This is a genomic window from uncultured Campylobacter sp. (assembly GCF_944323605.1).
Classification (GTDB): domain Bacteria; phylum Campylobacterota; class Campylobacteria; order Campylobacterales; family Campylobacteraceae; genus Campylobacter_D.
On sequence record NZ_CALUTC010000008.1, the window covers coordinates 1 to 57671 of the forward strand.

General features: G+C 32.0%; 53 protein-coding genes and 5 tRNA genes (1 of these 58 running past the window's edge). 46 read left to right on the plus strand and 12 right to left on the minus strand.

Annotated elements, in window-relative coordinates; all coding sequences use genetic code 11:
* Positions 1-184: 184 nt before the first annotated feature.
* From Q0J35_RS05500 to Q0J35_RS05515, 4 genes are all read left to right on the plus strand, one after another.
* Positions 185-817, plus strand: a complete 633-nt coding sequence (locus Q0J35_RS05500) for an outer membrane beta-barrel protein (protein WP_297193919.1) — start codon at positions 185-187, stop codon at positions 815-817.
* A 220-nt stretch (positions 818-1037) separates the two neighbouring features.
* The gene (locus Q0J35_RS05505) at positions 1038-1370 is read left to right on the plus strand and encodes a metalloregulator ArsR/SmtB family transcription factor (protein WP_297193921.1); all 333 of its coding nucleotides are present in this window, start codon (positions 1038-1040) and stop codon (positions 1368-1370) included.
* Positions 1357-3261 carry a heavy metal translocating P-type ATPase gene (locus Q0J35_RS05510; protein ID WP_297193923.1) on the plus strand — a complete coding sequence of 635 codons (1905 nt, stop codon included), beginning with the start codon at positions 1357-1359 and terminating at the stop codon, positions 3259-3261. The genes Q0J35_RS05505 and Q0J35_RS05510 overlap by 14 nt, the downstream gene beginning before the upstream one ends.
* Before the next feature lie 91 nt (positions 3262-3352).
* Positions 3353-4984, plus strand: a complete 1632-nt coding sequence (locus Q0J35_RS05515) for a hydrogenase small subunit (RefSeq protein WP_297193926.1) — start codon at positions 3353-3355, stop codon at positions 4982-4984.
* On the opposite strand, the gene mltG is transcribed toward Q0J35_RS05515, so the two are convergent.
* A complete protein-coding gene (gene mltG, locus Q0J35_RS05520) occupies positions 4985-5938 on the minus strand; it encodes an endolytic transglycosylase MltG (protein WP_297193928.1) in 954 nt (317 codons plus the stop codon).
* 106 nt (positions 5939-6044) lie between these two features.
* Between mltG and Q0J35_RS05525 the strand changes: the two genes are divergently transcribed.
* The 27 genes from Q0J35_RS05525 to Q0J35_RS05655 all read left to right on the plus strand — a co-directional run bounded on the left by Q0J35_RS05525 (position 6045) and on the right by Q0J35_RS05655 (position 33754).
* Complete coding sequence (locus Q0J35_RS05525; RefSeq protein ID WP_297193930.1) at positions 6045-8432, plus strand: AsmA-like C-terminal domain-containing protein; 2388 nt, start codon at positions 6045-6047, stop codon at positions 8430-8432.
* A 124-nt stretch (positions 8433-8556) separates the two neighbouring features.
* On the plus strand, positions 8557-10761 hold the full coding sequence (locus tag Q0J35_RS05530) for an NADP-dependent isocitrate dehydrogenase (RefSeq protein WP_297193932.1): 2205 nt from the start codon (positions 8557-8559) through the stop codon (positions 10759-10761).
* Positions 10758-11651 (plus strand): malate dehydrogenase, encoded by an 894-nt coding sequence (locus Q0J35_RS05535; protein WP_297193934.1) that lies wholly within the window; start codon positions 10758-10760, stop codon positions 11649-11651. Before Q0J35_RS05530 ends, Q0J35_RS05535 begins: the two co-directional genes overlap by 4 nt.
* Positions 11652-11671: 20 nt before the next feature.
* Complete coding sequence (locus Q0J35_RS05540; protein ID WP_297193936.1) at positions 11672-11986, plus strand: 4Fe-4S binding protein; 315 nt, start codon at positions 11672-11674, stop codon at positions 11984-11986.
* Positions 11986-13110: a 2-oxoglutarate synthase subunit alpha gene (locus Q0J35_RS05545; RefSeq protein WP_297193938.1), complete on the plus strand. Its 1125-nt coding sequence runs from the start codon at positions 11986-11988 to the stop codon at positions 13108-13110. The genes Q0J35_RS05540 and Q0J35_RS05545 overlap by 1 nt, the downstream gene beginning before the upstream one ends.
* On the plus strand, positions 13110-13955 hold the full coding sequence (locus Q0J35_RS05550; RefSeq protein WP_297193940.1) for a 2-oxoglutarate ferredoxin oxidoreductase subunit beta: 846 nt from the start codon (positions 13110-13112) through the stop codon (positions 13953-13955). Before Q0J35_RS05545 ends, Q0J35_RS05550 begins: the two co-directional genes overlap by 1 nt.
* Positions 13952-14503, plus strand: coding sequence for a 2-oxoacid:acceptor oxidoreductase family protein (locus Q0J35_RS05555; RefSeq protein WP_281526886.1), 552 nt, complete (start codon positions 13952-13954; stop codon positions 14501-14503). The genes Q0J35_RS05550 and Q0J35_RS05555 overlap by 4 nt, the downstream gene beginning before the upstream one ends.
* 112 nt (positions 14504-14615) lie before the next feature.
* Positions 14616-14691: transfer RNA gene (locus Q0J35_RS05560), tRNA-Thr, on the plus strand.
* A 44-nt stretch (positions 14692-14735) separates the two neighbouring features.
* A tRNA-Tyr gene (locus tag Q0J35_RS05565) sits at positions 14736-14821 on the plus strand.
* Between the two features lie 3 nt (positions 14822-14824).
* Positions 14825-14901: transfer RNA gene (locus Q0J35_RS05570), tRNA-Gly, on the plus strand.
* Positions 14902-14980: 79 nt separating this feature from the next.
* Positions 14981-15055 (plus strand) — tRNA-Thr (locus tag Q0J35_RS05575).
* A 71-nt stretch (positions 15056-15126) separates the two neighbouring features.
* Positions 15127-16326 carry an elongation factor Tu gene (gene tuf / locus Q0J35_RS05580; RefSeq protein ID WP_297193944.1) on the plus strand — a complete coding sequence of 400 codons (1200 nt, stop codon included), beginning with the start codon at positions 15127-15129 and terminating at the stop codon, positions 16324-16326.
* 46 nt (positions 16327-16372) lie between these two features.
* Complete coding sequence (gene rpmG / locus Q0J35_RS05585; protein ID WP_297193946.1) at positions 16373-16531, plus strand: 50S ribosomal protein L33; 159 nt, start codon at positions 16373-16375, stop codon at positions 16529-16531.
* Positions 16532-16607 (plus strand) — tRNA-Trp (locus Q0J35_RS05590).
* A gap of 20 nt (positions 16608-16627) precedes the next feature.
* The gene (secE, locus tag Q0J35_RS05595) at positions 16628-16810 is read left to right on the plus strand and encodes a preprotein translocase subunit SecE (RefSeq protein WP_297193948.1); all 183 of its coding nucleotides are present in this window, start codon (positions 16628-16630) and stop codon (positions 16808-16810) included.
* 19 nt (positions 16811-16829) lie between these two features.
* Complete coding sequence (gene nusG / locus Q0J35_RS05600) at positions 16830-17378, plus strand: transcription termination/antitermination protein NusG (protein ID WP_297193951.1); 549 nt, start codon at positions 16830-16832, stop codon at positions 17376-17378.
* 9 nt (positions 17379-17387) lie between these two features.
* Positions 17388-17813, plus strand: coding sequence for a 50S ribosomal protein L11 (rplK, locus tag Q0J35_RS05605; protein WP_297193953.1), 426 nt, complete (start codon positions 17388-17390; stop codon positions 17811-17813).
* A gap of 60 nt (positions 17814-17873) precedes the next feature.
* Positions 17874-18575, plus strand: coding sequence for a 50S ribosomal protein L1 (gene rplA, locus Q0J35_RS05610; RefSeq protein WP_297193955.1), 702 nt, complete (start codon positions 17874-17876; stop codon positions 18573-18575).
* Positions 18576-18725: 150 nt separating this feature from the next.
* Positions 18726-19208 (plus strand): 50S ribosomal protein L10, encoded by a 483-nt coding sequence (gene rplJ, locus Q0J35_RS05615; RefSeq protein ID WP_297193957.1) that lies wholly within the window; start codon positions 18726-18728, stop codon positions 19206-19208.
* A gap of 20 nt (positions 19209-19228) precedes the next feature.
* Complete coding sequence (gene rplL / locus Q0J35_RS05620) at positions 19229-19609, plus strand: 50S ribosomal protein L7/L12 (protein ID WP_297193959.1); 381 nt, start codon at positions 19229-19231, stop codon at positions 19607-19609.
* 87 nt (positions 19610-19696) lie between these two features.
* Complete coding sequence (gene rpoB / locus Q0J35_RS05625) at positions 19697-23824, plus strand: DNA-directed RNA polymerase subunit beta (RefSeq protein WP_297193961.1); 4128 nt, start codon at positions 19697-19699, stop codon at positions 23822-23824.
* On the plus strand, positions 23824-28383 hold the full coding sequence (rpoC, locus tag Q0J35_RS05630; protein ID WP_297193964.1) for a DNA-directed RNA polymerase subunit beta': 4560 nt from the start codon (positions 23824-23826) through the stop codon (positions 28381-28383). The genes rpoB and rpoC overlap by 1 nt, the downstream gene beginning before the upstream one ends.
* Before the next feature lie 116 nt (positions 28384-28499).
* Entirely contained in the window at positions 28500-29810 is a 1311-nt protein-coding gene (locus Q0J35_RS05635) for a major outer membrane protein (protein ID WP_297193966.1), read from the plus strand.
* A gap of 38 nt (positions 29811-29848) precedes the next feature.
* Positions 29849-30463 (plus strand): 5-formyltetrahydrofolate cyclo-ligase, encoded by a 615-nt coding sequence (locus tag Q0J35_RS05640; RefSeq protein WP_297193968.1) that lies wholly within the window; start codon positions 29849-29851, stop codon positions 30461-30463.
* Entirely contained in the window at positions 30396-31949 is a 1554-nt protein-coding gene (gene rny / locus Q0J35_RS05645; protein WP_297193971.1) for a ribonuclease Y, read from the plus strand. The genes Q0J35_RS05640 and rny overlap by 68 nt, the downstream gene beginning before the upstream one ends.
* 3 nt (positions 31950-31952) lie before the next feature.
* Positions 31953-32513 (plus strand): DedA family protein, encoded by a 561-nt coding sequence (locus Q0J35_RS05650; RefSeq protein ID WP_297193973.1) that lies wholly within the window; start codon positions 31953-31955, stop codon positions 32511-32513.
* A complete protein-coding gene (locus Q0J35_RS05655) occupies positions 32510-33754 on the plus strand; it encodes a ComEC/Rec2 family competence protein (RefSeq protein WP_297193975.1) in 1245 nt (414 codons plus the stop codon). Before Q0J35_RS05650 ends, Q0J35_RS05655 begins: the two co-directional genes overlap by 4 nt.
* On the opposite strand, the gene Q0J35_RS05660 is transcribed toward Q0J35_RS05655, so the two are convergent.
* From Q0J35_RS05660 to Q0J35_RS05670, 3 genes are read right to left on the minus strand one after another with little or no spacing between them, the layout of a single operon-like run.
* Positions 33680-34519, minus strand: a complete 840-nt coding sequence (locus tag Q0J35_RS05660) for a YihY/virulence factor BrkB family protein (RefSeq protein WP_297193977.1) — start codon at positions 34517-34519, stop codon at positions 33680-33682. The two genes, Q0J35_RS05655 and Q0J35_RS05660, sit on opposite strands and share 75 nt — an antisense overlap.
* Positions 34519-35901, minus strand: a complete 1383-nt coding sequence (locus Q0J35_RS05665) for an FAD-linked oxidase C-terminal domain-containing protein (RefSeq protein ID WP_297193979.1) — start codon at positions 35899-35901, stop codon at positions 34519-34521. Before Q0J35_RS05665 ends, Q0J35_RS05660 begins: the two co-directional genes overlap by 1 nt.
* A complete protein-coding gene (locus Q0J35_RS05670; RefSeq protein ID WP_297193982.1) occupies positions 35891-36571 on the minus strand; it encodes a plasminogen-binding N-terminal domain-containing protein in 681 nt (226 codons plus the stop codon). Before Q0J35_RS05670 ends, Q0J35_RS05665 begins: the two co-directional genes overlap by 11 nt.
* Positions 36572-36726: 155 nt before the next feature.
* On the opposite strand from Q0J35_RS05670, the gene Q0J35_RS05675 reads away from it, so the two are divergent.
* A complete protein-coding gene (locus Q0J35_RS05675; RefSeq protein WP_297193983.1) occupies positions 36727-37896 on the plus strand; it encodes a peptidoglycan DD-metalloendopeptidase family protein in 1170 nt (389 codons plus the stop codon).
* Complete coding sequence (locus Q0J35_RS05680) at positions 37896-39242, plus strand: magnesium transporter (RefSeq protein WP_297193985.1); 1347 nt, start codon at positions 37896-37898, stop codon at positions 39240-39242. The genes Q0J35_RS05675 and Q0J35_RS05680 overlap by 1 nt, the downstream gene beginning before the upstream one ends.
* Before the next feature lie 28 nt (positions 39243-39270).
* Here the strand turns inward: Q0J35_RS05680 and Q0J35_RS05685 are convergent, their stop codons facing one another.
* Positions 39271-40590, minus strand: coding sequence for a major outer membrane protein (locus Q0J35_RS05685; RefSeq protein ID WP_297193987.1), 1320 nt, complete (start codon positions 40588-40590; stop codon positions 39271-39273).
* Positions 40591-40722: 132 nt separating this feature from the next.
* Positions 40723-41823: a molecular chaperone DnaJ gene (gene dnaJ / locus Q0J35_RS05690; RefSeq protein WP_297193989.1), complete on the minus strand. Its 1101-nt coding sequence runs from the start codon at positions 41821-41823 to the stop codon at positions 40723-40725.
* A 93-nt stretch (positions 41824-41916) separates the two neighbouring features.
* On the opposite strand from dnaJ, the gene Q0J35_RS05695 reads away from it, so the two are divergent.
* The 3 genes from Q0J35_RS05695 to Q0J35_RS05705 are packed head-to-tail and all read left to right on the plus strand — an operon-like array spanning position 41917 to position 44376.
* The gene (locus tag Q0J35_RS05695; RefSeq protein WP_297193991.1) at positions 41917-42588 is read left to right on the plus strand and encodes a response regulator transcription factor; all 672 of its coding nucleotides are present in this window, start codon (positions 41917-41919) and stop codon (positions 42586-42588) included.
* The gene (locus Q0J35_RS05700; protein WP_297193994.1) at positions 42585-43808 is read left to right on the plus strand and encodes an ArsS family sensor histidine kinase; all 1224 of its coding nucleotides are present in this window, start codon (positions 42585-42587) and stop codon (positions 43806-43808) included. Before Q0J35_RS05695 ends, Q0J35_RS05700 begins: the two co-directional genes overlap by 4 nt.
* Position 43809: 1 nt before the next feature.
* A complete protein-coding gene (locus Q0J35_RS05705) occupies positions 43810-44376 on the plus strand; it encodes a recombination protein RecR (RefSeq protein ID WP_297193996.1) in 567 nt (188 codons plus the stop codon).
* Here Q0J35_RS05705 and Q0J35_RS05710 read toward each other — a convergent pair.
* Complete coding sequence (locus Q0J35_RS05710) at positions 44357-45427, minus strand: hypothetical protein (RefSeq protein WP_297193998.1); 1071 nt, start codon at positions 45425-45427, stop codon at positions 44357-44359. The two genes, Q0J35_RS05705 and Q0J35_RS05710, sit on opposite strands and share 20 nt — an antisense overlap.
* Positions 45428-45511: 84 nt before the next feature.
* Here Q0J35_RS05710 and Q0J35_RS05715 point away from each other — a divergent pair, with 84 nt between their 5' ends.
* Together Q0J35_RS05715 and Q0J35_RS05720 are read left to right on the plus strand one after the other, a co-directional pair.
* Positions 45512-46030 (plus strand): thermonuclease family protein, encoded by a 519-nt coding sequence (locus tag Q0J35_RS05715; RefSeq protein WP_297194002.1) that lies wholly within the window; start codon positions 45512-45514, stop codon positions 46028-46030.
* Between the two features lie 10 nt (positions 46031-46040).
* On the plus strand, positions 46041-46214 hold the full coding sequence (locus Q0J35_RS05720; RefSeq protein ID WP_297194064.1) for a hypothetical protein: 174 nt from the start codon (positions 46041-46043) through the stop codon (positions 46212-46214).
* Here the strand turns inward: Q0J35_RS05720 and Q0J35_RS05725 are convergent.
* Both Q0J35_RS05725 and Q0J35_RS05730 read right to left on the minus strand, forming a co-directional pair.
* Positions 46211-46810, minus strand: a complete 600-nt coding sequence (locus Q0J35_RS05725) for a hypothetical protein (RefSeq protein ID WP_363315707.1) — start codon at positions 46808-46810, stop codon at positions 46211-46213. The two genes, Q0J35_RS05720 and Q0J35_RS05725, sit on opposite strands and share 4 nt — an antisense overlap.
* Before the next feature lie 99 nt (positions 46811-46909).
* Positions 46910-48628, minus strand: coding sequence for a cation:proton antiporter (locus Q0J35_RS05730; protein WP_297194066.1), 1719 nt, complete (start codon positions 48626-48628; stop codon positions 46910-46912).
* Positions 48629-48785: 157 nt separating this feature from the next.
* Between Q0J35_RS05730 and Q0J35_RS05735 the strand changes: the two genes are divergently transcribed.
* The 7 genes from Q0J35_RS05735 to Q0J35_RS05765 are packed head-to-tail and all read left to right on the plus strand — an operon-like array spanning position 48786 to position 54309.
* Positions 48786-49835 carry a flagellar basal body P-ring protein FlgI gene (locus Q0J35_RS05735; RefSeq protein WP_297194004.1) on the plus strand — a complete coding sequence of 350 codons (1050 nt, stop codon included), beginning with the start codon at positions 48786-48788 and terminating at the stop codon, positions 49833-49835.
* Entirely contained in the window at positions 49835-50161 is a 327-nt protein-coding gene (locus Q0J35_RS05740) for a hypothetical protein (RefSeq protein WP_297194007.1), read from the plus strand. The genes Q0J35_RS05735 and Q0J35_RS05740 overlap by 1 nt, the downstream gene beginning before the upstream one ends.
* Positions 50162-50219: 58 nt before the next feature.
* Positions 50220-50420 carry a flagellar biosynthesis anti-sigma factor FlgM gene (locus Q0J35_RS05745; RefSeq protein WP_297194010.1) on the plus strand — a complete coding sequence of 67 codons (201 nt, stop codon included), beginning with the start codon at positions 50220-50222 and terminating at the stop codon, positions 50418-50420.
* Positions 50421-50462: 42 nt separating this feature from the next.
* Positions 50463-50897 carry a flagellar export chaperone FlgN gene (gene flgN / locus Q0J35_RS05750; protein WP_297194012.1) on the plus strand — a complete coding sequence of 145 codons (435 nt, stop codon included), beginning with the start codon at positions 50463-50465 and terminating at the stop codon, positions 50895-50897.
* A gap of 11 nt (positions 50898-50908) precedes the next feature.
* Positions 50909-52741: a flagellar hook-associated protein FlgK gene (gene flgK, locus Q0J35_RS05755; protein WP_297194014.1), complete on the plus strand. Its 1833-nt coding sequence runs from the start codon at positions 50909-50911 to the stop codon at positions 52739-52741.
* Positions 52741-53493, plus strand: a complete 753-nt coding sequence (locus Q0J35_RS05760) for a TIGR02757 family protein (RefSeq protein WP_297194017.1) — start codon at positions 52741-52743, stop codon at positions 53491-53493. Before flgK ends, Q0J35_RS05760 begins: the two co-directional genes overlap by 1 nt.
* Positions 53494-53532: 39 nt before the next feature.
* The gene (locus tag Q0J35_RS05765; RefSeq protein WP_297194019.1) at positions 53533-54309 is read left to right on the plus strand and encodes a TSUP family transporter; all 777 of its coding nucleotides are present in this window, start codon (positions 53533-53535) and stop codon (positions 54307-54309) included.
* Here the strand turns inward: Q0J35_RS05765 and Q0J35_RS05770 are convergent.
* From Q0J35_RS05770 to rsmH, 3 genes are read right to left on the minus strand one after another with little or no spacing between them, the layout of a single operon-like run.
* Positions 54306-55178, minus strand: coding sequence for an aminotransferase class IV (locus Q0J35_RS05770; RefSeq protein WP_297194021.1), 873 nt, complete (start codon positions 55176-55178; stop codon positions 54306-54308). The two genes, Q0J35_RS05765 and Q0J35_RS05770, sit on opposite strands and share 4 nt — an antisense overlap.
* A 2-nt stretch (positions 55179-55180) precedes the next feature.
* Positions 55181-55804 (minus strand): hypothetical protein, encoded by a 624-nt coding sequence (locus Q0J35_RS05775; RefSeq protein WP_297194023.1) that lies wholly within the window; start codon positions 55802-55804, stop codon positions 55181-55183.
* 8 nt (positions 55805-55812) lie between these two features.
* Positions 55813-56733: a 16S rRNA (cytosine(1402)-N(4))-methyltransferase RsmH gene (rsmH, locus tag Q0J35_RS05780; RefSeq protein ID WP_297194024.1), complete on the minus strand. Its 921-nt coding sequence runs from the start codon at positions 56731-56733 to the stop codon at positions 55813-55815.
* 114 nt (positions 56734-56847) lie between these two features.
* Here rsmH and Q0J35_RS05785 point away from each other — a divergent pair, with 114 nt between their 5' ends.
* Positions 56848-57671 carry the 5' portion of a peptidylprolyl isomerase gene (locus tag Q0J35_RS05785; RefSeq protein WP_297194026.1) on the plus strand. The gene runs 667 nt beyond the window's last position, so only the first 824 of its 1491 coding nucleotides appear in the window; its start codon is at positions 56848-56850; the stop codon falls past the right edge of the window.

Here is a 57671-nt window from a genome sequence, read left to right on the forward strand (position 1 = left end):
AGAGGACTTTGGAAAGGCTTGACACTAGCAGACTTGGGAAGATTAGCAACATTAGTTGCTTAATCTTTTCAAAAAAAAAAAAAAAAAAAAAAAAAAAAAAAAAAAAAAAATTAAAAAAAATTAAAAAAAAAAAAAAAGGGGGGGGGGGGTAGCATTTTTCTTATTTTTTTGAGAAAGGGTTTTTATGAAAATTATCAAAGTTGTGCTTTTATCTTGCATTTTATTTTTTTCTTTCGCAAATGCAAATGAAGATGATAGTGGAGTGCTTTTAGGTATTCAGCTTGGTTATGCTGGTATGGAATATGACGGTTCAGCAAAGACTAATATCACTGAACTTAGTATAAATAATAGCAGTAGCGGTATTTCTTACGGCTTTTTACTTGGTTATCAGCATTTTTTTAACGATACTCACGGTTTAAGAGCTTATGTTGATTATGTTATAAGCTCTGCTGGAAATTACTGTGTAAATTTTTATTGTAAAAATGCTTACTACAATACTTACGGACTTGCTTTAGATTATTTGTTTAACTTTAAAAATGATGCTTTTAATTCTTATGGTATTTTTGTAGGTGCTTCTTATGATTATGCTTCTTTTGATAAGTCAGATTTTGGAACTTTAGAGGATATGAAAGGTGGCGGTCTTGGTGCAAATGTAGGTTTTAGATATGCTTATCAAAAAATGTCTTTAGAATTTGGTATAAAATATCACTTTTTTAAACTAGAAAAAGATTATGGTAGTTCTATATTGTATGATTCTGCAAAAGAGAGCATGATGCCAACTTATAATGTATTTTTAAGAGCAAATTATACATTTTAATTTATACAAGGTATTATACTTTTTGTTAATACCTTGTTCTTTTTTGCTTGCTCACTATCTTACCTATGATGCGAATACGGCTTTAGACTATAAACGAGCTTGAAGCTGGTTAAATTTTAATCTTACCAAACACATTAATAATAATGCCTTTAATTAAGTATATTTTAAAAATATCAATATATAATTATATTATAATTTACTAATATAAAAGGAAAAATTTATGAAAGAAGACAATGCTTTTTCTTGCTCTATTGCAGATGAATTTGTTTTGCCAAACGATGAGGATTTTGAACTTTTAGCTTCATTTTTTTATCTTTTTTCCGATGCAACTAGATTAAAAATTATACATTTGCTAAGAAAAGAAGAATTATGCGTGCATGAGCTTAGCACTATACTCAACATAAAACAACCGTCTATATCACAGCACTTAAAACTACTTCATCAAGGCAAAATTTTGCAAAAAAGAAAACTTGGACTTCATGTATTTTACAGCTTAAAAGATGAGCATATAAGTAAAATTTATAAACAAGGATACAAGCATGTCAAAGAATAAAATTTTCATACTAGAGCTTATTTTAGCTTTTGTAGTTTCGTTTTCTTTTTATTTTAATCTATTTGAAAAATGGTTTTTGCTTACTTTATTTTTTGTATCTTATTTTATTATAGGAAGAAGTGTATTTAAAAATGCCATAAAAGATTTTATGCAAGGTAGATTTATGCGAGAAAGTTTTTTGATGGCAGTTGCTACTTTAGGAGCTATTTTTTTAAATGAATTTATTGAAGCTTTGGCTGTTTTGATTTTTTATAGAATAGGAATTTATTTTGAAGATTTGGCTATTTCAAGGTCAAAAAATAGCATTTCAAATCTACTTAACATCAAGCCAGAATACGCAAATCTCATAAAAGATGAAAAAACTATCCAAAAGCTTAGCTTAGATAAGGTTTTTATAAATGATAAAATTCTTATAAAACCATACGAAAAAGTCCCGCTTGACTGCGTTATTTATGAAAATGAGAGTTATTTTGATACAAAGGCTTTAACCGGAGAAAGTATGCCAAGAGACGCAAAGCCGGGCGATGAGCTTTTAGCAGGTTTTATAAATGGAGATAAAGCCGTAAAAGCTAAGGTTATAAGAGAGTATAAACATTCTTTAGTAGCTAGAGTTTTGGAATTAATTAGCAAGGCTCAAGAAAAGAAGACTCCTTTAGAAAATTTTGTAAGCAAATTTAGCAAATTTTATACCCCTATTGTTGTGTTTTTAGCTTTGTTTTTAACCATTATACCTACCGCTATTTTTGGATTTAGCGAGTTTGATTTATGGCTTGAAAGGTCTTTAAGTTTGCTTGTTGTATCTTGTCCTTGTGCCTTTGTTATCGGTGTGCCTTTGACTTATTTTGCCGCTATTGGCAAAGCCTCTAAAATTGGCATTATGTTTAAGGGTTCAGTTTTTTTAGATCTTCTTGCAAAAAGCAAAACAGTTATTTTTGATAAAACAGGAACACTTACAAAAGGGGAATTTGCACTTAAAAAAATTAATAATTTTAGCAATTTAAGCGATAAAGAGCTTCTAAAATATCTAGCTTTAGCAGAATCAAATTCAAAACATCCACTAGCACTTTGTATAGTTAAGGAGTTTGAAAAAAGCGGAGAAAAGCTTGATTACTCTCTTATAAAACAACATAAAGAATTACGCGGAAACGGTCTTTTGTGCGAGATTGATGATAAGGAAATTTTAGTTGGAAAAGAGGAGCTTTTTAAGAATGTAAAAAATTTTAAACAAGATGATACTTGTAATGTGTTTATGGCTATAAATAATGAATTTGTAGCTTCTTTTGTCCTTGATGATAGTATAAAAGAAGATAGCAAAGAGGGTATAGATGAGCTAAATTCTATGGGTATAAAAACAGTGCTTTTAAGTGGAGATAAAGAAGAAAGAGTAGAAAAGATTGCAAATGAACTTGGAATTTCATCTTTTAAAGGAGCTTGTTTGCCAGATGAAAAACTAGAATTTTTGCAAGGATATATGAAAGAAAATGGCTTGACTGTTTTTGTTGGAGACGGTATAAATGATGCACCTTGTTTGATAAATGCTGATGTTGGCATAGCTATGGGAAATATAGGTTCTGATATAGCCATAGAAAATTCCGATATAGTGCTTGTAGATGATAAAATTTCAAAAATTTCTACTTGCATAAAATTAGCACAAAAAAACTCAAGTATAGTATGGCAAAATGTAATACTAGCATTAAGCGTAAAATTTTTAGCACTCATCTTGGCAGGTTTTGGTTTTTTATCTATAGCTCTTGCTATATTTGCTGATACAGGGGTTACTGTTTTGGTTGTTTTAAACGCACTTAGACAGCTTTATTCAAATGAAAAAGAGGAAAAAAATTTGAAAACAGATGAGTTTAAAATGCATATAAAATGCTGTTCATCTCATTAAAATGTAGTGCAAGTGTTAAGCTTTATTTAATTTTTAATTATTTTTTATTTTTAACTTGATAAAATTAATCATTTTTTTTAAAAGGCTTAATATGCTTAGCAATGATGAATTAAAAATATTATTAGAAAAAAGATTAGCTGATCTAGAATCTTCTCCTTTGAAAGATGAAAAAGTTATACAAGAAAAAAGCGTTTTAAATATACTAAAGTTTTTATCTTTGCCAAATGATTTTTTACCCTTAGCAAAAAGAGTGTTTGAGCTTAGTCCTAGACAAAAGGTGGTTTGGCTTCATTTGGCTGAATGCACGGGCTGTTCTGAAAGTTTATTTAGGACAGATAATCCCGATTTAGCTGAATTTAGCTTTGATTATATATCTCTTGACTATCACGAAACCTTAATGCTTGCTTCTGGTTGGCAAGCTGAAGAGAGTTTAGATGATCTTTTAGATTCTAGTGAGGATTTTATTTTAGCAGTTGAAGGCGGAGTATATGCTATAGATACATTTTTTTTAAGCATAGGTGCAAAGGGTGAAAGTGGTTATGAGCTTTTACAAAAGGTTGCTAAAAGAGCTAGTTCTATTTTTGCTATTGGCACTTGCTCATCTTATGGAGGCATACAGGCGGCAAATCCTAATCCTAGCAAATGTTGCGGCATTTCAGAAGTTTTAGATAAAAAAGTAGTTCATATACCCGGTTGTCCTCCAAGTGATGTAAATATCATAGCAAATATAGCTTTTTATGCTCTTTTTAAAACAGAGCCAAATTTAGACGAAAAAAATAGACCAAAATGGGCTTATGGCAAGTGTTTGCACGATATGTGCGAGAGAAAAGCTAAATTTGAAAGTGGAATTTTTGCACAAAAATTTGATGATGACTTAGCTAAAAATGGGGCTTGTCTATTTAAGATAGGTTGCAAGGGTCCTTATACATACAATAACTGCCCTAAGGTAAAATTTAACTCAAAAACATCTTGGCCTGTGCAAGCAGGACACGGTTGCTTGGCGTGTTGTGAGCCAGATTTTTGGGATGATTTTGGTTTTTATGAATTTGCTATGAGTAATGATAAGGCTTATGTGGATTATTCATTTAAATCCTTAAATATCAAGTCTTTGAAAGAAAATTCTACCTTAGATGATGAAAAGGCTGTGCTTAGCTTTGATGAAGATGAGGTAAAAATTTTATATAAAGACGGTTCTAATGAGTCTAATTTTTTAAGCTTAAGTTTTGAAAGTAATGTAAAGCTAGTTTTGCAAAATTTAGCTAAAAATAAAATGGGAGCATCATTGCTGGATACATACAAGAAAGAATTTCCTAAGCATTATGATTTTATAAATAGCAATTATGACGATGTATCAAAGCCTAGTAGTGATATAAGAGATTTTTTTTCTTATATTTATGTTTTAGCAAGAGGAGAATTTTTAAAAGATACAAAAGATTTTTTTGATTATGCAAGTGCATATAAATTTAAGCATTTAAGTCCATTTGATATAAAGCTTTCATTAAAAGATGATGGTGCAAAGATTGATTTATCAAAATCTATGCGTATGCCACTTATATATCTTTGTGGAGGGCTTGATTTGGAAAGCTTAGCTTTTTCTTTTTGCAAAGATTTATGCAAAAATCTAAACGAGGCTCTATCTTTTCTGTGCGATAAAAGAAGCAAGATGAAGTCATTTTATGCAAGCAAAGATTTTATGCACCCATTTTTGCATAGCCATTTTTGATTATCTTTGTGCTTCTACTGCTTTGTTATGATCGTTTATATTTGTGGTAAATATGTGTTTTCCTGTGCTTTTATCCCTCATAAAATATAAAAAATCCGTTTTTGCAGGAAAAACAGCCGCCTTTATCGCATTTAATGATACATTGCAAACAGCTTCTTTTGGTAGCCCTTCATATTTATATGTATTGTAAAAGCTATTATCATCTCTTATACGTTGTGGAGTTATTTTGATGTGAGAGTATTCGCCATAATTTAAAGTCCCGTCCATTTGAAGTTTCATTCCTATTTTAAGCCTATTATATATAACTGATGCTACTATTGGCATTTCATCGTTTGAAGCAGCTTCTTTTTGTATAACAGAGGCTATGATTACGTAATCATGCCATTTTTTTTCATTATAAGTGCCAAAAATTTTTTCGGAAGCATTTTTAAAAGCATTTTGAGAATGTGTTAAAAGAAGTTCTATAAGCAAGGATTCGTTTATGCCTTTTGGTATGCTGTATGTTTCTGGGTAAAACATCCCTTCTGCATATTTAGCTTGATTTTGATACTCTTGTAAAAGCTTGTCTTTATTTAAATTTAGTTGTTTTGATAATTCCTCTAAAAATATGACTGTAGTTTCTCCTGGTATTAGTGTTATTTTTTCTAGTGCTGCTTTTGCAACTGTTAGTTTATATAAAAATTCTATCTTGCTTAGTTTTTCGGCTCCTATATTTATCCAGCCAGCTTGCGGATATCCTAATAGTCTCAAAGTAAATTCATCTATTTTGCTCATTTTATGGTTATTTTTGTTTAAATCAGCTATAATTTTACCTACAGAACCTTGTGGTATATATACAACAGATTGTGTAGTTGTAGGCAACAACAGATAGTAAAATAAAGAAAAGATAAGAATTATGAATAAATCACATAGCATAAAAGAAAGATTTGTATATTTTTTAATTTTTATATTCATAATTTTATTTATCCCCTTTATTATCCTAAAAATAGGCTTTACTATACCATCTTTTAAAAGTGAAAAAATTTCGGTAGAGCAATTATATATAAAATTAGATAAGAAATTGATAATAAGAGCTAAAAAAGTAAGTTTGCTGCAAAACTTAGAGCAAACAAATGATGAAAGTTTTGCTAAAAATTTACTTTTTTATGTTGAAAAGCTTGATTTGTTTTTTACTTTTTTTGAAGAAGTTCATATAGAAAATATGAAGCTTTTTGAGCGTGAATTTAGGCTTTTATTCACCAAAGAGGAGCTTTTAATAGAAGATAGCAAGTTTTTGCTTAAATTTTCTATAAGCCAAGAAAACAGCAATATAATAGCCAATGTAAATGAATTTAGCTTTAAAGATTATAACATAAGCACAAATTCGTCCCTGCTTATAAAAACAGATGAAGATGTTTATGATATGAATGGAAGCATAAGCTCTGATATTGTTTCGTTTGATTATTCTTTTTCTGTGTCTGATAGAGAAATTGTTTTTCACATAACAAAGCTTTATTCAAATGATATAAAATCGCTTTTTTCTGCCATTTCAACATATATTAAACTAGACAAAGAGCTAGTTGAATGGGTGAGTAAAAAAGCAGTTGCAAAAGAATACTATATAAACGATTTTAAATTAGTGCTTAGTAAAAAATTTATTTCAGGGTATGATATAAAAAATTTAAGTGCAAATGCTAAGGTTAAAAATCTTGATTTGGTATTAAATAACGGAGTTGAATCTATTTTGATACCAAATTTAGACTTAAATTTAAGCAAGGAAAAGCTTGATTTTTATTTTGAACAAGCATCTTTTAATGCTAAAGACATAAGTAGAAGTAAAGTATTTATATATGATATAACAAATCCTAAAAAGATAGGTATATATGTAAGAGTTTTATCAGATGAATTAAAATTAGACAAAGCATTACATAAGCTTTTAAATAGTTACGGTATTATGCTACCTTTTTCACAGCTAACAGGCAATGTTAATAGCGATTTTTTAATCAAGGTCCCATTTCAGGCAAATAAAAAAATAGAATATAGTGGGCAATTTATTCTAAAATCTCTTCAAAGCGATTTAGCTAATTTCTTTGTAAAAGAAGGCACTGTCACTTTAAACAACAACAAGGTAAATTTAAAAAATTTCTTAGTTTCAAATACCTTTTTAGATACATATTTAAATGCAAATATAGACACAACAAAAAAACAAGCTTTATTTGATAGCAATATAAAAAGATTGTATTTTGATAAAATTTTAGATATGAGAGATAAAAATTTAAGTATAGATTTAAATTATAATAAGGGAGTATTTCTAGATATAAAGGATTTTAATCTTAGTTTAGATTTAAGCAATGGTATAGAATTTGCAAATTCTAATATGATAAAATTTAAACCATATTCTCAGATATTGCAGGATTTAAATGTAACAAAAATAGAAAAATTTTGGCTTAAAAGTCAAGATTTTAACGACTTTGATATATCTTTAAATGGTGTATTTTTTTCAAATGAAAATATACTTAAAAATAAAAAAGCCTACATAGAAGACGATTTTTATATAAAAAAAATCAAAGACAGTATAAAAATCAACAATAAAGACAAAAGCATTCAAGCTAATATAACTTCCAAAGACATAAATTTAAATGTAAATAACTTTGGCTTCGTTTTAAAAGATATAAAAGGAGCTTATAGCAAAAATATTTTATACAATATAAAGGCGCAAGGACAAAATTTAGACTTTGTGTTTTCTGAATTTAATAAAAGCCTTAGTTTTGATAATGCGAATTTAAGTGTGTTAGGAGATTCTATCAAATTTAACGCACAAAGAATTAATTCTAGTTTTTATCTTGATAAAACTAGTGATAGGGTTTATCTTTCTATAAATGGGGTAAATGATAAAATTTTAAATGATTTTTTTGCGGAACAATATGTTAAAAACGGGACTTTTTCCTTGCTGCTTGAGGGTAAAAATTTTGATGATCTAAATGGCACAGTAAGTATAAAAAAAACATATATAACCGGTTTAAAATTTCACAATCAACTAATGAGTTTCATTGACACAGTGCCTTCCTTACTTTTATTTAAAACGCCAACATTTAACAATCAAGGGCTTGATATACAAAATGGAGCCATAGCTTTTGACAAAAAAGATGAAAAGATAAATGTAAAAACATTAGCACTTGACGGAGATACTGTCGATATTTTAGGGCTTGGAGATGTAAATTTGAAAGATAATTCCATAAACATACAGCTTGAGCTTAAAATTTTAAAATCAGCATCTCATATAATAGCTAACATACCAATAATCAATCAAGTTTTATTAGGAAAGGACCGTGCTATCTCAACCGCGATCTTAGTTGATGGGACTATAGATGATCCTAAATTTCACACACAAGTGATAAAAGAAGCACTCAAACTACCTTTTGACCTTATAAACAATATCATACAAATTCCATCTACTTGGTTTAATTAATAATTTTATTTGACAATGTTACTTAATTACACTTTGTTAGTAAATTTTTATTTAAAAATCCTAAATATATATCTTTTTTTGTATAATATTCTTTGCAGTTAGATAAAAACACAAGGAAGTTATTATGACTTACACACTTACAGACGAATCTCCAGCTTTGGCTACTTATTCATTTTTGCCTATAGTCAGAGCTTTTTTAAAAAGAGCAAATATAGGTGTTAAAACCGCAGATATATCTCTTGCAGGTAGAATTTTAGCAAATTTCTCGGACTATTTAAAGCAAGAACAAAGATGCGAAGATGCTTTAGAAGAGCTTTCTAAGTTAGTAAATGAGCCAAATTCTGTTCTTATAAAAACGCCAAATATTTCAGCTTCCATACCACAGTTAAAGGCTGCTATAAAAGAGTTGCAAGATAAAGGCTATGCTGTGCCTAATTATCCAGATGAGCCTTCAAATGACAAGGAAAAGGACATAAAAGCTAGATACCAAAAAATTCTAGGCTCTGCTGTTAATCCTGTTTTAAGACAAGGAAATTCAGATAGAAGATGCACGAGAGCGGTAAAGGAATACGCTAAAAATAACCCTTATAAAACAGTTGCTTTTGATAAAAATTCAAAGTCAAGAGTTTCTTGTATGAAAGATGGCGACTTTTTTTCCAATGAAAAGGCTATTTTAGTGAAAGAACCTTGTGTAGCTAAGATAGAGTTTTTGAGTGAAGACGGTGTTACAACTGTTATGAAAGACGGTTTGAAGTTAGAAAAAAATGAAATTTTGGATTGCACTTTTATGGATAGTAAAAAATTACAAGAATTTTACTTTAATGAGATAAAAAGATGTGAAGACGAAAATATTTTGCTTTCTCTGCATCTTAAGGCTACTATGATGAAAGTTAGCGACCCGGTTTTGTTTGGTTATTGTGTAAAGGTTTATTTTAAAGAATTATTTGATGAATTTGCTGATGAATTTGCAAAGCTTGGCATAAATGCAAATAACGGTATTTCAGAGCTTTTAAGCAAGATAGAAAAATCTAGTTTAAAAGATAAAATATTAGCAAAATATAATGAAATTCTTAGCAAAAAAGCTGATATATCTATGGTTAATTCTGAAAAAGGTATCACAAATTTGCATATTCCTAGCGATGTTATAGTCGATGCTTCTATGCCTGCTATGCTTAAAAATGGTGCAAAACTTTGGGATAAGGATTCAAATACAAGAGATACTAATGCCTTAATACCTGATAAGACCTATGCTACTGTTTATGAAGCTGTATTAGATGATATGCGTAAAAACGGACAGTTTAATCCTAGCACTTTAGGTTCTGTTTCAAATGTAGGTTTAATGGCTAAAAAAGCTCAAGAATATGGTTCGCACGATAAAACCTTTGTCGCTGATAAAAATGGAATTTTTAGGATAGTAAATGATAAAGGCGATGTATTGATGGAACAAAAGGTATCAAAAGGTGATATTTTTAGAGCTTGTCAATGCAAGTTTGAAGCGGTGAAAAATTGGATAGAGCTTGGAATTCAAAGAGTTAAGCTAACAGGAGAAGAGGGCATTTTTTGGTTAGACGAAAAAAGAGCTAGCGATAAGATTATGATATCATTTGTAAAAGATATTTTAAAAGATTCTTCTGTTGATAATATAAAAATTTTAAGCCCTAAAGATGCTTGTTTAAGAAGTTTAGAGCTGATTCGTGCTGGAAAAAATGTTATTAGTATAACAGGCAATGTTTTAAGAGACTATTTGACAGATTTATTCCCTATTTTAGAGCTTGGCACGAGTGCAAAAATGCTTTCTGTTGTTCCGATGTTAAATGGTGGAGCAATGTTTGAGACAGGGGCTGGCGGTTCTGCACCAAAACAAGTAGAACAACTAGTAGAGGAAAATCACTTGCGTTGGGATAGTCTTGGAGAATTTCTAGCCTTGCAAGCAAGTTTAGAATTCTTTGCAAACACAAGATCAAATTCAAGGGCCAAGGTTTTGGCACAGTGCTTAGATGAGGCGATAGGGCAGTGGCTTGAGAATAATAAAGCTCCTTCTAGAAAAGTAAAAGAGGACGATAATAGGACAAGCCATTTTTATTTGGCTATGTATTGGGCAAATGAACTTGCCAGACAAGGAAATGAAAAAGAACTTCAGGCTATTTTTAAAGATATTTCTTTGGAGTTAAGTTCAAACGAGGATAAAATTTACAAAGAATTTATAGATGCTCAAGGTAAAAGTGTCGATTTGGGCGGTTATTATAAATTTGATGATGAAAAGGCTAATAATGTTATGAGACCTAGTGCAACTTTTAACGCCATTATAGCAAAGGTTTATGACCTATGAAAATCACTATTATAGGTGCTGGAAATGTCGGAGTAAGCATAGCTTACGCTTTGATACTTAGGGAATTAGCAAGAGAGCTTGTTTTAATAGACAGAAATGAAGATTTGTTACTAGCTAGAGATTTGGAGTTAGGACAAAGTATAGCTGCTTTAAATTTAGATATTAAGCTTATTTGCACTACCGAATACAAAGACTGCACAAACAGTGATATAGTAATCTTTTGTGCTGGTGCAAGACGAAAGGACGGACAAAGCAGGGACGAGCTTCTACAAATAAATACAAATATTATGCTAGATTGCACTAGAAGGCTTAAAGAATATGTAGATGATCCGTTATTTGTAATACTCACAAACCCTGTTGATTTCTTATTGAATACTCTTTTTGAAAACAAAGTATTCAATCCAAAAAAGATAGTAGCTATGGCTGGAGCTTTAGATAATGCTAGATTTAAATATGAATTAGCAAAGAAATTTGAATGCAAAACTTCCGAAATAGATACAAAATTAATGGGATTTCATAACGATGATATGTTGCTTTTAAAATCCCACTCAAGCTATAAAAATCAAAAACTATCTGATATACTAGATAAAGATAGTTTTGATGATATAGAAAATGAGGTAAAAACTGGTGGAGCCAAGGTTATAAAATATCTAAAGACATCGGCATATTTGGCACCAGCTGCGGCTTGTGTTCGTATGGTGGAGGCTATAAGAACTGGTGAATTTTTAGCGATGAGTATTATTTTGCACGGTGAATTTGGAATTCATAACAAAGCTTTTGGCGTCCTAGCTAGACTTAGTTTGGATGGAGTTTTAGAGGTTTCTAAATTAACTTTAGATGAGGAAGAAAGTTCAAAACTAGAGCTTTCTTTAAAAAAATATAATTATTAAATTAATTAAAAGGATATGAAATGAGTATAATCGCTCCCAAAGATACTCCTGTTTGGGTAGATGAACGTAGATGTAAAGCTTGTAATATCTGTGTTAGCTACTGCCCTGCTGGAGTTTTGGCTATGAGAGATGAAAAGAGTGCTGTTTTAGGACAAATGGTTGAGGTGGTTAATCCATCCTCTTGTATAGGTTGCAGTGAATGTGAGGTGCATTGCCCAGATTTTGCTATTATGGTTGCTACAAGAAGTGAGTTTAAATTTGCAAAACTTACTCCAGAAGCAAAACAAAGAGCTGAAGCCATAAAACAAAACAAATACAAAAAGGTAGGTGTTTGATGAGAGAGTTAATAGCAACAGGCAATAGCTTAGTAGCTAAAGCAGCCATAGAGTGTGGTTGTAGATTTTTCGGTGGCTATCCTATAACACCTAGTTCAGAAATAGCTCACGAGTTATCAAAATTATTGCCAGCAAATGATGGGACTTTTATACAAATGGAAGATGAAATTTCTGGCATAAGCGTTAGTATAGGTGCTGCTATGAGCGGTGTAAAAGCTATGACTGCTAGTTCTGGTCCGGGAATTTCTTTAAAATCCGAGCAAATAGGTTATGCTTTTATAGCAGAAATTCCACTTGTTATAGCAAATGTTATGAGAGGCGGTCCATCAACAGGGCTTCCAACTCGTGTTGCTCAAGGCGATTTATTTCAAGCTAAGTCCCCGACACATGGAGATTTTGCTAGTATAGCCTTAGCTCCTGCTTCTTTGGAAGAGTCTTACACAGAAACTGTAAGAGCCTTTAATTTAGCTGAAGAATTAATGACGCCGGTTTTTTTACTGCTTGATGAAACTATAGGACATATGAATGGTAAGGCTAATATTCCAGATATTAATGAGCTTAAAATAATAAATAGAGCCAAATTCAGTGGAGATAAAAAAGATTACAAGCCTTATGCTTGTGCTGAAAATGAGCCAGCTGTTTTAAATCCTTTCTTTACAGGGTATCGTTATCATATTACAGGGCTTCATCATGGAGACATAGGCTTTCCAACAGAAGACGGTGATATAGTAAAAAGAAATATAGAAAGATTATTTGGAAAAATTCGTAGCAGAGTGGGCGAAATTTGTAAATATGAAGAATATATGCTAGATGATGCCGATATGCTTATAGTAGCTTATGGAAGCGTTTCAAGAGCTGCTAAAGATGCTATTTTAAGATTAAGAGAACAAGGCATTAAAGTCGGTCTTTTTAGACCTATAACATTGTATCCACTAAATGATAAAAAGATAGAAGAAGTTGTAAATAAATTCAAAAAAGTTCTAGTTTGCGAATTAAATATGGGACAGTATTTAGAAGAAATACAAAGAGTTTGTAAAAGAGACGATTTGCTAACTTTATTAAGAGCAAATGGCAGACCTTTAACTCCTAGTGAGATTATGGCTAAGGTAAAGGAGAATATTTAATGGCTTTTGATTATGATGAATATTTGCGTGTAGATAAGATGCCTACACAGTGGTGTTGGGGTTGCGGAGATGGAGTTGTTTTAAAGTGCATTATTAGAGCTGTGCAAAAAACTGGATGGAATATGGACGATGTTTGCTTGGTTTCTGGGATTGGCTGTAGCGGTAGAATGAGTTCTTATGTTAATTGCAACACAGTTCATACAACACACGGTAGAGCTATAGCCTATGCTACAGGTATAAAGCTAGCAAATCCTAGCAAAAAAGTTATAGTAGTAAGTGGAGATGGCGATACTTTAGCTATAGGTGGTAATCATACTATACATGGCTGTAGAAGAAATATAGATTTGACTCATATAGTTATAAATAACTTTATATACGGTCTTACAAATTCTCAAACATCTCCTACAACTCCACAAGGCTTTTATACTGTAACCGCACAACAAGGTAGCATAGATCCAAATTTTGATGCTTGTGAGCTTACAAAAGCGGCAGGAGCTTCTTTTGTAGCTAGAGGAAATGTTATAGAAGCTGCTAAGCTTGAGAATTTAATATATAAAGCCTTGTTGCATAAAGGTTATAGCTTTGTAGATGTTTTTTCTAACTGTCATATAAATTTAGGTCGTAAAAATAAAATGGGCGAGGCTACTTCTATGCTTGAATGGATAAAATCAAGAGTAGTTGATAAGTCTAAATATGATTCCTTAAGCCCTGAAGAAAAAGAGGATAAATTTCCTACAGGTATTTTACATCAAGATGAAACAAAAGCAGAATACTGCACTGCTTACGAGGAAGTTAGAAGAGCTGTTAAAGAAAAAAGAATGGTAAATTTAGGAGCTTTGAGATGAAATATCAGCTAAGATTTGGTGGAGAAGGTGGACAAGGTGTTATTACCGCTGGTGAAATTTTGGCAGAAGCTGCTATAGAAGGAAATAGATATGCTTTTAAGGCTTCTACTTATACATCTCAAGTAAGAGGTGGTCCTACTAAGGTTGATATTATCATAGATGATAATGAGATTTTATACCCTTATGCTACTGAAGGAGAGGTTGATTTTATGCTATCCACAGCGGATAAGGCGTATCAAAGTTTTAAAAGTGGTGTAAAAAGTGGTGGCATTTTAGTAGTAGAGCCAAATTTGGTATATCCTAAACCTGAAGATTTTGAAAAATGGAAGATTTACAAAATTCCTATTATTACAATAGCAAAAGATGAAGTTGGAAATGTTGCTACTCAATCCGTCGTAGCTTTAGCTATAGCTGCTTATATGACCCAGTGTATAGACTTAGCCGAGTTAAGAAAAGTTATGCTAGAAATGGTTCCTGCAAAAACTAGAGAATTAAATGCAAAAGCTTTTGATTTAGGTGTAGAATACGCTAAAAAAGCAATTTCTTAAACATTTTTTTAGATAGGGCTCATTTTTTTGTCCTATCTAAAAACGTTATCTTTCATATTTTAAATCCTTGACTTTTTTTCTCATTTTATGTATAATCAAAGTTTTAATTTTTGCTGGTTTAGCTCAGTTGGTAGAGCAGCTGCCTTGTAAGCAGCAGGTCGGGGGTTCAAGTCCCTTAACCAGCTCCATTGTTTTATGCAGTGTTTGACCGGTGTTTAGTTTATGGTGTAAAGGTGAGTTACTCAAGTGGCCAACGAGGGCAGACTGTAAATCTGCTGGCTTTCGCCTTCCGTGGTTCGAATCCACGACTCACCACCATTTGCGGGAGTAGCTCAGTTGGCTAGAGCATCAGCCTTCCAAGCTGAGGGTCGCGGGTTCGAGCCCCGTTTCCCGCTCCATTATTGTAAGAAACTGGGAGCTGTTTTTTGCTACATTTCTTACTATATTTTGTTGTCTAATTTTATACTATTGCTGAGCGCTCGTATGGCTCAGAGGTAGAGCACTCCCTTGGTAAGGGAGAGGTCGCGGGTTCAAGTCCCGCTATGAGCTCCATTTATCAAATAAAAGTATAAAATGCGGACTTGTTTTTGTGTAAATATATAAAATAATATGGAGGAAAAACAATGGCTAAGGAAAAATTTTCTCGTAATAAGCCACACGTTAACATAGGTACCATAGGTCACGTAGACCACGGTAAAACCACCCTTACAGCTGCTATATCTGCTGTTCTTTCTAGAAAGGGTCTAGCTGAGCTTAAAGATTATGATAATATCGACAATGCTCCTGAAGAGAAAGAACGTGGTATTACTATAGCTACTTCTCATATAGAGTATGAAACAGAGAAAAGACACTATGCACACGTTGATTGTCCAGGTCACGCTGACTATGTTAAAAATATGATTACAGGTGCTGCACAGATGGATGGAGCTATATTAGTTGTTTCTGCAGCTGATGGACCTATGCCACAAACTAGAGAACATATACTTCTTTCTAGACAAGTTGGTGTTCCTTATATAGTTGTTTTTATGAATAAAGCTGATATGGTAGATGATGCTGAACTTTTAGAGCTTGTTGAAATGGAAATTAGAGAATTGCTAAGCTCTTATGATTTTCCTGGAGACGACACTCCTATAATTTCTGGTTCAGCTTTAAAAGCACTTGAGGAAGCTAAGGCTGGTCAAGATGGTGAGTGGTCTGCTAAGATTATAGCCTTAATGGATGCTGTTGATAGCTATATACCAACTCCTACTAGAGATACAGATAAAGATTTCTTAATGCCTATAGAGGACGTTTTTTCTATATCAGGTCGTGGAACTGTTGTTACAGGTAGAATAGAAAAGGGAGTTGTAAAAGTTGGTGATACTATAGAAATAGTAGGTATAAAAGACACTCAAACTACTACAGTTACTGGTGTTGAAATGTTTAGAAAAGAAATGGATCAAGGTGAAGCCGGAGATAATGTTGGTGTTTTACTTCGTGGAACTAAGAAAGAGGAAGTTTTACGCGGTATGGTTCTTGCTAAACCTAAATCTATAACTCCTCATACAGAATTTGAGGCAGAAGTTTATATATTAAATAAAGATGAAGGTGGAAGACATACTCCATTCTTTAATAACTATAGACCACAATTTTATGTTAGAACTACAGATGTTACAGGTTCTATAAAACTTGCTGAAGGCACAGAAATGGTTATGCCGGGTGAAAATGTTAGAATAACTGTAAGCTTGATAGCTCCTATCGCACTTGAGGAAGGAACTCGTTTTGCGATAAGAGAAGGTGGGCATACTGTAGGTTCTGGTGTTGTTTCTAAAATCATTAAGTAAAATTTAGGGGGTCTTTTTAAGGACCCCATAAAAAGAGGATAAGTTTATGAGGATAAAAGTTGGTTTAAAATGTGAAGAGTGTGGTGATATAAATTACAGCACTTATAAAAACAGTAAAAATACGACTGAAAAATTAGAGTTAAAAAAGTATTGTCCTAGACTTAGGAAACATACCATTCATAAAGAGGTTAAGTTAAAAAGTTAAAGGGCAATAGCTCCAACGGTAGAGCGCCGGATTCCAAATCCGATGGTTGGGGGTTCGAATCCCTCTTGCCCTGCCATTTTTGAGGTTTTGAAGAATATGGAAAAATTATTGAGTTATTTTAGACTATCTAAAGCGGAGTTGTCAAAGGTTATATTTCCCTTAAGAGAACAAGTTAGAAATGCCTATATTACGGTTTTTGTTGTTGTTTTTGTAGTTGCTTTATTTCTTTGGATAGTTGATTTAATTATGTTTTATTCATTATCTTTCATAGTTTCTTAAATTTTATGAGGAAAGAGTTGTGAGCGAATTTAAGTGGTATGCTATTCAAACTTATGCTGGTAGCGAAATGGCTGTTAAAAAGGCTATACAAAATCTTATTAGGGACAATAATCTTCAAGAGCAGGTTAAAGATATAGTTGTGCCAACAGAAGATGTGATAGAATTTAAGAATGGAAAAGAAAAGATTAGTGAGAGAAGTTTGTATTCTGGCTATGTCTTTATTTGTTTAAAATTTACGGTTGAGCTATGGCACAAGATACAGTCTCTCCCAAAAGTTGGACGTTTTATAGGCGAAAACAAAACGGGTGATAGAAAGCAACCAACTCCGCTTTCTGAAAAAGATATAAATTTAATATTAGAAAAAGTGCAAAATAAGGCTGCTCCAAAACCTAAAATATCTTTTGAAGAGGGTGAAAATGTCCGTATTATAGATGGACCATTTGCCAATTTTACAGGCATAGTAGAGGAGTATGATATGGTTAGAGGTCTTTTGAGGTTAAATGTCTCTATATTTGGTCGATCTACACCTGTTGAAATTCTTTATTCTCAAGTTGAGAAAATAGTTTAAGGAGATTATATGGCTAAAAAAGTCGTTGGTGAAATAAAATTACAAATTGCTGCTACAAAGGCAAATCCTTCACCTCCTGTTGGACCTGCTTTAGGTCAGCAAGGTGTTAATATTATGGAATTTTGTAAGGCTTTTAATGAAAAAACAAAAGATATGGCTGGTTTTAATGTCCCAGTTGTTATTACTGTTTATGCTGATAAAAGCTTTACTTTTATTACGAAACAACCACCAGCTACAGATTTAATAAAAAAAGCTGCTGGAATTTCTAAAGGTTCTGATAATCCTCTAAAAAACAAGGTTGGAAAATTGACAAAAAAACAAATTCTTGAAATAGTGGATAAGAAGATAGCAGATTTGAATACTAAAGATAAAGAGCAAGCTGCAAAGATTATAGCTGGTTCTGCTCGCTCTATGGGTATAGAGATACTTGACTAAAAAAGCCCTACCGACAGGCTAAAATGTTGGAAGCACTATAATAAATGCGGAGTAAAAGATATGTCAAAAATTACTAAAAGATTAAAAGAATTAAATAAAAAAATAGACTCTTCCAAGGAGTATTCTTTAGAAGATGCTATAGAAACTGTTAAAAATTTAGCTTCTGCTAAATTTGATGAAACAGTTGAAATAGCTCTAAAATTAAATGTTGATCCAAGGCATGCTGACCAAATGGTTAGAGGCTCTGTTGTTTTACCTGCTGGAACAGGTAAAAAAGTAAGAGTTGCTGTTATTGCAAAAGATGCAAAAGCTGATGAAGCTAAAGAAGCTGGTGCTGATATTGTAGGTAGTGATGATTTAATAGAAGAAATTCAAAAAGGCAATATAAATTTTGATGTCTTAATAGCTACCCCAAATTTAATGGGTCTAGTTGGTAAGGTTGGTAGAATTTTAGGACCAAAAAGCTTAATGCCAAATCCTAAAACAGGCACTGTTACTCTTGATGTAAAACAAGCTGTTAATAATGCTAAAAGTGGTCAAGTCAATTTCCGTGTTGATAAGCAAGGTAACATACACGCAGGGCTTGGAAAGGTATCATTTTCAAAAGAACAACTAAATGATAATATAAGCACATTTGTTAAGGCTATAAATAAACATAAACCGGCTGCCTCCAAAGGAAGATATATAAAAAATGCCGCTCTTTCTTTAACTATGAGTCCTTCTGTTTCTTTGCAAACTCAAGAGCTTTTAGATATGAAGTAATTTAGGGCTTAAAGCCCTAAATAAAAAGCTAAGGAAATTTTTGTTTTTTTTAGCTTTTTATTTTAGATTGGAGATAGCCGAGGTTTTTACTTAATTAAGACTTACAAAGTCTTTCTCTGTTTGAAATCGCTAATCGGAAAGGAGAAGCTTGTGACTAGAAGTGAAAAAACAGAACTTGTTGCTAGACTGCAAGAAGAGTTTAAAAACAGTGAAATGATAGTAGTTTGTAACTATAAAGGACTAAGCACTAAGAAATTAGAAAGTCTTAGGGATAATGCTAGAGAAAATGGCGTTAAAGTTCAAATTATTAAAAACACACTAGCCTCTCTTGCCCTAACTCAAGCTGGAAAAAATGGTCTTGAACTTAAAGATACAAATATATATCTTTGGGGAGAAGATCAGCTAAATGTTAGCAAAGTTGCTTCTAAATTTGAAGATGATAACGACTTGTTTAACATAAAAACTGCATTTGTAGATGGCGAAGTAACTGATGTTTCCAAAGTTAAGGCTCTAGCTAAAATGCCGTCTAGAAATGAGTTGCTTGCTATGCTTTTGCAAGTTTGGAATGCCCCTATCACAAATTTCACTATAGGGCTTAATGCTTTAAAAGAGCAAAAAGAAAAAGAATCTTAAAATAATAAAAAGGATAAAAAATGGCAATTTCAAAAGAAGATGTTTTAGAGTATATATCTAACTTAAGTGTTTTAGAACTTTCTGAATTAGTTAAAGAATTTGAAGAAAAATTTGGTGTTTCTGCTGCCCCTGTTGTTGTAGCTGGTGGCGGTGCAGCAGCAGCTGGTGCGGCTGGTGGTGCTGAAGAAAAGACAGAATTTAACATAGTGCTAACAGACAGCGGTGCTAAAAAAATAGAAGTTATAAAGGTAGTTCGTGCATTAACAGGTCTTGGTTTAAAAGAGGCGAAAGATGCAGTTGAGCAAACTCCATCTACATTAAAAGAAGGCGTTAGCAAGGCTGATGCAGAAGAAGCTAAAAAACAGCTTGAAGCAGCTGGTGCTAAGGTAGAGCTTAAGTAATTTTACAGTTTAAAGGAAGTTTTACTTCCTTATTTAGCCCTTTTAAGGGCTTTTTCTTTTTAAACTTACCAAAATGGGGTATATATTATGCAAAAAAAACAACAATCAAAAAATCGACTTAGAATTGATTTTTCCAGCACTTCAAATCAAATAGACATTCCAAATCTTTTACAGCTCCAACAAAAAAGCTTTGATGATTTTTTAAATTATGCAAATGCGAGTAAAGAAAGTGGTATAGAAAAGGTATTTAAGTCTATTTTTCCAATACACGACCCACAAAATAGGCTTAGTTTGGAGTATGTAAGCTCTGAAATAGGTAAGCCAAAATACACAGTAAGAGAATGTATGGAAAGAGGTCTTACTTATTCTGTTAATTTAAAAATGAAAATTCGTTTAACCTTGCACGAAAAAGATGAAAAAACCGGTGAAAAGGTAGGTATAAAAGATATAAAAGAACAAGAAATTTTTATAAGAGAAATTCCTCTTATGACTGATAGAACTTCATTTATAATAAATGGTGTAGAAAGAGTTGTGGTAAATCAACTTCATAGAAGCCCGGGAGTTATTTTTAAAGAAGAAGAAAGCTCAACAGTGGCAAATAAACTAGTATATACAGCTCAAATCATACCAGATAGAGGTTCTTGGCTTTATTTTGAATATGATGTTAAAGATGTTTTATACGTTCGTATAAACAAAAGAAGAAAAATGCCTATAACTATGCTTTTTAGGGCATTAGGATATAAAAAACAAGATATTATAAAATTATTTTATCCCGTTCAAACTATACACATTAAAAAAGATAAATTTTTAATAGAATTTAATCCAAATGATTTTTTAGAAAGAGTTGAGTATGATATAAAAGATGATAAAGGAAAGCTAATAATTCAAGCCGGAAAAAGACTCAGCAAGAAAAAAGCAGAACAGCTTGTAAAAGACGGTTTAAAATGGATAGAATATCCAGTAGAAATTTTATCTCATAGATATCTAGCAAAACCTATACTAGATGAAAATCAAGAAATTCTTTTTGATTCTTTGACGCTTTTAGATGAAAACAAATTAGCTAAAATTAAAGAAAAATATAAAAACTTTGATATAGCAAACGATCTTGCCGCTGATGTTGATGCGGCTATTATAAATTCTTTTATACAAGATAATGAAACCTTAAAAGCTTTAAAACAAAGTGAAAATATAGAAGATGAAAACGATCTTGCAGCCATTAGAATTTATAAGGTTATGAGACCTGGGGAACCTGTTTTAAAAGAAGCTGCTAAGGCTTATGTGAATGATTTATTTTTTAATCCTGAAAGATACGATTTGACAAAGGTTGGTCGTATGAAAATGAGTCATAAGTTAGGTTTGTCAGTGCCAGAATATACAACTGTTTTAACAAATGAAGACATTATAAAAACTGCTAAATACCTCATAAAAATAAAAAATGGCAAAGGCAGAATAGATGATAGAGATCATTTAGGCAATCGCCGTATCCGTTCTATCGGTGAGCTTTTAGCAAACGAGTTACATTTAGGACTTGCTAAAATGCAAAAGGCTATAAGAGATAAATTTACCTCTTTAAGTGCTGATTTAGAAAAGGTAATGCCTTATGATTTGATAAATCCTAAGATTATAAGCACTACCATTATGGAATTTTTTACCGGAGGTCAGCTTTCTCAGTTTATGGATCAAACAAATCCTCTTAGCGAAGTTACTCACAAAAGACGTCTTTCAGCACTTGGAGAGGGCGGTCTTGTAAAAGAAAGAGCCGGACTTGAAGTAAGAGATGTGCATTCTACGCATTATGGTAGAATTTGTCCTGTAGAAACCCCTGAAGGTCAAAACATAGGACTTATAAACACTCTTGCTACTTATTCTAAGGTAAATGATTTAGGTTTTGTGGAAGCACCTTATAAAAAAGTTTCAAATGGCAAGGTTAGCGAAGATGTTGTTTATCTTACAGCTACTCAAGAGGAAAATTTGGTCATAGCTGCTGCTTCTACTAAACTTGATTCTAAGGGTAATATATCTGAAGATTTTGTTGAAGCTAGAAAAGATGGAGAAACTATACTTGCTAGAAAAGATGAGGTTGATTTGATAGATCTTTGTTCTGGTATGGTTGTAGGTGTTACAGCTTCTCTTATACCTTTTTTAGAACACGATGACGCAAACCGTGCTCTTATGGGTTCAAATATGCAAAGACAAGCAGTCCCTTTACTAACGTGTGATGCACCTATAGTAGGCACTGGTATGGAAAGAACTATAGCAAGAGATGCTTGGATGGCTATTAAAGCCAAAAGAGCAGGCGTAGTTGAAAAAGTAGATAATAAAAGTATATTTATAATGGGCGAAGATGAAAAGGGTCCATTTATAGATCATTACTCTATGGAGAAAAATTTAAGAACTAACCAAAACACAGTGTATAATCAGCATCCTATTGTTAAAAAAGGAGAAAAGATAGAAGAAGGACAGATTATAGCTGATGGTGCTAGTATGGATGAAGGAGAATTAGCTATAGGCAAGAATGCTCTTATAGCTTTTATGCCTTGGAACGGCTACAACTACGAAGATGCCATAGTAGTAAGTGAAAGAATGATAAGAGAAGACGCTTTTACAAGTGTGCATATATATGAAAAAGAAATAGAAGCAAGAGAATTAAAAGACGGCATAGAGGAAATCACAAGAGATATACCAAATATAAAAGAGGAGGACATTTCTCATCTTGATGAAAGCGGTATAGCAAAGATAGGAACTCATATAAAACCCGGTATGATATTAGTTGGTAAGGTTTCTCCAAAAGGAGAGGTAAAACCAACTCCAGAAGAAAGGCTTTTAAGAGCTATTTTTGGGGAAAAAGCAGGGCATGTTGTTAATAAATCTTTGTATGCAACGGCTTCTCTTGAAGGTGTTGTTGTAGATGTTAAAATTTTTACCAAAAAAGGTTATGAAAAAGATGCAAGAACTATAAAAGCTTATGATGAGGAGAAAATTTCACTTGAAAAAGAACATCACGACAGACTTTTAATGATGGATAGAGAGGAAATTTTAAGAGTTTGTTCCTTGCTTTCAAAATCTACTTTGCAAAGTGAGCAAAAAGTAGGCTCAAAAACCTATAAAAAAGGCGCAAAGATAGACATAGAAGAGTTAAGAGCTATAAACCGTTTTGCTTTAAATTCTTTGGTTAAGGCGTATTCTAAAGATGTTCAAAAACAATACGATGATTTGAAAAATTATTTTCAAAATGAGAAAAAAAGACTTAAAAGCGAACACGATGATAAGCTTGACATTCTAGAAAAAGATGATATTTTGCCAAGTGGCGTTATAAAGCTTGTGAAAATTTATATAGCAACAAAAAGAAAGCTAAAAGTTGGCGATAAAATGGCTGGTAGGCACGGAAATAAAGGTATAGTATCTACAATAGTCCCAGAAGTTGATATGCCTTATTTGCCAAATGGCAAAAGTGTTGATATAGCTTTAAATCCTTTGGGTGTGCCATCTCGTATGAATATAGGTCAAATTTTAGAAAGCCATTTAGGTTTAGTTGGATTGAGATTAGGTGAGCAAATACAAGCAATTTTTGATAAAAAACAAAAGGATTTTGTAAAAGAATTGCGTTCTAAAATGCTTGAAATTTGTTCTTTAGCTAGATTTGCAAAGGAAAAGAAATTTATAGAAAGCTTAAGCGATGAAGAGCTTATCAACTATGGTAGAGACTGGAGCAGGGGTGTTAAATTTGCTACTCCTGTTTTTGAAGGGACAAGTATGCAAGAGTTTGAAAAGCTCTTTGAACTTGCTAAAGTTTCTATGGACGGAAAAAGTGAGTTGTATGATGGACGCACCGGGGAAAGGATAGCTGAAAGAGTTCATGTTGGTTGTATGTATATGCTAAAACTACACCACTTAGTTGATGAAAAAGTCCATGCAAGAAGCACCGGACCTTACAGCTTGGTTACCCAACAACCTGTTGGTGGTAAGGCTTTATTTGGCGGACAAAGGTTTGGTGAAATGGAAGTTTGGGCTCTTGAGGCTTACGGTGCAGCACACACCTTAAGAGAAATGCTTACTATAAAATCAGATGATACAGAGGGAAGATTTAGTGCATATAAAGCTTTAACAAAGGGAGAAAATATACCATCTACGGGCATACCAGAGACATTTTTTGTTTTAGCAAACGAGCTAAAGTCTTTAGCACTTGATATAGAGATTTTTGATAAGGACGAGTAATGGAAAAATTTAAGACTATAGAGATAAAAGAAGAAGGCAGACCTAGGGATTTTCAAGCCCTACAATTAAGGCTTGCAAGTCCTGAAAAAATCAAGTCTTGGTCTTATGGAGAAGTTAAAAAATCAGAAACTATAAACTATAGAACTCTAAAACCAGAGCGAGACGGGCTTTTTTGTGCCAAGATATTTGGACCTATAAGAGATTATGAGTGTTTGTGTGGCAAATATAAAAAGATGCGTTTTAAGGGCGTTAAGTGTGAAAAATGTGGTGTTGAGGTTGCAAGTTCTAAGGTAAGACGTTCTAGAATGGGGCATATAGAGCTTGTTACTCCGGTAGCACATATTTGGTATGTTAATTCATTGCCAAGTCGTATAGGAACATTGCTCGGTATAAAAATGAAAGATTTAGAAAGAGTGCTTTACTATGAAGCTTATATAGTGGAAAATCCAGCAGATGCTTATTATGATAATGAAAATAGCAAAAAAGTGGAATTTTGCGATGTCTTAAATGAGGAACAATATCAAAAATTAGCCCAAAGATACGAGGATAGCGGTTTTAAAGCTAGAATGGGTGGAGAAGTTATAAGAGATTTATTAGCGAATTTAGATTTAGTAGATCTTTTAAACCAATTAAAAGACGAGATGAATACCACAAATTCAGAGGCTAAGAAAAAAAGTATAGCAAAGAGGTTAAAGGTTGTTGAAAATTTCCTAAACAGCAGCTTAAATTCCTCTGTTAGCAATGAAGATGATTTAGTGCCTAATAGACCTGAATGGATGATGATAACAAATTTACCAGTTTTACCACCTGATTTAAGACCGCTTGTTGCTTTAGACGGTGGAAAATTTGCCGTTTCTGATGTGAATGACTTATACCGTAGAGTTATCAACAGAAATGCAAGGCTTAAAAGACTTATGGAGCTTGATGCACCAGAAATAATAATAAGAAATGAAAAGAGAATGCTTCAAGAAGCTGTTGATGCACTTTTTGATAATGGTAGAAGAGCAAATGCAGTAAAAGGTGCAAACAAAAGACCGCTAAAATCTTTAAGTGAAATTATAAAAGGAAAACAAGGACGTTTTAGACAAAATTTACTTGGAAAAAGAGTCGATTTTTCAGGTCGTAGCGTAATAGTCGTAGGACCTAAACTTAGAATGGATCAATGCGGTTTGCCTAAAAAAATGGCTTTAGAACTCTTTAAACCTTATCTTTTAGCAAAACTTGAAGAAAAAGGCTATGCAACAACAGTAAAACAAGCCAAAAAATTGATAGAAAGCAAGACCAATGAAGTGTGGGAATGCTTGGAAGAAGTTGTAAAAGGACACCCTGTTTTATTAAATAGAGCTCCTACCCTTCATAAATTATCTATACAAGCTTTTCACCCTATTTTAGTCGAAAGCAAGGCTATACAACTTCATCCTTTGGTTTGCACTGCTTTTAACGCCGACTTTGACGGAGACCAAATGGCTGTGCATGTTCCTCTTTCTCAAGAGGCTATAGCAGAATGCAAGGTTTTAATGCTTTCTTCTATGAATATCTTATTACCAGCCAGTGGAAAGTCCGTTACTGTTCCTTCTCAAGATATGGTTTTAGGAATTTATTATCTTTCTTTGGAAAAAACTGGTTCTAAGGGTTCGCATAAAATTTGCACGGGTATAGACGAGGTTTTAATGGCTTTGGAGGCAAACTGTCTTGACATACACGCTCCTGTTCAAACTGTGGTTGATAATATGAAAATTTTTACAACAGCTGGACGTTTGATAATAAAATCCATTTTGCCTGATTTTGTCCCTGAATATATGTGGAATAAAATTCTAAAGAAAAAAGATATAGCTTTACTTGTTGATTATGTTTATAAAAAAGGTGGTTTAGGTATCACCTCTACATTTTTAGACAAGCTTAAAAATTTAGGTTTTGAATACGCTACTAAGGCTGGAATTTCGATTTCAGTAGCGGATATTATTATCCCTGAAAATAAACAAAAAGCTATACAAGAAGCTAAAAAGCAAGTAAAATATATACAAAATTCTTACAATCAAGGGCTAATAACAGCTAGTGAAAGATATAATAAAATCATAGACATTTGGAAAGCCACAAATAATGTCCTTTCAAAAGATATGATGGATATTATACAAAATGATAAGCAAGGTTTTAACTCCATTTATATGATGGCTGATTCAGGTGCTAGAGGTTCTGCCGCTCAAATTTCACAACTTGCAGCGATGAGAGGGCTTATGGCAAAATCTGACGGTTCTATTATAGAAACTCCTATTATTTCGAATTTCCGTGAGGGACTTAATGTTTTAGAGTATTTTATCTCTACTCACGGGGCTAGAAAAGGTTTGGCAGATACAGCTTTAAAAACTGCTAACGCTGGTTATTTGACAAGAAAGCTTATAGATGTAGCACAAAATGTTAAGATAACCATACAAGATTGCGGCACTCACGATGGCATAGAAATCAGTGAAATAACAGCTGATGGTTCTGTGGTTGAAACTTTAGAGGAAAGAATTTTAGGTAGAGTTTTAGCAGAAGATATTATAGATCCTGTTACAAATGAAATTTTATTTACAGAAAACACTTTGATAGATGAAGAAAAAGCAAAATTACTTCACGATAGTGGTATAAAAAGAGTTAGCATAAGAACGCCTATAACTTGTAAAGCCAAAAAAGGCATTTGTGCTAAATGTTATGGGATAAATCTAGGAGAAGGTAAGCTAGTAAAACCGGGAGAAGCCGTAGGTATCATATCAGCACAGTCTATAGGTGAGCCTGGGACTCAATTAACCCTTAGAACATTTCACAGCGGTGGAACCGCTAGCACAGATTTGCAAGATAGGCAAATAGTAGCTCAAAAAGAAGGTTTTATAAGGTATTATAATATAGAGCTTTACAAAAATAGCGAGAATAAAAATATAGTTGCAAACAGAAGAAATGCCGCTATTTTCCTAGTAGAACCTAAAATAAAAGCACCATTTAATGGCACTGTGCATATAGAAAATATGCACGAAGATGTGGTTATAAGCGTAAAAGGAACAAAAGAGGAAAGCAAATACATTATCAGAAGGCACGATTTAGCAAAGCCAAACGAATTAACAGGTGTTAGCGGAAACATAGTAGGAAAACTTTATATGCACTATCAAAATGGAGCTAAGGTGCAAAAAGATGAAAGTATAGTAGAGGTTATAAAAGAGGGCTGGAATGTCCCTAACCGTGTGCCTTATGCTAGTGAAATTCTAGTAAATGACGGAGATCCTGTCGTTCAGACTATAAGAGCTGGTGAAAAAGGAACCTTGAAATTCTATATGCTAAAAGGCGATGGTTTAGACAGAAGACACGATATAAAAAAGGGTTACGTGGTAAAAGAAAAAGGTCTTTTTGTTGTTATTGCTGATGAAAATGATAGAGAAGCAAAAAGGCATTATATACCTAGAGAATCCGTTATTGAATTTGATGATAATTCTATCATAGAAGATGCAAAGGTTGTTATAGCTAAACCTTCTAAAGCCGATAAGGTTATAGTGGCTGAATGGGACGCGTATAATGATACAACTATAGCTGAAACTGATGGAACTTTAAGCTTTGAGGATATAGAGCTTGGCTACAGTGCAGACGAGCAAATGGACGAGGCTACCGGAAAAAGTTCTTTGGTTATAAATGAGTATATACCTGGTGGTGCAAGACCAGCCCTTGTTCTTGCAACCAAAGGCGGTAAAGTGCTTAGGTATCTTTTAGAGCCAAAAACTGTTATCTTTGTAAATGACGGAGACAAGGTTAAAAAAGCTGATATTTTAGCTAAAACGCCAAAAGCTGCTACAAAATCAAAAGACATCACAGGCGGTCTTCCTAGAGTATCTGAACTATTTGAAGCTAGAAAGCCAAAAAATGCAGCCGTAATAGCCGAAATAGACGGAACTATAAGATTTGATAAACCTTTAAGATCTAAAGAAAGAATCGTTATAGAATCAGAAGATGGAAATAAAAGCGAATACCTAATTGACAGCTCCAAAAGAATTCAAGTAAGAGACGGTGAATTTATACACGCTGGAGAAAAGCTAACAGACGGTGTTATATCAAGCCACGATGTGCTTAAAATACTTGGTGAAAAAGCACTTCATTATTATCTTATATCTGAAATTCAACAAGTTTATCGCGGTCAAGGTGTTGTGATTTCTGATAAACATATAGAAGTTATAGTTTCTCAAATGCTAAGACAAGTCAAGGTAGTAGATAGCGGCAATACCAAATTCATAGTAGGAGACTTTGTGTCTAAACGCAAATTTAAAGAAGAAAATGAAAGAATTTTAGCTATGGGTGGAGAGCCTGCTATAGCTGAACCGGTATTGTTAGGAGTTACAAGAGCAGCTATTGGTAGCGATAGTATCATATCAGCTGCGTCTTTCCAAGAAACTACAAAGGTCTTAACAGAAGCCAGTATAGCCGGAAAATTTGACTTCTTAGAAGATTTAAAAGAAAATGTAATTTTAGGTAGAATGATACCTGTTGGAACAGGCTTATATGACAGAGATTCTATAAAACTAAAAAAAGATAGCGAGTAAAAGAGTAAAAACTCTTTTACTTTCGTAGCACAGTGTCCTTTATTTTTTTAGTTTTTTATATAAAAATGCTTATTTTTATGCTACAATTAAGTGTATTTTTTTATAAAGGAGATTTTATGAAAGTATTAAAACTTTCTTTAGTTGCCGCGTTAGCAGCTGGATCCTTTTCAGCACTTAATGCTATTCCTTTAGAACAAGCGATTAAGAATGTTGATTTTACCGGGGACTTAAGATATAGATACAATAGCGATTGGTCTAGATCTAAATCAGGCTCGATAAAAATACCTGCTGGTGTTGCTGGGGAACAAAATCACGAATTTCGCTTAAGACTAGGAGCTAAGGCTGATGTGGGTGATGGTTTTAAGATCTTTGGTCAAGTTTATTCTTTAACAAAAGATGCTGGCTATGACAATGCTATAAACTCTAACGACGGTGCTGGTGGCACAAGGACAAACGGTTCTTTACAGCTAAGACAAGCGTATTTGCAATATGATATGGCTGATTATGGCTTAAACTTCATCTGGGGTCGCCAAGAATTAGGAACTATTTGGACTGATGACTATGTAGGAACTGCTGCTAAGGTCGTTTATTCTCCATTTGAAGGCACAGCTATAGCTGCCTTTGCTGTTGATTCTTTTGAAGAAAAACAAGATGGCGATCAGGCAGATTTTTCTTACTTGTTAGGTGAAGCAGCAGGTAACCCAATGACAAGCAGACTTTATAAGTATAATATGTATGGTGCTGCTTTTATAGGCGGATATGACTTAGGCGGATCCACTATTGATGTGCAACTTTGGGGTGCTCAGCTTATGAATACGGCTACACTTTATGCTGCTGATGTTAAATACACCTTGCTTTTAGCTGATGATTTAGCTTGGTCTATAAGAGCTACTTATCTTGGAAATAGCGTTGATGACTATTTTAAAAGAAGAGGAGCAGCTAACGGTCAGCTTGTAAATCTTTATGGAGATATAAAAGGTTACGGTTTTGACGGCGGACTTGGTGGTATTATGTTTGGTAAAAAAGACGCTGTAACTATAAACACTATAGAAGATGTAGGTAATGCTGGACTTGGCGTAGTAGGTAGAGAATTTTTATATGGTAGAGGTTCTTGGGCTGCTATAAGCTCTGGTGCTACTACAGCTGCTTATGTAAATGCTGGATATACCTTACCATCTGATTTAAGAATAGGCTTAAGATATGTTTATGGTGCTACTGAAACTACAAGAGGAAGTACTGCTAGAACAATAGGCGGCGGTGGCGATAAGATGGAAGGTGTTGTAGAAGCTTCTTATCAATACAACAAAAATTTAGACTTTTTGGTGTGGTATTCTATGCTTAGATATGACGGCTTGTCTGTGTTAGAGGAAGGCAGAGATTCAAATACCAAAAACACTTTCCGTATACAAGCTTTTTATAAATTCTAAAAATTCTAAGCCCTTTTGGGCTTAGTTTTCTTACATTAATGCCTAAAGACAGATATAGAGCCTTTGCTAAAAATAAATTAAAATCAAAGTTCATTTTTCATTTCAAAAAAGATTTTTTATCATTTAAAGAGCTTAAGAAAATAGTAAAATTTTACAAAGCAAAAAATATCCTCATTTATATACCACTAGAATATGAGATAAATTTGCTACGTTTTAGGAGAGAATTATCAAAAAATTCTAATATTTTTGTTCCGTTTATGCAAGATAAAAGCTTAAAAATTGTAAAATTAAGACTACCTTTATATAAGAAAAGGTTTGGGGTTTATGAGCCTTATATTTCTTTTTTAAATGTTAAGATCGATTTAGCTGTCATTCCTGTAATAGCTGTCGATAAAAATTTAAAAAGGATAGGGCATGGAAAAGGTTTTTATGATATGTTTTTTGCAAATTTAGCTTATAAACCGCTTGTGGTTTTTGTCCAAGCACTTAACTTATATTTTGATAAGAGTTTATGCGAAAAACACGACATTCAAGCTGATTTTTACATAAATCCTTATAAAAAATATTTTAAAAGAGAGTTAAAAAATGCTAATAACAATTTACATTTTTATAGCCGTTGTAGTAGGCGTGGGAGTAGGATATTTAGTTGCTAGAAAGATAGATGAAGCCAAGTATAATATCTTTGTGGAGCAAGCAAAAGCAAAAGCAAAGGCTATAGAATACGAAGCCGAGCTTGTTTTAAAAGATGCAAAAAATTCTGTATTAAATGCAGAACTAGAAGTCAAAAAAAAATACGAGGATAAAAGTCATAAAATTCAAAAAGAATACAATCAAAAGGTAGATGAGCTAAGCAAAAAAGAACAAAAGATACAAAGCTATGAAGATGAGCTAAATAAAAGCAAAGAGGAGCTTGAAAAGAGTAAAAAGAAAGCTTTTAGTTTGTATGATGAGAATATGAGGTTAAAAGATAGTTATGAAAAAAAATTAGACGAGCTTATAAACACTTTAGAACACCATTCAGGGCTTACAAAAGATGAAGCAAAGCAAATGATGCTTAAAAAAGTTGAGGAAAAATCAAGAGATGAGATAGCACACATAGTTAGAAAATATGAGGAGGAAGCAAAAAGCGAAGCAAAAAGAAAGGCAAATTTTATAATAGCACAAGCTACTTCGCGTTTTGCTGGTGAATTTGCGGCAGAAAGACTGATAAATGTCGTAAATATAAAAAATGACGAGCTAAAAGGGCGTATTATAGGCAAAGAAGGAAGAAACGTAAAAACGCTTGAAATGGTTTTGGGCGTTGATATCATCATAGATGATACCCCGGGTGCTATTATAGTAAGCTGTTTTAACCTTTATAGACGAGCCATAGCTACTAAAGTTATAGAGCTTTTGGTTGAAGATGGACGCATACAACCAGCTAGGATAGAGGAAATTTACGAAAAGGTGTGTAAAGAATTTGATGATAGCATACTTGAGGAAGGTAAAACCATACTTATGGATTTAGGACTTTCTAATATGCATCCTGAAATAGTCAAACTCATAGGAAAATTAAAATACCGTGCTTCTTACGGACAAAATGCCTTAGCTCACTCTTTGGAAGTAGCACATTTAGCAGGTATTATAGCGGCTGAATGTGGGGGCGATGAAAATTTAGCAAGACGAGCAGGAATTTTGCACGATATAGGCAAGGCTTTGACTCACGATTTTGAAGGCTCTCATGTCGATTTAGGAGCTGAACTTTGCAAAAGATATAAAGAACACGATGCAGTTATAAACGCTATTTACGCACATCACGGACACGAGGAAGCAACAAGCGTAGAAAGTGCGGCTGTTTGTGCGGCTGATACCTTAAGTGCGGCAAGACCGGGTGCAAGAAGAGAGGTTTTAGAGGCATTTTTAAAGAGAGTTACCGAGCTTGAAGATATAGCAAAATCAAAACAAGGCATAAGAAATGCCTATGCTATAAATGCGGGTAGAGAAATACGAGTGATTGTAAATGCTGAACTTGTAAATGATGATGAATCGGTGCTTTTAGCAAAGGAAATAGCTCAAGAAATTCAAGATAAGGTTCAGTATCCAGGCGAAATAAAGGTAAATGTTATAAGAGAGCTTAGAGCTGTGGATTACGCAAGGTAGTGTATGCAAGAGGTTATTGATACCTTACTTAGTTGGGGCTATGTTATACTTTTTCTTTATTCTATCGGTGGAGGTATGGTAGGGATTTTAGCGGCTGGAATTTTAAGTGCATCCGGACATTTTTCCTTAAGTTTATGTATATTTATAGCTCTTTTTGCAAATGTTTTAGGCTCTACTGTGCTTTTTTTATTAGGCAGATATTTTAAAAAAGATTTAATGCCTTATTTTAAAAAGCACAAAAGAAAGATAGCTTTAGCACAACTTCAGATAAAAAAATACGGAGTAAGCTTAATTTTGCTTCAGAAATTTATATACGGGCTTAAGACCTTTATACCTCTTGCAGCGGGTTTTGCTAGGTATGATTTTTTTAAATTTTTTGTTTTAAATTTTGTAGCTACAGTCGTTTGGGCTGTAGGGCTAGGCTATCTAGGTTTTGCCTTTGGTGCTTCTATATCTTATATAGTTGATAGTTTTTCAAAGTATTCTTACGCTGTTCCTTTGTTTTTGTTAGCGTTGATTATTCTTATATATTTTTATTTGGCTAAATTCTCTAAAAAGAGATGAATTTTTTTAAAAAATACAAAGAATTTTTTATTTTATTTTTCTTTTGCATTTTTGTATTTTGCTTTTCTTTGTTTTATGAATATATGTCTTTTTTAAATTTTAAGGAGAGCAAACATAGATATTTAGAAGATGTTTTGGTGTTACAAAGCTATGAAAAGCAAAACAAAAAAGGTAGGGCTTATACTGTTTTAAAGCTTTCTTATGATGATTTTTCCTTTTATACCAGCACATATAAGGATAATAATATAAGTCGCTATGATAAGCTTAATCTAAGAGTAATTAATACTAATGTAAGTTTTAAGGATTATCTTTCTAAAAATTTTTATATGCCAAGTTATGATATAAATTTAAGCGAAAACACATATAATGAAAATTTCATCATTTCTTATTTTTTATCACAGCATAAAGATGAAAAAATAAAAGAATTTTATGGAGCTTTATTTTTTGCCTTGCCGATTTCTTTAGAGCTAAGAACAGATGTTAATTACTACGGTATAGCACATCTTATAGCTATTAGCGGCTATCATATAGGACTTATATTTTCTCTTTGCTTTTTTCTTTTATGTCCTTTGTATAGCTTTTTTCAAAAAAGATATTTTCCATACAGAAATTTAAAATTTGATTTATCTGTATTAATTTTTAGCTTTTTGTTAGCCTACGCTTATCTTATAGGTTTTGTGCCTTCTTATATAAGATCTTTGGTTATGGCATTATTTGCTTTTTATCTCTTGGCAAAAAATATTAATTTGCTAAATTATTCTACATTATTTTTTGCTATCTTAATTTGCATTAGTCTTTTTCCACAGCTTCTTTTTAGCGTAGGGTTTTTCTTTTCTATTTATGGGGTATTTTTTATATTTTTATATATGAATCATTTCTCTAAATTCTTTTCAAATTTTATAAATGTTATATTGTTAAATTTATGGACCTTTTTTGCTATGATTACGCCTGTTCTTTATTTCTTTCCTTTAGTGTCTTTGCAGCAACTCCTTTGCATACCCCTTTCTGTTGTGTTTGTTGTATTTTATCCCTTTGTTTTATTTTTGCATATAGTGGATTTTGGATACTTGCTAGATACACTTTTATCTTATTTTTTCTCTATAAAATTTTACGCTAAAGATATAAATGTGAATTTTTATATTTTTATTTCTTATATACTGCTATCTTTACTTAGCATTCGTTTTGCTTCTTTGAGTCTTTTTCTTGTTTTTGTCAATATCTTGCCTTTCATATTGCTCTAAAGTAAAGTGATTGTAAGCTTTAAAGCCAAATAAATATATTATCCAAGATATATATATCCATATAAGAAAAAATAAAAGGGTTGAAAAAGAGCCATAAACATTAGTATATGCTTTGTTATAAACTACATAATATACAAATAAATTTTTACACACATACCACACTGTAGCTGAAGCAAATGAGCTTATTAGAAGGTATTTTTTATTTGTTCTTTTTTGCATAGAGCTTGAAAAAGATATCAAAAATAAAAACCATATTATTAGAAATGGTAAAAATGCAAAGAAATTCAAGCCTATCTTAAAATCATCAAGTGTTTTTTGTATATAAGCAGAGATGTAAAAAGAAAGTCCAAGCCCAAGCGGGACTAAAGTTAAAAGAGTCCAGTATGCACTTATGCTATGCCAAAGCCCTCTAGGCTCACTTTTTGTTATACGATTTATCACAAAATCATAGCTTGAAAAAAGAGCTAAAGAAGTAAAAGCCATAGCTACAAGCCCCATAATCCCTAAATTTAAGCTATTTTTTAAAAAGGTATCAAGATAGCTTGATATTAATTCTTGTTGAGTTGGTATCAAAAAGGCAAAAATCAAATTCTTAAGCCTATCATAATACGCATCAAAGCTTGGAATTTGCGTGAAAACAGAAAAGCAAACAAACAATATAGGTATAATTGAAAGCATAGTGTAAAAGGAAAGAGCCGCACCGTAATTCATAAGCTCCTTATCTTTGAATATAAGTAAAAAATTTATGGTTTTTTTTAAATACATCAAAGTCCCATTTTACCCGGATTTAGTATGTTGTTTGGATCAAAAGCATTTTTTATAGCACGCATTAAGTTCATTTCAGCTTCGTTAAATGCTAGTTTCATAAAAGGGGCTTTTGAAATTCCTATACCATGCTCACCGCTTAATGTCCCGTCAAGTTTTATCGCTAATTTAAAAATTTCAGTAATGGCTTCGTGCCCTTTTTTTACTTGCTCCTCATCATTTTTATCCTCTACCATAACATTTACATGCACATTTCCATCACCAGTATGCCCAAAACAAGGAATTTTAAAGCCATATTTTTCTGAAATATCCTTTATGCCAGAAAGCAGAGCAGGTAATTTAGAGCGAGGCACTGTTACGTCTTCATTTAGTTTTAAATTTCCATACACAGTTATACTTTGAGAACAATTTCTCCTAGCAAACCATATATCAGCGGCTTCTTTTTCATCTTTTGCTATCTTAAATTCTTTCACACCAGCTTCTTTAAAGCAAAGTTCAAGCATTTTTAAATCATCATCTAAAGACTGTTCTACATTTCCATCAACATCAGCTATTAATATAGCTCCAGCCTCCACAGGCAAACCTTTTTTAAATTTGCTTTCAACCGCTCTTATGCTAAGATTGTCTAAGAATTCCATAGAAACAGGACGCACTCCCTTAGCTAGACTTTTATATACAGCATTCATCGCATCATCGACTGTATTAAAAATTCCAAGTGCAGTTTTTTTAAGCTTTGGTAAGGGCATAAGCTTTAGACAAATTTCGCTAATTACAGCTAAAGTTCCCTCACTAGCTATCAAAATACCACTTAGATTATAGCCGGCTACATCTTTGATCGTTCTTTTTCCAGCTCTTATAATGTCTCCATTTGGTAAGACTGCACGAAGTGCTAGGACATAATCTTTTGTTATGCCGTATTTTGCCGCTCTCATACCCCCAGCATTTTCACTAACATTTCCGCCTATGCTTGAAAAATCCATACTTGCAGGATCAGGCGGGTAAAATAGACCATATTTTTTAAGCTCTTCTTGTAGTTTTGAATTTATAAGGGCTGGTTGCACTACTGCTACTAAATTTTCTAAATCTATTTCTAAAATTTTATTCATATGTTTTTCAAGAGCCAAAACAACTCCGCCATTTATAGCTAAAGTGCCTCCAGTAAAGCCAGAACCAGCACCGCGAGGTATCACTACTATTTTATTTTCATTGCAAAATTTTAAAATTTCACTTATATCTTTTTCATCTCTTGGAAAAAGAACAGCGTCTGGTAGAAAATGCTTTCTTGTAGCATCGTAACTATAGGCTCTTTTATGTATATCATCAAATTTTGCATTTTCCTCGCCAAGCAATTTTACAAAAAAGTCTTTTATCTCATTTTTCATCTTTGTATCCTATAAGTTCTTTATAATACGCATAGTAGTCGCCAACCTCTCTTTCAAAGAGGTTAAAAAACACTTTTTGATAACCTTTAATCCTAGAATAAAAAGGTGTTTGTGTTTCTTTATTTGTAAAATCAAATTTCTCTTCATACAAGGTAGAAAAACTGTAACAATCCACAAATACAACAGAATTTTCAAGTCCAAAAACTATAAGCCCTAAGGAATTATTCGAACAAATAAGCTTAAAATCCTCAACATCAGGGCTAAGTTTATACTCTCTTATCATATAAGCACCTAAAATATCAGGGTGTAAAAAATAAATTGAGTTAAATTTTTGCTCTATTTCTTTATAATTTATCTCATTTGCAGCTATTAACATCGCCCTATCATATAAGAAATTTAAATGCACTTCATCGCCTATTTTTACTTGTGTATTAGTTTTAGGTAAAGCACTTTGCTCTAGTATATCTCTTTGTATGATAGAAAGCTTTATATCATCAGCATTCATATCAGTAACTACAGCCCTAGCGACGACAGTTTTTACACCTGCTATATTTTGAGTTACGATAGCACTAGCTCCTTTTACCGTTTTAACAGAAGAGTCTATGTAAAAATTATCCCCTTGAATATCTTTAACTGTAGTTATTATAGGCTCTAAAGCATATAAATTCATGCTAAATATACATAAAAATACAAGTTTAAAATGCAATATAATATTCTCCTATTGGTTTTAATATAAAAATTATATTCTAAAATTATTACATTTTTGTAAGATTTTTGAAGTACAATAGCAATCTGTTTTATTTGAATTAGGAGAGTTTTATTTTTATGAAAAAAATTATTTTGTTATTATTCTTATCTTTACCACTTTTTGCTTTATCTGTCGTGGAAGAAAGAGAATGGGCTAAAAATGAATTCTTTTTAAGTTTTTTAGAGCATAATTCCTTGCCTTTGTCTTTGTATTGGGATTTAGACCCGCAAGATAGAGAGCTTGCTTCTGAAATAAAAGAGGGGGAAAAATACCAAATTTTATGGGATAATGAAAACAACACAATAGAACAAATTTTAATACCAATAAACGGTTCTGACTTGCAAATTCACATTTACAAAGACTTGGAAAACAAATACACATTAAATTTTACCCCAGTTGCGTATGAATTAGAAGAAAGAGTTTTATCGATAAATATAGAAAATTCAGCCTATCAAGATGTAGAAAGGATAAGCGGAAGCACACCTTTGGCTAGAGCTATGAGGAATGCTTTTAGGGGTAGCGTTGATTTTAAATCTATGCAAAAGGGCGATAGGGTAAGCATTTTGTATGAGAGAAAAGAAAGGCTAGGGCAAAGATTTGGCGATATAAATGTAAAAATGGCTGTAGTTGAGATAAACAAAAAGCCTAAAAAGGTTTTTTTCTTCGATGATACTTATTTTGATGAAAAAGGAAAAGAGCTAGAGTCCTTTTTACTTACAACTCCTGTTAAATTTACAAGGATAAGTTCTCGTTTTACAAGGGCTAGGTATCACCCTGTGCTTAAGAAATACAGAGCCCATTTAGGTGTCGATTATGCCGCACCTACTGGAACTCCTGTTAGAAGTGCTGGAAGTGGAGTTATAACATTTGTAGGGACTAAAGGAGGCTATGGAAAGACTGTTCAAGTTACTCACGGTCAAGGATATAGCACATTATACGCACATCTTAGTAGATTTGCTCGTGTGAAAAAAGGACAAAAGGTAAGCCAGGGACAAACCATAGCTTACGTAGGCTCAACGGGACTTAGCACGGGTCCTCACCTTCATTTTGGACTTTACTTAAACAACAAAGCTATAAATCCTCTTTCAGTTGTTAAAATCACAAAATCAGAATTAAAAGGTGATAAGAAAAAAGAATTTGAAAATATTATGAAAGATTATGAAAATAAATTGCAAAGCTTTTTAAATTCTAATAATATAATACCACCAAAAGAAGTCCCAGCCTTTGAGCCTTATGTGGAGCTTTAATGAATGATGATTTTATAAAAGCTAAAGAGCTTTTAAATTTAGCATCAACAAAAGAGTGCAATGCAGACGAACTTATAAATGCTTTAAGATTAGCAAAAGAAGAAGATGAAAATTTTTATATGCAAACTCTTAAGTCTTTAAGCGTTAATAACCTAGCAAATGTTGCCGTGTTAATGCCTGATTTTATGCTAAATGATATGCTATCTTGTTTTAGTGCTTCAGCAGTTGCTAGAGCTGTTGAGGAGCTAGAAAGCGATGATGCTACTGATTTAATACAAAATTTAGAAAATATAGACGAGAAAAAAGCCGAGCTTATATTAAATAGTGTAGAGCAAGAGCATAAAAAAGATATAAGCTTATTAAAATCTTACGCACAAAATTCAGCCGGTGCTTATATGCAAACTGAATATTTGCAAGCTTTTTTGGAGGAAAGCTTAAATTCTGCAGTCCAAAGATATAAAAAACTTAAGAATGAAGGCGAAATAGAGCAAGTGCAACAATTTTTTGTAACCGATGAAAAAAATGTTTTGCAGTATTGTTTGCCTTTTGGAGAGGCTTTATTTTTGGATTTTGATGTCAAATTTAAAGAACTTTTGCAAGATAAAAAAACAAAGCTTATAAATTATTTTGTTTATGATAATGACGATATAGACAAGGTGGTAAATTTAGTAAAAAGCTATGATTTAAGTGTGATAGCTGTGGTTGATAAGGATATGCATTTAATGGGACGCATAACTTATGATGATATACACGATTATCTACAAGAACAAGCCACAGAGCAAATTTATAATTTAGTGGGTGTTGATGATGACGCTGAGGAAGAGACTGTTTTTAAAGCTACCAAAGCAAGAGGTTTTTGGCTCTTTATAAATTTGATAACCTCCTTAATATCTGCTAATATCATATCATTTTTTTCAGGCGAAATAGAAGCTCTCGTAGCACTCGCTGTTTTAATGCCAATAGTTGCGTCTATGGGTGGAAACACAGGCTCACAAGCCTTAACGGTAACTGTTAGGAGGCTTTCTTTAGGGGAGATAAAATTTGCTAAGGCTAAGCATATCATACTAAGAGAGCTTAAAATTTCTTTATTTAATGGTTTTGTTTTTGCTTGTATTATGAGTATTATAGCTTATGTATGGTTTGATATGTATGCTCTTGGTGCGGTTATAGCACTTTCAATGCTTATAAATTTAAGTTTAGCAGGTTTTATAGGCTCTGTTGTGCCTCTTTCCTTGAAAAAGTTAGGTTATGATCCAGCTGTTGGCTCAAGTGTCATACTCACTGCCTTAACTGATGCACTTGGATTTTTTTCTTTCTTGCTTTTAGCAAAGCTTATATTGCTTTAGGAAAATCTCTCCCAAATGGGAGAGAATATTAAAATGCGTATCTAGCTTGTAAGCGGATAGTTTGTCTAGTATCGTCTTGATATACTTTGTTATCAACTTTTAGCATAGAATACCAGCCAAAGAAGGTAAGGTTTTTGCTGTATTTATAGTCTATATCAACAACGCCTTCCATTTTTTCACCACCACCTAAGTAGCCTGTTGTTAAAGCTGTATTAGAAGAGTTTGTAGAAGTATCAGATGTTCCACCATAAACAGCTCTTAAGCCTATTCTTAAATCAGACGGTAGGGTATAACCAACAGAAGCATATCCAAAGGTTGATACACCGTTACTCATAGCAGCCCAAGAACCAGCAGAGTAAAGAATTTCTCTACCTACTACATCAAGTCCAGCATTTCCTCTATCTTCTATAGTATTTAAAGATATTTTATCTTTTTTACCTAGCATAATACCACCAAGTGTTCCGTCAAAACCGTAAGCGTTAAGAGTTCCATACACATTTATAAGCTGACCATCACCAACACCTAAATTTTTTACAACAGTATCATTTATTTTATTACCCATATATGTAGCCCTTAGTCTCCAGTTTAGATCCTCGCCCATATCAAGTAGGTAATTTATATCAGCAGCATAAAAAGTAGCTGTTCTATCAAGGTGAGCTCCCCAGATACCAAAGTCAAGTCCGCTTCCACCTATATTTTTACCAAGTAAAGCAGCACCATACATATTGTATTTATATAATCTTTGATCTAAAGTTGCAGCAGTAGCTGAATCTACATATAAGTTAAAACTAGCAGCATCGCTATCGCCTATATTTTCTTGAAAGCTATCTACCGCAAAGGCAGCAACTGTGAAATCATCAGTTGGGCTATAAAAGAATTTAGCAGCTGTTCCAACAAAGTCATCAGTCCAAATAGTGCCTAGTTGTTGGCGACCTAAGACTGTTGAAAAGCCATAATCAGAAACATCATATTGCAAATAAGCTTGTCTTAGATTAAAAGGTCTATTTGTAGGAGTTCCTGGGCTTGGAGAGTAGCTATTGCTACCATCATTTGCATAACCAGCAGCAGTATCATTTGCATATTCTGCTTGACCAAAGATTTTAAAGCCATCACCTACATCAGCTTTAAGTCCCAGTCTTACCCTTATCTTATGGTTTTGCTGACCGTTAGCAGATGATTTTTGCCTTTCAAGCAAACCAACTTCTTGTTGGCGAGAGTCTTGGAATCTGTATCTTAACTCACCAGTGAAATCAACATTTTTAATAGCTTCTTCCAAAGGCTTTGCAGAAAGAGCAGAAAACGACCCAACTGCAAGTGCAGCAACTAAAGAAAGTTTTAATACCTTCATAAAAATCTCCTTTATAAAAAAATACAAGCTATTATAGCGTATTTTTGAGCGTATTATAAAAAAATCATTTATTTTTTTTGTTTAAAATGTTTCACTTTGTAAGTATTTAGCTTTATTTTGTAGTATTTTTGCTTACTTAAACCAAGAGGCTATCTTATCAAAAAAACCTTCTTGTTCTTTGTGAAGACCGTCTTCACTAACTCCAAAGCTTTGATTTAGTTTTTGTAAAAGCTCTTTTTGCTCGTCATTTATGTGTTTTGGAAAGGATATGCTAATTTGCACTATTTGTCTGCCTATATCATCACTATGTATATCTTTTACGCCTTCATTTTCTAAAACAAAATGATCGCCTTCCTTAGCTCCAACAGGAAGTTCTAAAAAGGCTTGTCCTCTAATGGTAGGAATTTTTACCTTAGCACCTAGAGCAGCTTGAGTGAAAAAGACAGGAAATTTTAGATATATATCCATACCGTCTCTTATAAAGGTATCATCGTCTTGCACGGAAATTTTAACGGTTAAAAAGCCTCTTTTGTCTTTTGTTAGATTTCCTTTATCATTTACCCTTAAATTCATACCGTCATCAATGCCTTCTGGTATGTCAAGCTCTATGCTTTCTCTTTTATTTGTAAAGCCTTCTCCACTACAATCTTTGCACTTTTCTTTTACTACCTTGCCACTGCCTCTACACTCGCTACAAGTTTGCACAAAGGTCATAAAACCTCTGCTTACTCCAACTTGCCCTTTTCCCTTGCAAACCCCGCAAGTGCTAGTTTGCCCATCTTTTGAGCCTGTGCCATTACAAGTTTTGCAAAAACATTTATACATATAATCAACTGTCTTTTTGCTTCCAAATACAGCTTCTTTAAAAGATATAACAAGAGGTATGCTTAAATTTGGACTAAATTTTTCATTTTCACTTTGTCTAGATCTTCTACCAAAGCCAAAAAAGTCTGAAAATATGCCCTCTATATCTATATCTTCAAATGAAAAGCCTCTGCCACCTAAGCCATTTTTCAGTCCTTCTCGTCCGTATCTATCATAAAGTGCTCTTTTTTCATCATCGCTTAGAATTTCATAAGCCTCATTTATAAGCTTAAATTTTGCTTCTGCTTCTTTGTCGCCTTGATTTCTATCTGGGTGATATTTTAAAGCTAGTTTTCTATACGCTTTTTTTATGCTTTCTTTGTCTGCGGTTTTTGTTATTTCTAAAAGCTCGTAGTAATCAATTTCCACTTTTCTTTCCTCGTTTAAAAACAAACTGTCATTATAGCAAAATTTGTTTATTTTTGCTATAATGTCTTAAAAATGCGAAAGGATTTTTTTTGTATGACAGATGTTATGATGATAGAGGATGATAGTGAATTTGCTTCTTTGCTAAGCGAATATTTAGCACAGTTTAATATAAAAATAACAAACTATGAGGATCCTTATCTAGCATTAAGAAGCGATATAGATTCCTTTGACATACTAATACTTGATTTAACACTTCCTGATATAGATGGACTTGATCTTTGCAGAAAGGTTAGAAAAAAAAGTGAAATTCCAATAATAATATCATCTGCTAGATCGGATATAAATGATAAGGTCATAGGGCTTCAAATCGGAGCAGATGATTATTTGCCAAAGCCTTACGACCCTAAAGAGATGTATGCTAGGATAATGTCTTTGCTTAGAAGAACGAACAAAAATAAAAACAATGTATCAAGCTCTTTTGGTTCTTGTTTTGAGGTAAATTCTAAAAGGCACGAAATTTATTATAATCAACAAAGCTTAAAGCTAACTCCAGCAGAATACGAAATACTAAGCTTTTTGATAAGTCAGCACGGTTTTGCTGTTTCAAGGCAACAGTTAATAAATAATTCCCCTTCTCTTAAAAATAAAGATTCTAAAAGTCTTGATGTGCTTATTGGCAGACTTAGAACCAAGATTAAAGATAATTCAAAAGAGCCAAAGCATATATTTTCCGTTAGGGGTATAGGTTACAAACTTATAGGATGAAACAACAAAGTTCAACTAAAAAAAAGATAACTTTAGCCTTTTCTTTTACCTTTGCTTTAATATGTATGTTTTTTATACTTTCTTTGTATGCTGAAATAGTAAAAAACAACGATGAGTTAAAGGAACATCAAAAAAGGCTTTTGGATAGTTTTATGACAAATTATCAAATGAATGGCAATTATAATATAAGCACATATATACAAAATAGCGGCTTTAAGCTTGTTAAAGATAAGAATTTTTTAGAAGTATTAAAAAAAAATGGAGAGCTTTACTACTCTACTATCAACAGTTTGGGAGAATTTTATTTTATAGCATATAAGGATAAGCTTTATTTATGGCTAAAACACGATGATTATGATTCTTTGTTTTACATAAATAGGGCTTATATAAGCCTTGAGTTTATAGCCTTTGGTTTTGTGCTTTCTATGTTTTTTTTCATCTTGCTTTATTTTGCCATAGTTAAATATCTAAATCCTCTTACTATCCTTTCTAATCAAGTTGAGCAAATCATACACGGAAAGCATTTTCCAGCTTATAAGTATGAAGATGATGAGATAGGCAGGATAGCTATCGAGTTTTTTCATATTTTGGATAAAAATAATGAGCTTTTGCAATCAAGACAGTTTTTCCTAAGAGCCATTATGCACGAGCTAAAAACTCCCATTGGAAAAGGAATGATAGCAAGTTCAATGCTTAACGATGAGAAGCAAAAAACAAGATTTATGAATATTTTTAAAAGATTAAATTTGCTAGTAGATGAATCGGCTAGGATAGAAAATTTATTTTCAAAAAATTACAAACTAGATATACAAAGATACAGTTTCGCTGAAATTTTAACTTCCACAAAAGATTTGCTTATGTTAGATGATTTTGATAATAAGGTAAAAGTGAGCTTTGATGAAAAGCAAAAATTTTTGCTTGATTTAGAGATGATATCTTTAGTTTTAAAGAATTTGATTGATAATGCTTTGAAGTATTCAGATGACAAAAGCTGTATATTAGAGTGTTTTAACTCTTGTATAACTGTAAAAAACAAGGCAAAACCTTTGAAAAAAAAGATGAGCGACTACACTAAAGCTTTCATAAGCGGAGAAGATAACGATAAAAAAGGATTTGGTTTGGGACTTTATATAGTAGAGCAAGTTTGCTTGTTTTGCGATTTAAAACTTTCATACGAATATGAAAATTCATATCATTGCTTTAAGATAACAAAGGCTTAAAATGCTTGATGAAAAACTTAATGAAGTGGTAAAAAATTTGCAGTCTTTACCAAGCATAGGCAAAAAGTCTGCTATAAGACTTGCTTACTTTTTAAGTAAAGAACATAGTTTAAGCTTGAAATTAGCACACAGTATAGAGGAATTGGTGCGTTTTGTAAAGCCTTGTGTGAGATGTGGAAATCTTAGTCAAAACGAGCTTTGCGAATTTTGTGCTAGTGAAAATAGAGATAAAAACTTGCTTTGTCTTGTTGAAAGTGCTAAGGATGTAGTTTTGATAGAAGAAAGCTCTAGTTTTAAGGGGCTGTATTTTGTGCTAGATGAACTTAATGAAGAAAAAATTTTAAAATTAAGAGATATGATAAGTGCTAATGATACAAAGGAGCTTATTTTTGCACTCACGCATTCTACACTATCAGATGCATCTTACTTTTTCATAGAAGAAAGACTTAGGGATTTAAATTTAAGCTTTAGCAAGATAGCACAAGGAATTCCAAGCGGTGTTAGCCTTGAAAATGTGGATTTGATCTCTTTGCATAAGGCTATATCGTTTAGAACAAAGTTAGATTAGGATTGTCTTCGTTTTGTAAAATTTCTTTGTATTCATCGCAAAATTCACAACCCTCATCGCTTAAAATAACTTCATAAGAATTTGTATCCTTAGAAAAAAAATTTTTATTATTTATGGAAATTTTTTCTAGCTTTAAACCTTTATTTGTAGGCTTTGTTTTGTAAAAACTAACAAATTTTTCATCTATTTTTGCCAGTATAAAACTACGTTCATCAAGCTTGAATACGAAAAAATCTTTATACACTGTAAAATCTTGTATAAGGGCGTTTTTATATCTTTTTGGGCTATTTGCTGATATGTAAAAAGAGTTATCTTTTTTTTGTAAAGATATGCTAAATTCATCACTTATGCTATTATTTTCATCTTTTATATAGTATGTAGAATTTGCTAGATTGTATAAAAAGTTGTTTGTATTTGCATTTTTTCTCCAAAGCTCCCATTTTTGATTCTTTTCAAATAATCCTTTAAGCTTTGAATCTGTGGTATTAAAAAGCTTTTCTTCTAATTTTAAATTCTTATTAAAAGAAAATGAATCATAAGCTATATAAATATCTTCTGATTCATTTTCTTTAAAATTTTGCAAATTTTCATCAAAATCTATTTGTTTTTCTTGTTTTTTTGTAAAATTTTCATCAAATTTCACTGTTTTGCTATTTAATTCAAAAATTTTAATATTAGTATTATCTTTGTTTATACTTAATTCATAATTGTAAAATGTGTTTGTGAAGTTAAAAATTATTAAAGAATCGTTTTTAGAAATTAAAGCTTTTTGCACCATATAGCTATTATCACTTAAAAAACTATATAAATTTTCTTTCTCTTCCACAGTCAAAAAAGCATCTATACAGTATAAATTTCTATCTTTTTTTGGTAAAAAATCACATCTATGCCTTAATGTAAGCTCAAGTTTTTCATTTGAAAATTTTAACTCTTTGTATTTTAGGCTTTCTGATTTTATTATTTTTATATCACTGTCTTTATTGTCTTTTTTTTCCACCTTATCACAGGCTATAAAAAAGAATAAAATGAGTAGTAAAAAAAGCTTTAACATTTCAAATCCAAAAAATATAAAGATTCTTTAATAAATTATTTACTAATTTTAATATAATTATAAGAGTAAAGTCAAAGAGGTTTTATGAGATTAAGCAATATGATGAATTTAAGAAGAATCGCTAGTAGCCCGTCTAGGCTTTTATTACTCTTAATATTTGTTATTATAGCTATATTTTTTAACTCATTTTCCGATGAAAAAGTAATAGTTGGCAAGGTCGTTAAAGTCATAGATGGAGATACCATAGAAATTTTAGATAAAAATAACAAAAATTATAGGGTAAGGTTTTTTGGTATGGACGCACCGGAAAGCAAACAAGCGTATGGTAAAAAATCTAGAGAATTTTTAGCTTCTATGATAGCTTCAAAAACAGTAACAGCTATACAAAAGGATAAAGACAAGTATTCAAGGATAGTTGCTATAATAAAATTAGACGATGAAGACATAAACAAAAAAATGGTTGCAAATGGATATGCTTGGGCATATACTTATTATAGCGATATATATGCTATGGATATGAGATTAGCAAGGGAACAAAAACTCGGCTTGTGGGCTGATAAAAATCCAATAGAGCCATATGAATGGCGAAAAATGAATAGGTGATTTGGTGAAAATAGCTAGCATTTTGATTTTTTTTGCATTACTTTTTTTTAATGCTTGTTACATAAATGAAAGAGGTATATCAAATCGTTTTTACGATGATTGTTCGTATTATTACGATGCAAGTGGGACATATAGGGAAAAATGTCCCAAAAATTGGATAGATATACCTTATTTTAAACCCTAAGCCTTAGCACCGACTATACTAGCTACTTGTGCCATGGCATCTACATCAGAGCCTGGAATTTTAGCGCTTGCCTCATCTTTTTCACTGTCTTCTTTTTCTTCTTTACCTTGTTTCTTGTTTTGAGGTCTTTCCATTTTGAATATATGAGTATCTGTGATTACAACTTGCATTGTAGCTTCAAATATTTTTATTTCTTTCACAAATCCTAAAACTCTGACTTCTCTTTTTCTTGAATTTTCATCAAACATAGCTTGTGCTTCTAAATACAAAACATCTCCTAATTTCAAAGTAGAGTAAAAATAAGTTTTTGATGATATAAGCACAGAAAATTCTCTATTTATAGCCGCTAAAGCCACGTAATTTGCCGCAGAAAAAATGAAAGCACTATGCACTAAACCTTGATCATCTACTACCATTTCATTAGAGCTTATGAATATTGATTTAGCGTGGTTTTTGCTTAACTCATATATGTGTCCGCATAAATTGCTGTTTATATCAGGGCAGGTTATAAGCTCACTTTTTACTTTAACCAAATCCTCTTGAGAGACATATTGTTCAATTTGTGCATCTGCAAAATTATCTTGTGTTATTGCCATTTAAAAACCTTTTTAAAAAAAATAACACCTTTCAATCTATGTTTGCTATATCGGCAAAATATATTATTACTTTAGTTTTTGTGTAGATTATATTTAATTTTAATTATTGCTTTGGTTTTCTATTTTAACTTTTGGGTGTTCTTCTTTATATTCTTCTATTGCTTGTAGTATTATTTTACCAATAGTTTGAGCCAATTCTCTTCTTTCGTGTATCACAGAGTAAATACCCATATTTTTTAATTCGCTTTCAAGCTGATCAAATTTTGTTGAAACAATGATTTTTATATGATGATTTATGGATAGTATATCTTTTATGGCTTTAAATGTTGTTTCTGGTTCTCTTAGAGCCATTACTACAGCTATACAGTCTGATACATTTAAATTCTTAAATAAAGTTTTATGGGTTACATCTCCATATATAACATTATCTCCTTTTTTTACGCCTTTTTCTACTTTTTCATATTTATTATCTATGCAGACGTAATCTACATCGCAAGCTTTAAGATAAGTGCAAATATTTTGTCCTAATATACCGTAGCCACAGATGATTATTTTGTGTTCGTTTTCAACGTTTTTAAGCTCTGTTTCATTTATTCTTGCCGTATATTTTTTGAAGCTTAGGTATTTTAAGGCTAAATTTGTGCATGATTCTAGTTTTTCTAATATAAAAGGTGTAGCTATCATTGAAAAAATAACCATTATGGTTAAAAACTGATAAATTTGTTCCGGTTTTATTGATTCAAAAAATTCTTGTCCAAATAGATATAAAACACCTCCATCAAGACTTAAATTTAAAATTTTATTTTGTGAAGCAAGTAAAAACACAGCAAAAGAGAATTCGCCTATTTGAGATAAACTTAATGCAGTTTGCATGCTTATTTTATTGCCCATAAAAAATTTTAGCAAACCGTATATTACAAAAGCTTTGGCTAACATCATTAAAATTACGAAGATTATTATTAAAACAAAATATTTTGCCAAAAATACTATATCAACTTGCATACCAATAGTTATAAAAAACACGCCTAAAAGCAAATCTTTAAAATATATAAGGACGTTTTCAACTTGATATTTATAAGGGGTGTTTGATATAATCATACCCGCTAAAAACGCTCCAAGAGATAAAGAAAAACCAAAATAATGACTTAAATAAGCGGCTCCTAATACTATCAAAAATACTGTTCCCACAAAGATTTCATCTGTTTTCATATTTGCAGAAGATCTAAGTATAATTTTGGCTAAAAATTTACCCGGTAAAAGTAGCAAAACCAGCACTATTAATGCTGAAATAAATGTTGTTAAAAGTAAATAAGATACGCTTGAGCCTTTGTCGCTTAAAAGCTTTATCATAAGTAATATAGGTATTACAGCTAGATCTTGAAAGATTAAAATTCCAACTGTTGCTTTTCCATAAAGGGTTTTGCTAAGATTGTTTTCATTTAGATATTTTAAAACTATAGCTGTTGATGAAAGGCTTATTGCGCTTGATATTATTATTGAGGTTGATGCGTTAAAGCCAAAAATATAATGACAAACTATAAAAAAAGCAAGGATTGTAAGTATTATTTGCAAACCACCAAAAAGTAAGACTTCTTGCCTCATAGATGCCATAGTTTTAAACGAAAATTCAAGTCCTATTGTAAACATAAGAAATACTATCCCAAGCTCTGCTATATGATTTAAATCCCCCATATCATTTAGTGGAATTTCAAAAAAATAAGCAGTGCAAACACCAGTTAGTATATATCCTATTATTGTTGGAATTTTAAGTTTATATAACAGTAAGCACGATACTACAGCTATAGCTAGAACTAATATTATGGATAGGAGAGGTTCTATTTGGATTCCTTTTTTGATTTTAGAATTATTATTATAATTATATCAAAAAATGTTCTTTTACACATTTATTTTTTTAAAAAACTTTGGAACGTATTTTGCTTTAGTTTTTGAAATTTTTATGATTGAAGGATTTATTATGAGGGTTTTTTTACTTTTTATGCTTGCTTTTACAAGCATTTATGCGGTTCAAGTTAAAGATCTTGCCAATACTGTTGGTGTTAGAGACAATCAGTTAATCGGTTATGGTTTGGTTGTGGGGCTTAATGGTAGTGGAGATGGAACAAATAGTGAATTTACAATACAATCTATATCCAACCTGCTTCAAGGTATGAATATAAAAGTAAATCCAGATGATATAAAATCCAAAAACACAGCAGCTGTTATGGTTACAGCAAATTTACCAGCTTTTGCAAAGAGTGGTGATAAAATAGATATAACTGTTTCATCTATGGGTGATGCAAAATCTTTACAAGGCGGAACACTTTTACTTACAGCTTTAAGAGGTATAGATGGTGAAATTTATGCTATAGCACAAGGCGTTGTTTCTGTAGGAGGCATAACAGGCGGAGTTGGCGGTAGAGGTGGCAATCACTCAACTAGTGCAAATATCATAGGTGGAGCTAGTGTGGAAAGAGAAATACCTTATAATTTTGCAGATAGTGGAAATTTAACTTTGAGTTTAAAAGAGGCGTCTTTTAAAACAGCAAATGATATACAACAAGCTTTGAATTTTTCTTTTGATAATGAAGTAGCCCAAGCTTTAGATTCAAGGACTATAAAACTTAACAAACCTGATGAATTTTCTGCTGTTGAATTTATGGCTAGAGTTTTGGAGCAAGAGGTTGATTTTACACCAGAAAGCAAGGTGGTTATAGATGAAAGAACAGGCACTATAGTAGCTGGAGTTAATATAGAAGTAGAACCTATATTAATCACACACAAAGATATAACTATAAAAATAGAAGCAAATTCAAATGCTGCTTTAGCTCAAAATGAAGTAGATATGAAAGATGGTGGTATAATAGATCCTAGTTCAAATACAATTAGAATAAATTCGCAAAAAACAACTGTTGCAAATGTAGCTAGAATGCTAAATAGGCTTGGAGCAAGCCCTACTGATATAATAGCTATAATGCAAAATTTAAAAAGAGCTGGTGCTATAAGTGCTGAATTAGAGGTGATATGATGATGGTAGATAATTTCTTAGCTAGATATAATTCTCAGCTAAATACAAATTTGTTAAACAAGGTAAAAGAAGCAGATGATGCAAAAAGCAAGGAAGAAGAGAAGAAATTCGATGAAGCTTTAAAAGAGCAAACCGATGCTTTTGAAGCTTTTATGATAAAAACCGTGCTTGATGTATCTTTGCAAGATAAGGTTTCTATTTTTGAAAAGGATAAGGCTAGTGATGAAATTTATTCATCTATGTATAATGATGCTATGAGTAAGGCTTTAAGTGGTGGAATGGGCTTTTCTGAATTATTATTTAATTTTTTAAAAGAAAGGTCTTAAGTTTTTTTCTGTTTGGTCGATATAGCTTGTAGGTAAGTTTATTTCTTAGGAGCTAAATATGATTAATGCAGTTAAACAAGGATTTGTGGCTAGTGCTAACATTAGCAACTCAAACCAAGTCAGTAAGGAAGTCAGAACAGAAGGAACTCAAAGAGTGGAGAATGATAGGCTTTCAAAGATAGCACAACAAATCAAAAATGGCGAATATAAGCTAGATATGGGTGCTACTTCAAAAGCTATTGCAGACGATTTTCTTTAAAAAGTCTTTTTCTCCTTTTGAGTATCTTTGAAAGGAGAAAAAATGATTAAAAAATACCTTGATGAGAGTAATTTACTCTTAGATAAACTTATAGAACTCACAAAAGAAGATATAGAAAATATAAAACAAGCCAAACACGATACAGTCGCACAAAGCGTAGAAAATAAAAATAACCTTATTAAAGAATTTCAGTTGGTTAAAAAAAAGCTAGATGATGCTTTAATAGAATTAAGTGAAGGCGGTAGCAAGGATCTTGCTGCTTTGCTTGATGATGAGGATAAGGAAAAGCTTGGCGAGTTTAAAAAGAGATTAAAAGAACTTCATAAATTTAATAAAGAATACGCAAAATTAGTGGTTGTTGTGAAAGGTTTTTTTGACGGTTTGTTAAATAATATGTTTGATGGACAAAGTGGAACAGATAATGCTTATAGTAAAAAAAATACAGAGATAGACTCTCTTTTTAAGATAAATGTTTAAAGGGTAAGGTTATGGGCATATTTGCTACATTATATCAAGGCGTATCAGGTCTTAAAGCTTCAGAAATTCAAATTTCAACTACAGGCAACAACATAACAAACGCAAACAGCACTTTCTATACAAGACAAAGGGCAGTTCAAACAAATGCTGGTTATTACAATGGATACGGCGGTATAGAACTTGGTATGGGAACTAGGATAGATACCATAGTAAGATTACACGATGAATATTCTTATGCTAAATTAAAAGACTCTAGCACAAAACTTGAATATACAAATTATATGAAAACAAAACTAGAGGAGATAGCAAAAAGATTTCCAGATATACAAACTGACGGTATATTAGCAGATTTAGAAGCTTATAATGCAGCGTGGAATTCATTTGCAACTTCGCCAAATGATGGTGCTTTGAAAGAAAATTTGATAACAGTTACTCAAACTTTAACAGAACATATGAACAAAGCATATGCTGATATTGTTAAGATGGAGCAGTCTATAAATGAAGATATAGTTATGACTGTTGATGAGATAAATAGAATAGGTAAGGAAATAGCTAACATAAATAAAGAAATAGCAAGGCAAGAAATTTTGGTTACAGACCATGCTAACGCTTTAAGAGACAAAAGAGATGAGCTTGAACTTACATTATCTAAATTGGTTGGTGAGATTACTTCAAAAGAAATTATCGAGCAAAACAGTATGCTAGAAAGCACTATGACAGACGGTGGAACTCATTATGTAATGTCTATACAAGGGCTTCTTTTAGTTGATGGCACTGAATTTCACCCTTTGCAGTTAATAACTGATGAGGTTACAAACAGCCATAAAGTCGTATATCAAGGCATAGATGAAAAAATAATAGATTTAACAGAAAAGATAACAGGTGGAAAATTAGGTGCACAGCTTGATTTAAGAGGTAGAAAATATGATGAGAAAACACAAACTTGGAGCAATGGTCTCATACAAGATTATAAGGATATGTTAAATACTTTTGCAAAAACCTTTATGACTTATACAAACAATGTTTATGCACAGTCAGCAAAACCTTCTTTAAGCTCTGATCATTTTTCTCATTTGCAAAATGATACAGTTCTTATGAATTATGATAGAAATATCCAAATAGGAAGTTTTGATATAGTTGTATATGATGAAAAAGGCGTAGAAGCTACTAGAAAAACTATAACTATAGATGTAAATACCACTATGCAAGACATTATAAATCAAATTTCATCAAACACAGATGACAATAATGACTTAAACAATCAAAACGACTTAGACGATCATGTTAGTGCTATGTTTTCCTATGATGGAAGGACGAATCAAGGACAGTTTCAAATAAATTTAGTAAATCCGGGCTTTAAAATAGCTATAGAGGATAATGGCACTAATTTTCCGGGTGCTTTTAATATAGGAGGCTTATTTACAGGCACAAATGCGAATAACATAGCTGTAAAAGGGGAATATATAAAAGATCCTAGTCTTTTAAGAGGTAGTAAAAATGGTAGCGATGGCGATAATGAAATAGCAAATGCCATAGTTCAACTTCAATATGAGGAGATAAATTTTTACAATGCCGATGGCACTGTAGATAAAAAGTCAATAGATGGGTATTATAGACTTTTTACAGGAAAAATAGGAGCTGATGGTGAGGCTAACAACAACACTCACGATACTAATACCACGCTTTACAATTCTTCATATGAAGAATTTCAGTCTTTAAATGGTGTAAATACAAATGAAGAATTAGCTAAATTGATACAGTATCAAACTTCTTACGGAGCAGCTTCTAAGGTTGTTACAACAGTAGATCAAATGCTTGATACTTTATTGGGGCTTAAACAGTAATGCTTACAAAGCAAAAATTAGATGAATTAGCTATAAAAAAAAATACTCAAAATGCTTTGTTTGAGCATGCTGACCCCTTGCAAGTTGCTAGTATATATAAAGATGAATTTATATCTTTGTTATGTGCTTTGTTTGCTTATGGAAATGCAAAACTTATAGTTAAATTTTTATCTTCTTTAAATTTTTCTATTTTAAATTTAAGTGAAAATGTAATAGAAAAAGAGCTAAAATCATTTAAATACCGCTTTCAAAGCGAAAAAGATGTGATTGAAATTTTCATAACACTTAGAAGATTAAAACAAGAAGATAGTTTAGAAAATTTATTAAGCACAGCATACGAAAAAGGCGGCATAGTTTTTGCCCTTAAAAATTTGATAGATAAAATTTATAAAATAAATTCTTATAGCAGTTTTGGTTATGATTTTTTCTTTGGTAAAAAATTTGATAAAGAGCCAAAATCCCCGCTAAAAAGATATAATATGTATTTGCGTTGGATGGTCAGAAAAGACGAGCTTGATCTTGGGCTTTTTACAAGAATCGATAAAAAAGATCTTTTAATACCGCTTGATACTCACACGCATAAAGTAGCCCTTGCTTTTAAACTTATGCAAAGAAAAATTTATGACTTTAAAGCCGTTTTGGAACTAAGTGCTAAGTTAAGAGAATTTGATCTTAATGACCCTATTAAATATGATTTTGCACTTTATAGATTAGGTCAAAGTAAAGAGTATAAAAATTTGCTAAAACCTTGAAAAAATTAAGTTATAATAATATTTTTCAAGGTTTATTTTATGGATATAGCAAATTTTGAACTCGATAGCATTTATTATTTTATATTATTTTTTATAGCTATACTAGCTGCTTTTATAGATTCAATAGTAGGAGGCGGAGGTCTCATAACCCTACCTGCTTTAATTGCAAGTGGCGTTCCAGCTCATCTAGCTTTAGCAACTAATAAACTTCAAAGTGTTTTTGGAAGTTTTACAGCAAGTGCTACGTATTTTAAATCAAGAACTATGGAGCATTTGGCTTGGGGAGTGTTTTTTACAGGTCTTGGTGCAGGTTTTGGTGCTTATACCGTTTTGCTTATAAATGATAAGCATTTAAGGCTTATAATATTATTTTTTCTTACCCTTACTTTTTTATACACTATTTTAAAACCAAATTTAGGAAAACATAAAAGTGAAGCAAAAATAAAGAATATTAAAATTTTTCATATACTGTGCGGAACTAGTATAGGATTTTACGATGGATTTTTAGGTCCTGGGACTGGTTCTTTTTTGATTTTTGCCTGTGTATTGTTGCTTGGTTATGATATGAAAAACGCAAGTATAAATACTAAAATTTTAAATTTTTCAAGCAATATAGTATCTTTGGGTGTTTTTTTATGGCATTATGACGTGCTTTGGTTGGTAGGCATTTCAATGGGATTAGGTCAGATAATAGGAGCTTTTTTAGGAGCAAGACTTGTCTTAAAAACAAATGCAAATTTTATAAAATTACTATTTGTGGTTGTAGTGGCTGCAACGACTACAAAGGTGGCTTATGATTACATAAAAACTTTTTAAAGGGTTTTATTTATACTAGCTTCCTCTTTCATACCTTTTATATATCTTTCTCTAAGTTTTTTGCTAAATTCCCCGACTATTCCATTATTTATCAGCTTATCTTCTACCTTTACAACCGCTAATATTGGTAAAGTAGCAGCTGATATAAAAACTTCATCAGCTTCATAAACCTCTTTCACTGTAAATGCTCTTTCTTGCACTTTAAGCCCGAATTCCTTAGCATATCTTAAAATTTTTCCTCGTCTTATGGCTAGTAAAATTTCATTAGATAAGGGTTTGCTTATAAGTGTTTTGTTTTTTATGATAAACGCAGAAGAGCTTATACCTTCGGTTATATAAGAATTTTCCACAAAAAAACCTTCATAAGCTTTAGCTTTTTTTACCATTTCCTTTGCATAACACTGTGCTAGAAGTGATGTGCTTTTTATATCTCTTCTTTTCCAACGAAGTTCAGGGACAAAGATTATATTTACACCGCTTGTAGCAAGTGGATTTTTTTCTATCATAGCTTCATAAACAAAAGCCATAACAGTTGCTTTAATATCTTTTGTAAAAGCAAAATCTCTACTAGTAACACCTCTGCTTACTTGCATATAAAGACCACCTTCTTTTAGCTTATTTTTACTTATCAATTCTTTCAAAAAAGCTATCAACTCATCTTGTGTATAGGGCAAATCTATGCAAATACTCTTTAAATTTCTTTTAAGTCTTTGCAAAAACTCATTCATATCAACTAAAACACCGTCGATGATAGGAGCTACTTCATAAATAGCATCCCCAAAGATAAATCCTCTATCAAATACACTTATTTTAGCTTCATTTTTATGTAGAAATTCTCCATTTAAAAACACTATGTCTTTTTCTGGCATATTTACTCCAAATAATCTAGAATTTGGTTTTGAAATTTCATATTTTCAAGCCCATGTCTTAATTCTTTATTTTCCTCATTTAAAACGCTTTCTTGACTTCTTAAAGAGGCTATTTCTCTACTTAAATAATATATATTGTTTCTTATGTAAATTTGTGGCACAAATACCGCACAAGCAAAAGCTATGAGCAAGATAGAAAATAATAAATTATTAAAATTTAAATTCTTAACCTCACTTGTTGCTTCTTTGTAACCATCAAGCAATAAAGACTTTGTTTTTGCGGAATTGTCAGTTTCTGTATTTATCTTTTGCTCTTTTTTTGCATTTTTCTTTTTTTTATCTTTTTCAAATATCTTAAGCTTAAATTTCTTTTTTTCTTCAAGTTTTACATTGATTAAATCCTCTTTTAAATATATATCTTTGTTGTTTTTAGCTTGATTTTGATGTTCTTTATAAAATTTATCTTTTTCACTTTGTTTGTTTTTTCCCATACGTTTTTTTAATAAATTTTCGTCATCTTCAAAATACCTTATCTTATCTACTCTGCCTTCTTTTACGGCACGTGAGTATTCAAGCATTTTTTGTCTTATATTTTGTTTTTCTTTTAGAAAATCTTCATTTAACATTTTTGACCTTACCTAAAATAAAAGAGTCTCATTTTAGCACAACTTGATCTTGAATTTGCTTTTATTTCATCTAAAGTAGCTTGTATAGGTTTTTTACTTAAAATTTCTCCTTTGCTATTATTGTTGCCACACGTGCATTTATACGCCATTTCACCGCATACGCACGATTTAGACCATTGTTTAAAGAATTTTTTTACTAAGCCATCTTCTAAAGAATGAAAACTTATTATCGCTACTATGCAGTCTTTTAAAGCATTTTGTTCTAAATTTTTTAATAAAGTCTCTAATGCCTTTAATTCAGAATTTACTTCTATTCTTATAGCTTGAAATACCAAAGTAGCTTTTGATATAGAGCGACCTTTAAGCTTTTCTTTTCCGATTATTTGCCTTAGTTCTTTTGCAGATTCTATTTGCTTTTTAAGCCTATAAGAATATATTTTTTCTGCTATATTTTTTGCATCTTTAAGCTCTGCAAAATCCATAAAAATTCTTTGTAAATCTTCCTTGCTATACGAATTTACCAGCTTTTTCGCATTAAAATTCATACTTTTATCCATACGCATATCTAAGAAATTTGAATTTGTGCTAAAACCTCTTTCATCTTCATCGAGCTGATAAGATGAAACACCAATATCAGCTAATATAAATCTTAAATTTTTTATCTCATCTGTGCTTAGTTTGCTAAAAATATCCTTAAAATCACTTTTTATTATCTTAACTCTATCTCCAAATTTTTTAAGTTTTGTTTTTGAAAATTCCAAAGCATCTTCATCTTTATCACACGCTATTAGCTTTAAATTAGGGGCTGTATTTAATAATGCTTCACTGTGTCCAGCAAAACCTAAGGTGCAATCAAGTGCTATGCCATCTTTTTTAGTTGGCAGATATTTTAAAAATTCATCAAGTAATACAGGTATATGTTTGCACATCTTATTTTTCCGCTTAAAATTTTAAATTAATAATATCAAATTTTTAGGAATTTTAGCCTTACATTAAGGCTTATTATTGTATAATACAGTCTTTATAGCAAGGTAGGATAATTAATGATAACTTGGATGCAAAGACATAAGAAATGGCTTGTAGTAACTATTTGGATAAGTGTTATAGCTTTTGTCGGTGCTGGTTTTGTTGGTTGGGGAGATTATGATTTTAACATAAATCGTTCCTCTTCTGTTGCAAAGGTTGGAGATGAAAAAATTTCTATAATACAACTAAACCAAAGATACGGTCAAATTTTTTCATACTACAATGAGATTAGCAATGGCACGCTAACAGAGCAAAAAGCAAAAGAGAGTGGTCTTGATGCTTTAGCATTGCAAAGCTTGATAGAAGATAAGCTTTTGATTTCTTTTGCAAAGAGATTGGGCTTAAGCGTAAGCGAAGATGAAATTTTAAGAGTTTTGATAAATGACAAGCAATTTTTAGATTCAAATGGTTTATTTGATAAAAATATATATTACAATACCTTGGCTCAAAACGATATAAAAGCTAGTCAATATGAAGAAATGGTTTCTGATAATATTTTATTAGATAAACTATCCTTGATTTTTTCTTTACCTGTTAAAGAAAATGAAATAGAAATGCTCGCCTCTAGTTTTTTTATGCAAGATGTATTAAGTGTAGAGCTGCTGAAAGCTGATACTGTGGATATTAAAGTAGATGAATCCGAACTTGAAAAATTTTGGCAAGAAAGAAAAAACGATTATAAAACGCAGGTTTCATATGAATTATCTACTTATTTTATGCCTATAAATGATTCTAAATTAGACGAAGCTTCTTTAAAGCAATTTTACGAAACAAATAAGCATAATTATAAAGATTTTACGGGAAAAATTATTTCCTTTGATGATGCTAAAAATGAGCTTAA

Bases quoted from the DNA above. Each gene is read 5' to 3' on its own strand.
- rny (WP_297193971.1), top strand. From the start codon at position 30,396: ATGCTAATAACAATTTACATTTTTATAGCCGTTGTAGTAGGCGTGGGA.
- Q0J35_RS05675 (WP_297193983.1), top strand. From the start codon at position 36,727: ATGAAAAAAATTATTTTGTTATTATTCTTATCTTTACCACTTTTTGCT.
- Q0J35_RS05735 (WP_297194004.1), top strand. From the start codon at position 48,786: ATGAGGGTTTTTTTACTTTTTATGCTTGCTTTTACAAGCATTTATGCG.
- Q0J35_RS05500 (WP_297193919.1), top strand. From the start codon at position 185: ATGAAAATTATCAAAGTTGTGCTTTTATCTTGCATTTTATTTTTTTCT.
- rplA (WP_297193955.1), top strand. From the start codon at position 17,874: ATGTCAAAAATTACTAAAAGATTAAAAGAATTAAATAAAAAAATAGAC.
- Q0J35_RS05700 (WP_297193994.1), top strand. From the start codon at position 42,585: ATGAAACAACAAAGTTCAACTAAAAAAAAGATAACTTTAGCCTTTTCT.
- Q0J35_RS05660 (WP_297193977.1), bottom strand. From the start codon at position 34,519: ATGTATTTAAAAAAAACCATAAATTTTTTACTTATATTCAAAGATAAG.
- Q0J35_RS05695 (WP_297193991.1), top strand. From the start codon at position 41,917: ATGACAGATGTTATGATGATAGAGGATGATAGTGAATTTGCTTCTTTG.
- rpoB (WP_297193961.1), top strand. From the start codon at position 19,697: ATGCAAAAAAAACAACAATCAAAAAATCGACTTAGAATTGATTTTTCC.
- Q0J35_RS05530 (WP_297193932.1), top strand. From the start codon at position 8,557: ATGACTTACACACTTACAGACGAATCTCCAGCTTTGGCTACTTATTCA.
- Q0J35_RS05635 (WP_297193966.1), top strand. From the start codon at position 28,500: ATGAAAGTATTAAAACTTTCTTTAGTTGCCGCGTTAGCAGCTGGATCC.
- rpmG (WP_297193946.1), top strand. From the start codon at position 16,373: ATGAGGATAAAAGTTGGTTTAAAATGTGAAGAGTGTGGTGATATAAAT.
- rplL (WP_297193959.1), top strand. From the start codon at position 19,229: ATGGCAATTTCAAAAGAAGATGTTTTAGAGTATATATCTAACTTAAGT.
- Q0J35_RS05555 (WP_281526886.1), top strand. From the start codon at position 13,952: ATGAAATATCAGCTAAGATTTGGTGGAGAAGGTGGACAAGGTGTTATT.
- Q0J35_RS05650 (WP_297193973.1), top strand. From the start codon at position 31,953: ATGCAAGAGGTTATTGATACCTTACTTAGTTGGGGCTATGTTATACTT.
- rpoC (WP_297193964.1), top strand. From the start codon at position 23,824: ATGGAAAAATTTAAGACTATAGAGATAAAAGAAGAAGGCAGACCTAGG.
- Q0J35_RS05680 (WP_297193985.1), top strand. From the start codon at position 37,896: ATGAATGATGATTTTATAAAAGCTAAAGAGCTTTTAAATTTAGCATCA.
- Q0J35_RS05540 (WP_297193936.1), top strand. From the start codon at position 11,672: ATGAGTATAATCGCTCCCAAAGATACTCCTGTTTGGGTAGATGAACGT.
- Q0J35_RS05705 (WP_297193996.1), top strand. From the start codon at position 43,810: ATGCTTGATGAAAAACTTAATGAAGTGGTAAAAAATTTGCAGTCTTTA.
- Q0J35_RS05740 (WP_297194007.1), top strand. From the start codon at position 49,835: ATGATGGTAGATAATTTCTTAGCTAGATATAATTCTCAGCTAAATACA.
- flgN (WP_297194012.1), top strand. From the start codon at position 50,463: ATGATTAAAAAATACCTTGATGAGAGTAATTTACTCTTAGATAAACTT.
- Q0J35_RS05545 (WP_297193938.1), top strand. From the start codon at position 11,986: ATGAGAGAGTTAATAGCAACAGGCAATAGCTTAGTAGCTAAAGCAGCC.
- Q0J35_RS05510 (WP_297193923.1), top strand. From the start codon at position 1,357: ATGTCAAAGAATAAAATTTTCATACTAGAGCTTATTTTAGCTTTTGTA.
- Q0J35_RS05770 (WP_297194021.1), bottom strand. From the start codon at position 55,178: ATGCCAGAAAAAGACATAGTGTTTTTAAATGGAGAATTTCTACATAAA.
- rplK (WP_297193953.1), top strand. From the start codon at position 17,388: ATGGCTAAAAAAGTCGTTGGTGAAATAAAATTACAAATTGCTGCTACA.
- Q0J35_RS05685 (WP_297193987.1), bottom strand. From the start codon at position 40,590: ATGAAGGTATTAAAACTTTCTTTAGTTGCTGCACTTGCAGTTGGGTCG.
- Q0J35_RS05725 (WP_363315707.1), bottom strand. From the start codon at position 46,810: ATGGCAATAACACAAGATAATTTTGCAGATGCACAAATTGAACAATAT.
- rsmH (WP_297194024.1), bottom strand. From the start codon at position 56,733: ATGTGCAAACATATACCTGTATTACTTGATGAATTTTTAAAATATCTG.
- Q0J35_RS05535 (WP_297193934.1), top strand. From the start codon at position 10,758: ATGAAAATCACTATTATAGGTGCTGGAAATGTCGGAGTAAGCATAGCT.
- Q0J35_RS05550 (WP_297193940.1), top strand. From the start codon at position 13,110: ATGGCTTTTGATTATGATGAATATTTGCGTGTAGATAAGATGCCTACA.
- Q0J35_RS05765 (WP_297194019.1), top strand. From the start codon at position 53,533: ATGGATATAGCAAATTTTGAACTCGATAGCATTTATTATTTTATATTA.
- Q0J35_RS05640 (WP_297193968.1), top strand. From the start codon at position 29,849: ATGCCTAAAGACAGATATAGAGCCTTTGCTAAAAATAAATTAAAATCA.
- Q0J35_RS05655 (WP_297193975.1), top strand. From the start codon at position 32,510: ATGAATTTTTTTAAAAAATACAAAGAATTTTTTATTTTATTTTTCTTT.
- Q0J35_RS05505 (WP_297193921.1), top strand. From the start codon at position 1,038: ATGAAAGAAGACAATGCTTTTTCTTGCTCTATTGCAGATGAATTTGTT.
- mltG (WP_297193928.1), bottom strand. From the start codon at position 5,938: ATGAATATAAAAATTAAAAAATATACAAATCTTTCTTTTATGCTATGT.
- Q0J35_RS05760 (WP_297194017.1), top strand. From the start codon at position 52,741: ATGCTTACAAAGCAAAAATTAGATGAATTAGCTATAAAAAAAAATACT.
- Q0J35_RS05745 (WP_297194010.1), top strand. From the start codon at position 50,220: ATGATTAATGCAGTTAAACAAGGATTTGTGGCTAGTGCTAACATTAGC.
- Q0J35_RS05715 (WP_297194002.1), top strand. From the start codon at position 45,512: ATGAGATTAAGCAATATGATGAATTTAAGAAGAATCGCTAGTAGCCCG.
- secE (WP_297193948.1), top strand. From the start codon at position 16,628: ATGGAAAAATTATTGAGTTATTTTAGACTATCTAAAGCGGAGTTGTCA.
- Q0J35_RS05670 (WP_297193982.1), bottom strand. From the start codon at position 36,571: ATGAATTTATATGCTTTAGAGCCTATAATAACTACAGTTAAAGATATT.
- tuf (WP_297193944.1), top strand. From the start codon at position 15,127: ATGGCTAAGGAAAAATTTTCTCGTAATAAGCCACACGTTAACATAGGT.
- Q0J35_RS05665 (WP_297193979.1), bottom strand. From the start codon at position 35,901: ATGAAAAATGAGATAAAAGACTTTTTTGTAAAATTGCTTGGCGAGGAA.
- flgK (WP_297194014.1), top strand. From the start codon at position 50,909: ATGGGCATATTTGCTACATTATATCAAGGCGTATCAGGTCTTAAAGCT.
- Q0J35_RS05515 (WP_297193926.1), top strand. From the start codon at position 3,353: ATGCTTAGCAATGATGAATTAAAAATATTATTAGAAAAAAGATTAGCT.
- Q0J35_RS05710 (WP_297193998.1), bottom strand. From the start codon at position 45,427: ATGTTAAAGCTTTTTTTACTACTCATTTTATTCTTTTTTATAGCCTGT.
- Q0J35_RS05775 (WP_297194023.1), bottom strand. From the start codon at position 55,804: ATGTTAAATGAAGATTTTCTAAAAGAAAAACAAAATATAAGACAAAAA.